The organism is Leptolyngbya sp. CCNP1308 (assembly GCF_034932455.1).
Taxonomy (GTDB): domain Bacteria; phylum Cyanobacteriota; class Cyanobacteriia; order Phormidesmidales; family Phormidesmidaceae; genus Nodosilinea.
In genome coordinates this window covers 1-43,645 of sequence record NZ_JAYGIH010000084.1, presented here as the reverse complement: position 1 = coordinate 43,645, position 43,645 = coordinate 1, and the positions used below count along the sequence as shown (strand labels likewise).

Below are 43,645 nucleotides of genomic sequence, written 5' to 3'. Positions count from 1 at the left end.
TCAACCTCCTCTCTCAGGAGTCCTCAGCCAAGGTTGGCAAAAAGGCGAAACGCCTTAAAGCTGGCTGGGATAATACGTATCTCACCAAAGTCCTGGCTAGCGTAGGGTGAGTATGCGTTTGCCCTGATCCTAGGGGTCTGTCAGGTTTGGATTTGGCCCGATTTAAAGCAAGCGCCGCTGTGAACTTTGGCTGGTGGGCAGTGCCCACCCTACAGCACTACAGGACTCGCAGCACGCTGGCCACGCTGTGGATCTCCGGGTAATCCCGCAGCTCATCCAGCGCCGTCTGAAAATTCGCCTCCGTCACTTCATGACTAACGATCACAATCTCTGCCCGCGTCTCATGCTGACCAATCTGAACAATCGACTCCAGACTCACCTGGTGGCGGCCAAAACAGGTGCCCAGCTTGCCAATCACCCCCGGTGCGTCTTCCGCCAGTAGGCGTACATAAAAGCGGCTGACGATGTCGGCCATCGGGCTGACCTTGCAGTAGTGCTGATGACTACAGGCCAGCAGTGGATTGGTAGCCTGAGGCGTAGTGCCCGCCCGCAGGTTCGCTGCCAGATTCAGCAGGTCAGACACCACCGCACTGGCCGTCGGCCCTTCCCCCGCCCCCGGCCCAAAAAACATCACCTGGCCAATCGGGTCACCCTCAATCAAAATCGCGTTGTAGACATCGTTCACCGAGGCCAGGGGATGACTGACGGGCACCAGGGTGGGATGAACCCGCAGTTGTAATTGATCCAGTGCTTGGTCAGAGGTCTCGTCAAACTCACCGTCGCGGCGGGCGATCGCCAGCAGCTTAATCACAAACCCGAGGCGATCGGCGTAGGCAATATCAGCAGCGGTGACGTGACGAATGCCCTCGCTGTAGACCTCCGATAGCTTAATGCGGCCCCCAAAGGCCAGCGACGCCAAAATCGCAATCTTGTCTGCCGCATCCAGGCCGTCCACATCGGCGCTGGGGTCAGCCTCGGCGTAGCCTAGCCGCTGGGCATCCGCCAAAATCGACTCGAAGTCACCCCCCTCCCGCTGCATGCGGGTGAGAATGTAGTTGGTGGTGCCGTTGATAATCCCCGTCACCGCCCGGATGCGGTTCACCCCCAGCGCCTGCTTCAGCGGCTGAATGACAGGAATGCCCCCGGCTACCGCCGCCTCCAGCAGCACGTAAACTCCCGCCTCATTGGCGGCGGTAAAAATTTCGTCACCGTAGCGGGCAATCACCGCCTTGTTAGCGGTTACCACATGCTTGCCCTGGGCAATGGCTTTGAGAATGAGCGATCGCGCCGGTTCCAGCCCCCCCATCACCTCTACCACTACATCAATGACGGGGTCGCTGACAATGCTCTCCAGGTCAGTGGTGAGGCGATCGCCCCCGATCTCCACCGAGCGCGGCTTATCTAAACTCCGCACCCCCACCCGAGCCAGCTCAATCTGTCCCACCAGCGGGTGGCGATGGGCCGGATCCAGCAAAATTTTGGCCGTTCCCGACCCCACTGTCCCCAACCCCAGCAAACCGACACGCATAACCAATGGTCTGACTTCCTTAACTGCGATCGCTATGCCCAATTGTAAAGGGATTGCAGCAAGCAAAAAAAAGAAGGGCCGATTCGGCCCTTCTTTTTTTTGCTTGCCCCTGACCTAGTAGGTCTCTACATGCCAGCGGTGCTCTTTCTTCATCTGCTTGCGGAACTCGACCCAGTCAACGCCGTGCTTGGTCGCCGCAACGGTCATGCCTTCATCGATGCCGTCTTCCATACCCTTCAGACCGCACATGTAGGTGTGGGTGTTGGGCTTCTGCATCAGATCCCACAGCACATCGGCATGCTCAGCCACCCGGTGCTGAATGTACATGCGACCGCCCTCAGCATTTTGCTGCTCGCGGCTGATGGCGTAGGTGAGCTTGAAGTTCTCAGGGTACTCCTTCTCCATTTGCTCCAGTTCCTCTCTGTAGAGGATGTTTGGAGTAAAGGGCACACCAAAGATCAGCCAGGCCAAGCCCTTGAATTGGTAATCGGGGTTCTTCTGACGCTCGGCTTCCTTGAACATGCGCCACAGGTAGGCGCGGAAGGGAGCAATACCCGTCCCGGTAGCCAGCATGATAACAGTTGCGTCAGGGTCATCGGGCAGCAGCATTTCCTTACCCACAGGCCCGGTAATTTTCACATCGGCACCGGGCTCAATGTGGCACAGGAAGGTTGAACAGGTGCCGTAGACCATCTCCCCCGACTCGGGGTGCTTGTACTCTAGCTGGCGCACGCAGAGCGACACGGTTTTGTCGTCCATGTCATCACCATGGCGAGTCGAGGCGATGGAATACAAGCGCAGTTTGTGGGGCTTGCCTTTGTCATCGGTGCCGTCGGGAATAATGCCAATGCTCTGGCCCTCCACGTAGTGAAGATTCCCGCCGGACAGGTCAAACTTGATGTGCTGCACAATCCCTGAACCACCCTCTTGAACCAACGGTTCGTTCGACAAAACCTTGCCGACGTAGGGGCTGTTGGGCTTATAGAGGTTGACGGGCACGCTGGCACCGGGCTTGGGCGCGGCTTGAGTCATGGGCTTATTGTTGGTTTGGGTGGGCGCGGTCTTGGCTGGGGCAACAGCTTCGGCAGGCGCAACCACGGGAGCCGTAATGGGTGTAGGCTCAGCATTACTAGGGGTACCCACCTCTTCAATGGGTCGAATGCTGACGATTTTGCCGCCCATGCGGGCAATCCGCTGCATCTCTTGATTCATACGGGCGTAGGGCACCGTGATGAATACACTGCCACTCTTGCGAATGGGGTTGTTCATCTGATCAGTTTCCGCGTTTTGGCGCAAACCCTGCACTTCGTATAAAAACAAACGGCTTCCGGCCACAGTACTGGCGTTGCCGCCGCTCACACTTGGATTGTACATATCTAAAATTCAGTGACTCTCTAGACCCAACTAAGTGCGACGGAGGCACACCGCCATCACCCGCCGCTTCTGTTCTAATGATGCGACTCAGACGACCCTGGGGGCCAATCTAGAAGTGGCGGCACTAGAAATACGTTTAGCTTAGGGTATCACTGTAAGACGGTGTAAAGCCGCGAGCTAAGAGATAGAGCACGACGCAACTAGCTCCATACCCAGCCTATGCCCCAGTGAATGTTTGCACTCTAGTTACATCCTGAGGGAAAGACTGTGTTCTTTGCAGCAGCGGGCGTTAAGTTAATCTAAAATCTCCGTTCGACCAAAAATATCCTGGGGCTATTCCTGCGCTGATCCCCCGCCAAAAACTGTTGTGAAGGATACTAGCTTCTGATAGGATGAGACTAATTGCGGTAGAAATACTTATCCTCCAAGCCAGTTTAGTGCCTACGGCGGTTTAGCTGCCCGGAGGGTTATACAACAGTCAGCGCTTGGGTTGCGGTTCACCCTCAGCCCCGCAGGTGCGGTGTTCTGATGTCAGGGAAGATTTCGCTACTCCCTCTACGTCAGGATATCTGGGCTTCACTGGCGCGACGTTCGCAAGGCATTCACTCCCTTGGGCAGTGGTTCTGGGGTGTTGGGCAACGGCTAAACCAGATTCACATCTAGGAATGGCTTTCTTCTGCTGCGCAGCAGCGCTGGGTTCTGTATATATACGATTGTTTTAGAGGGAACTTATGATCAGCAAGCCAGGTAAGGTAGTTTTAATCGGTGTCGCTGGCGATTCTGGGTGCGGCAAATCGACATTTCTACGGCGACTGAGCGATCTGTTCGGCGCTGAACTCATGACCGTCATTTGCCTAGATGACTACCACAGCCTCGATCGCAAGCAGCGCAAAGCCGCCGGGGTGACCGCCCTCGACCCCAAAGCCAACAACTTTGATCTGATGTACGAACAGATCAAGGCTCTCAAAGAAGGCAAGAGCATCGACAAGCCGATCTACAACCACGAAACTGGCGAACTCGACCCCCCCGAGCGGGTTGACCCCAACCGCATTCTCGTCATCGAAGGTCTGCACCCCCTCTACGACGAGCGCGTGCGCGACCTAATCGACTTCAGCGTTTACCTCGATATCAGCGACGAAGTCAAAATCGCCTGGAAGATTCAGCGCGATATGGCCGAGCGTGGTCACACCTACGAAGACGTACTGGCCTCTATCAATGCCCGTCGCCCTGACTTTGAAGCCTACATCGACATCCAAAAGCAGTATGCCGATGTGGTGATTCAAATTCTGCCCACCCAGCTCATCCCCAACGACGAAGAGAAGAAGGTGCTGCGGGTACGTCTCATGCAGCGCGAAGGCATCGAAGGTTTCGACCCCGTCTACCTGTTTGACGAAGGCTCCACCATCGATTGGATTCCCTGCGGGCGCAAGCTCACCTGCTCTTACCCCGGCATTCGCATGCACTACGGCCCCGACGCCTACTACGGGCACGAAGTGTCGGTGCTAGAGGTGGATGGTCAGTTCGATCGCCTCGAAGAGATGATCTACATTGAGAGTCACCTCAGCAACACCTCTACCAAGTACTACGGCGAAATGACCGAGCTGCTGCTCAAGCACCGCGAGTACCCCGGTTCGACCAACGGCAGCGGCCTGTTCCAGGTGCTGGTGGGGCTAAAAATGCGCGCCACCTACGAGCGTCTGATCGCCGCCGATCGCGAAGTAGCGGCTACCGTCTAGGGTAGACAAGTTGTCAGGTTGTCAGGTCTAACTTGCCAACCTGATAACTTCAATTGATTCAAGGCAAGCCGCTGGACGCCTTCAGATTTAATCTATCTGGCTTAATAGAGAGGGGATGGCGATCGCGATGTCCTCTCTTTTTTTGCTATGGAACTCACTACCCCAGCCCTGCTGTTTCCCGCTATCTCGCTGCTACTGCTGGCCTATACTGGCACTGGTCTCTTAAGAGGAGATGAATCGCTATAACCTTTATACGGCAAGGGTTATAGACAATTGGCCCAAAATCTCGAAAATGCTTGTCATGCAAGGCTTTCAGCTATTCATCACCGATTAGCAGACCAGTGCCCATGACGGTGTAGCTTTTTACTATGACTGAACTAGGGACTGTCTATATCGTGGGGGCCGGGCCGGGGAGCCTCGACTACCTAACCCTGCGGGGCTACTGCCTGTTACAGCAGGCCGAGTGCCTGGTCTACGACGCGCTGGTAGATGAGGAGCTGTTGGGGTTGTTGCCGAGGGGATGCGATCGCATCGACATGGGTAAGCGCGGCGGCCAGCCCAGCGCCGCCCAGGCCAACATCAATCAACTGTTGGTCAAGCTTTCCTTAGAGGGGCGTCAGGTGGTACGCCTCAAAAGTGGCGACCCCTTTATCTTTGGCCGCACCGCCGCCGAAGTGCAGGCGCTGCACGAAGCGGGCTGTCCAGTGGAAATTGTCCCCGGCGTTTCGTCTGCCCTGGCGGCCCCGCTGCTGGCGGGCATTCCCCTCACCGACCCGGTGTGGAGCCACGGCTTTGGCGTCTTTACCGCCCACGACCCTGATCTGCTCGACTGGCCCACCCTAGCCCGCCTGCATACCCTGGTGCTGCTCATGGGCAGCCGCCACCTCGAAGAAATCGTCCACCGCCTGCGCCAAAACGGCTGCCGGGGTGACATGCCCGTGGCGATCATTCGCTGGGGTGGGCATGCCCAGCAGCAGGTGTGGGAGGGCACTCTGCTCACCATTCGCCAGGTGACGCGAGGTGAAACGCTCTCTCCCTGCGTGATTGTGTTTGGGGAAGTTGTACGACTGCGGCGATATTTGGCTGCATCCGAGCCAATTCAAAATTTCTCCTCCGGAGACGCTACGCGTAGGCATAGCCAGTCCAAAGGACTTACAAAATTCAAAATTCAAAATTTAGAAGCTACCGGGCTATCACTCACTCACCCACCCATCCACTCACCCACTTGCCCACTTTCTTCCAAGACCATTCTCATCACCCGCGCCGCCGAGCAATCCAGCGCCTTCGCCGACCTGCTCACGGCTCAGGGGGCCACGGTGGTTGACCTACCGGCTTTGGAAATGCGATCGCCGTCGAGCTGGGCGGGGTTGGATGGGGCGATCGCATCCCTGCCGACCTTCCACTGGCTAATTCTCTCCTCGGCCAATGCGGTAAATTTCTTTGTCGATCGGCTGCTGGAGCAGGGGAAGGATCTGCGTGCCCTGAGTGGGCTCAAAATCGCCGTAGTGGGACGCAAAACGGCGGCGGTGCTGAGAAAACGGGGGCTGGTGCCCGACTTTATCCCGCCCGACTTTGTGGCCGATTCCCTAATTGCTCACTTTCCTGAGGCGGTGTCGGGGCAGCGACTGCTGTTCCCTCGGGTGGAGAGCGGCGGTCGGGAGGTGCTGGTGCAGGAGTTTACCGCTGCCGGGGCCGAGGTGGTGGAGGTGGCGGCCTACGAGTCGGGCTGTCCAGCATCTCCCGACCCCGATGCCGTGGCGGCGCTGAATCAGGGTCGGGTGGATGTGATCACGTTCGCCAGCTCTAAAACCGTGGTGCACACAGCTCAGCTTTTGGAGCAGGGCTTGGGCGCGGGCTGGCGTGAGCTGCTCAAGGGGGTGGCGATCGCCTCCATTGGCCCCAAAACCTCCAACAGCTGCCGCGAAATTCTGGGCCGAGTCGATATTGAGCCAGCGGAATACACGCTGGATGGACTGACGGAGGCGATCGCCGCATGGGCCAGCGCATTGTCGGGCTAACCGGGGGCATTGCCACCGGCAAATCGACCGTGTCGGATTACCTAGCGCGAGTACACCACCTGCCCGTGCTGGACGCCGACATCTACGCTCGCCAGGCCGTGGAGTTGGGGTCGGCGGTGTTGGGGGCGATCGCGGCCCGCTACGGAAAATCCCTGCTTCACCCCGATGGCACTCTGAACCGGGGCAAGCTGGGGGAAATTATCTTTAACCAGCCCGCCGAAAAAGCCTGGCTAGAGCAGCAGATTCACCCCGTGGTGCGTCAGTGCTTTGCGGCGGCCATGGCCGAATTGGCCGAGGCCCCCGTCGTGGTGCACGTCATTCCGCTTTTGTTTGAGGCCAACCTGACTGATCAGGTGAGTGAAATTTGGGTAGTGACCTGTCCCCTGGAGCGCCAGCGTCAGCGTCTGATGGAGCGCAACGGTTTGACAGCTGAGCAGGCCACTGCCCGCATTCAAAGCCAGATGCCCTTGGCTGAAAAGGTGGCTTTAGCGGATGTGGTGATCGACAACTCTGCCGACTTGCCCGCCCTATTCCGCCGGGTGGACGAGGCGTTGCAGCACGCCCCCGAGGGCTGCTGAGTCTAGGGCGTTATCGGGCTTGGCATAGGCGGCGTAGGGGCTGCCCTGGGTTGGTCCCTGGTGTCGCAGCCATAGGGCACAAAGCGTTGTCCGAGAAGGCGCATCGGGCCAGAGCTTTTGGTGGTTTGACAGGTCGAGCACGGTGGCCAGGTCGGTATAGCGTTGTAGCCAGTGGCGCAGAGGAGCACTGTTACTCTGTGCCCAAAAGGGATCGAGCAACACCCCGCAGCGACCGCCAGGCCGCAAGAGTTGCAGGCTGCGTTCTAGAAATAACCGCGACCAAAAGAGCCGTCCTGGGCTTTGGCCCTCCGGTCCCGAGCTGCTGTGGGGATATTGGTCAGAGCGGCGCAGGTAGTTGCTCAGCCAGGTGAACTGGCCCCGATACTCGGCCCAGGCCTGGGTGAGATCGGGGTCAATGGTGAGCACCGGCTGGCGGTTGTGCCGAAAGGTCGAAGGGGCCACGTTTTTTTGCTCAAACAGGCTGGCATAGCGCTCCACAAAGCCGGTTTGGGTCGCCTCGATCGCCCCGCGCGGAAAGTGGCTGAGCACAATATCGAAGCCGCCTTGGTCGCGCAGCCGCTGGTGAAAATAAAACCCCCAGTGAAAAGGCTGGGCCGCATCGATATCGGCCTGGCTGAGGGGGCGCGTGGGGCGATCGCCCGCCGGATCGGGCACCCGCAGGCCCAGCTGCTGGCTGCCCTCGCTCCACAGCAGGTGGGTGAGTTTGCTTTGGGCAATGGCGTTGAGTTCGTCGAGGCGATCGCGCAAAAAGTCGGCCTGGGCGTAGGCGGGCACGCTGCCCACTTCGGCCAACAGCTGGGTCTGACTGCGGTAGTGCTCTAGCCGCACCTGACGCTCGGCCAGCACTGACTGGTAGCTGTCAGCGATCAAGGGCTGAAGCAGATTCCCCTGGAGCGGGATAGCCGGTTCTGAAGCTTTGGCCCCACGCCTGGGCTGCACCTGGTCAAATCGTTCGTCGTCAACGCGCACTAGACCGACCAAAGCATTGCCCTGAAGGATAGTCAGCGTCAGGTCAGGCAGGATGGTGAGTTCCGTGGGCTGGGTTGTGTGCTGCACTCCCGCCAGCCACAGCCGCAGCCGGGCTAGCTCCACCGCCGGGGGCCATAGGTCGAGGCCGTAGAGGGCGTGGGTCGCCAGGTGTTGGTAGATGCCTAAAGTGGGGTTGTTGGCGGACGATTTTGCCCAGGTGGGGACAGTTTTGGTGGAAGTTTGGGTGGCGATCGCCCGCAAATCCTGAGCCAGTTCCATCAGATGATTCAGCGCCGCTACGAGAAAACGGCCTGAACCACAGGCGGGGTCGAGCAGGGTGAGCTGGCCCAGTTCGCTCAACAGCGCTCCGGCCTCGGCGGGGGAGAGTTCCTTTAAAAGCTGTTCGGTGGAGCGGTGGCGACGCCCGATCAGCGCCTCGGCGCGATCGAGCAGGGTGGCGTGGATGGTGCGATCGCACAGTGCCCCCAGCAGCGGTGCTGGCGTTGCCAGGTCGGCTCCATCGTGACCATTGACCGCCTGCTCTAGCAGCATGCCCAGACCCGCATCTAGCCCCATAGGAGCCGCCGCCGCCAGGTCGGCCAGCCAGTTGAGGGCGGGCTCAAAGGCAGCATCGGGTAGGGGAATATGGCCCCAGCGCTGGTCTAGCTCAGTGAAGCGAAATGGCCCCGTGGGCAAAAAGGGCAGCGGTCCAAACCGCTGGCGCAAAGCCGGGGGGCGTTCCTCGGTGGGTAGGGTGAAGCCCTGCTGGCAGAGCGGTTGCAGCACCTGCGAGAAGAATCCATCCAGCTCGCGCTGCTGACTTTGGCCAAACTGGTTGTGCAGATACCACTCGTCACCGCTCAGGTAGCCCCGCTGTTGCAGCGCCGCCACGGCGATCAGACGGGTGAGCAGCAGGGTGGCATAGGGCAGGCGTTGATCGCCAGGCAGAGTTCCCAGGGCGCTGACCAGCGCCTGCCAGCTGTGGTGAAAGCCTGCCGCTAGGGCTGGGCTGGGGGGCTGCTCTGCCGTAAGGCCCATAGCGCCTAGGCCGAGGGGGGCTGTTTGGTCGCCATAGCGTAGTCGCGGAAGCGGTTGAGGTCGTCTTGTAATGTGGCTTCGACCAATCGACCGAGGAACAACCCATCCATCCACTTAATGACGGCGGGCACCGAGTAAGACACGGTGAGCTTAACGGTAGACTGGCCGTCTTTGCCGTAAAAGCGAATTGCCCCCCGGTTGGGCAGACCGTCGATCGCCTCCCACTGAATGATTTGGTGGGTAACCAGGTTGGTGATTTTAGAGCGCCAGGTAAACTCTAGGCCCCGCGAGGCCAGCTTCCATTCTGAAATTTCGGGGTCAGCCTCAGAGATTTTGACGGAGTCGATCCACTTCATCCAGCGGGGCATTTGCTCCAGGTCAGACCACAGATCCCAGGAGGTTTCTACCGGTACATCGACATCGACTAAAACGCTGTGATCGAGCCATTCACCCATGGTTTATCCCTGCTGTGACTAAAGCTGTGCAGATGGCGGTCTGCGAACGGGAGTGGCGATCGCTATCCCGATGCAGAGGCAAGGTGTTCCCCGCCAGCACTGAGCCTATTCTACCCGCATTTCTACGGGCGCACTTGTCTCAACTGTTTTGTCGACGCTACACCTCTAGCGCCGGGCGCAAGCCTTGTGCCCCTACCCTCACCCACCCTTGCGCGCAACCAGGGTACGGTGGCGGGGGTCGCTGGGCACCGTGATGGATGGCTCAAAGCCCGCCTCTACCAGGGCGGCTTCTAAATCAAAGGTGTAGTAGTCGTCGCTCCAGGGTTCGGTGCTTTTCATCAGCGTAAACAGCACCGGGGGCAGGGCTTGAATCACGGGCGATTTGGGATTGTTGTCAACAATAGCCAGAGCCCCACCGGGCCGCAGCACCCGCAGGGCTTCGGCAAAAATCGCCTGGGTAGCGGTGCGGGGCAGTTCGTGGGCGACAAACTGCATCGTCACCACATCAAAAGACCCATCGGCAAAGCCGGTAGCTTCTGCCGCCCCGTGCACCCATTGGGCAATTTCACCGTTAGTATCCTGGGATTGAGCTACCGCTAGCATGTAGGGCGACAGATCGAGCCCCACGGTGCGCACTGGATTGTTGGGGTCGCTTTTTTGGGCGTAGTGGCGATGCAGGCTGAGGGTTGAGATGCCTACCGAACAGCCCACATCTAGAATGTCTGCCACCTGGGCAGGGCCATGCTGATCGAGTACGTCTAGAAAGCTTTGGCGCAGGCGAATTTGGGCCTCCTGCCAGGAAATTTCTTCGGTCGGCCAAACGCGCAGGGCCATGGCGTAGGTGGCGGGGGCGGCCTCAAAGGCGGCTTGCCAGCAGAGGTTGCCCTCGCTGTAGGCGTGGAAGGGCACCTGGTAATAGTTAGGGTAGACCACCGCTGGGTTGGTGAGTTCATCCAACCGCTGGCGCATCTCAGGGGTGTCGAGATCGAGGCAGGTCTGCCGCCAAGGGACACCATTTTTCTCGGCGGTTTTGATCATAACCTGACGGGCCTGGCGCTTCATCAGGCTGTAGAGAGCCGGGGTTTGAATGGCGCGGTTGACGAGGCGCGAGAGCAGGTCGTCGCCGGCCCAGTCGGGTTTGAGTTTGGTCGTAGTCATGGACGCGGTAGGGAGGGTTTAGGCTACTGTACCGGATTGGCGGGTGCGCTGGCAGGGCCTGTTCTGACTGCTACGCCGCTGGGGTAGGATATCGGCATAGCAGTATGGCGATCGCTCTATGGCCCCCAATGTCTTACCGCTTCATACGCTGAACCCGTTGGGACGGTTTTCTGACCGCGCCCAAGACTATGCTCGCTATCGGCCTGGCTATCCTGAGGGGGCGATCGCCGCCATTTTGGCCGACCTGGGCGATCCCCAACTGCTCGTGGTGGCCGATATTGGGGCAGGCACCGGCATTTCGAGTCGGCTGCTGGGCGACCTGGGCCCCAGGGTGATTGCGGTAGAACCCAATGCCGCCATGCGCGAGGCGGCTGAACCGCACCCTCAGGTAGTCTTTCACCCCGGCACGGGCGAGCAGACGAGGCTGGCGGATGCGTGTATTCATATTGTGACCTGCTGCCAGTCGTTTCACTGGTTCAATGCACCGCTGGCGCTGGCGGAATTTGACCGCATTTTGCTACCAGGGGGGCGATTAGCCCTGCTCTGGCATGACTGGGATTTAGAGGACTCGGGCACGGCGGCCTACTATCAGATTATCCATGCCGTGGCGACGCGCGCTATCGACCACCGCGACCATACCCAGGCGCTGGCGGCGATTGAGCAGCAGGCTGGGTTTTCGCGGGTGCGACACTTGAGCTTTGACTATGGCCAGACGCTGGCGCTGCCTGAGGTGGTGGGGCGATCGCTCAGCTCGTCCTACATTCCTAAGCAAGGGCGAGCCCACCTACAGTTTCTCGATACCATCGCCGCCTGGCATCGGGCCTGGGCTGCGATCGACGGCACGGTGACATTGAAGTACATCACCAACCTCTATCTGAGCGAAAAAGTCGATGCTGAGCTAGCCGAGTGAGATGCGAGCACCGCTGTTTCGGTGTCAGGATTCTAGGCCACTCGGAGCGAGAATGACTACAGTTCGCTGCCGGGGGTTGGGGGCTTGCCCAGGGGAGAGCGATCGTAGTGGTGGAGCAAGTCGGCGGGGTCGTCGTAGATGGCGATCGCGCCCGCCAACTCTTCATCGCTAAAGCCGCCGGAGCGCACGGCAATCACTTTTACCCCGGCTTTGCCCGCCGCCTCAATATCGTAGGGGGTGTCGGCCAGCATGACTACGCGATCGGGGTCTAGCTGGGCTTTGGCTAGGGCGGCCTGCACAATGTCGGGGGCTGGCTTAGAGTTTTCGGCTTCGCTGGACGAAGTCGTTTCGTGCAGCAAATCTTCGACGTTGGCCACTTTGAGCATGACCTCCAGTTCGCCATCGCTGGCGGAGGTGGCCACGACGACGTGCAGCCCATCGGCCAGCAATTTCTGCACCAGCGATCGCGCCCCGGCGGTCGGCTTGAGCTGCGGGCGATATTTGTTCAAGACCAGCTCTTTGTGCTCGCTGGCGATGGTCTTGCCGGGCTCTTCCGCTTCACTGAGTTCAGCCACCAGCTGGGGCACGAGCTGATCGCCCCCCATGCCCATCAGCGATCGCACCTGGTCAAAGTCCACCTGGTAGCCGTGGTTATCAAAGGCCTCAACCCATGCCTTGGCGTGGATTTCGTTGCTTGCCACCAGCGTGCCGTCAATGTCTAAAATAATGCCGTCAAGGGCCATGTCTGTTCCTGCCAACCGGAGAATGTCCCCATCCTGGCAGGATGGCAGCGGCTACACATCTTCCGAGCGACCAGTGTGGTGGCGGCTGGCATAGAATTGACTTCAGCCTCAGCACACCTCACCGCTGCTGTCTTTACGTTCCCTAGGGCAGACGGCGAAAAGCGCGATCGCTATTAAAGTTAGGTATTCCCTCCGCCTGTATCTGTCGGCGTAGGATCTTACCGGCATGAAATTGACAATTTTGCGGAGCCGAAGGTTTTGGCTATTGGCCGGGGGTGGGGTAGCCTTGGCGCTGCTGAGCAGTCAACTACCGCTGCAAGACTGGTTTGTGAACACTGGAAGCTGGCTGACATCGCTGGGAGTCGTGGCGATTCCGGCCTTTATTGGGCTGTATCTGCTGGCGACCGTGGGCGGCCTACCCAACATCGTGCTCATCCTCGTGGCGGGGGCAGTGTTTGGTCTGGCGCAGGGAATAGTCGTGGCTTCGGTGGCCGACACTCTGGGGGCGATCGCCTGTTTTGGGGTGGGGCGCACCTTGGCTCGCGATCGCATCCAGCGCTGGATGGTCAAAAACCCCGGCTTTGCTCGGCTAGATCATGCCGTAGGCCAAAAAGGGTGGAAAATTTTGCTGCTGACCCGGCTTTCCCCCCTGGTGCCGTCTAACCTGCTCAACTATGGCTTTAGCTGCACTAAGGTAAATTTCTGGCAGTACTGCTTTTGCTCTTGGATAGGTATGCTGCCGGTGATTACGCTGTACGTCTATTTGGGTTCCTTTGGTGTGGCCCTATTTCAAGACGGGCTCACCACCGAAAAACTGGCGCTGCAAGGGGGCGGGGCCGTACTGGCGATCGCCGCCGGCTGGTACACCACCAACCTGACCCGCAAGGCATTGCAACCTGAGCATTCAGGTGAAGTCTCTGAGCAAGACGGCGATTATAGATAAACGGCTGGCATCTCCTGCGACTATATTCCCGGTTAGCCTACATTAATCATCTTTTCAATCAGCGCAATCAACCTATCTTGATTAACTACTTGAAACTTCCAAAACTGGCTTAGCCTCTCGGTCTTAGCATCTTCAAGATCAAGCATAACTAGAAACGCTTTTTCAGGAGAAATTGACAAACGCTTCCGATGATCAGAAAACTTCTTCAAATGCGCATTGTAGTCGCCTCCTGTCTTGCATTCAATAAGTAAAGGTTCTCCTGATATTAGGAACAGCAAGTCTAGCTCAAAGCTATCCCCGTTCGAAAACTTTACTACTGGATTGGCTAAACAGTCATAGGGTAATTGAGACTGCTGAAGCAGTTCAGAAATTTTATGGTGAATGTATCGCTCAAACCACCCCCCATTAAAAAAACTTCTAATATCTCCCCGATCCTGTAAGACGGCGTGAATAGTCTTGTCATCTTTGGAGTAGCGATAGGACGAGAATAGGGTGTCATCATGCAAGTTGTAGCAAAATTGTGGAGGATAGGCAAAGGCAAGCGCATATAACAGAGGCGAGCTAGTTCCCGCAACCCACCACTACCTTCTTTCAGCTCACTTCAGCTTTGTCTGAATCTAGTACGCTGCGGCAGAAATGATCCTACTGTTCAGAATGCTTGAAATACCTGTACCCTAAGGATTTTTCACTTTGCATTTTGCATTTTGAACTCTGCATAGCGGCACTAGTCCTTTAAACTCCTCTGTTCAGGTTGGTTGGTTGTATCCTGCTTCGGTTTGGAGGCAGACGAGCACCAGTGCAGTTGCAGGGGGCAGACGAACCGGAGAACGACGGGAACTAACCTAACGGATTAATGTTTGCCCAGACGATGCAAACGGTGGATATGGCTTTAACTCGAACCTTTCTAAAGAGGGAGGGTACCTCTAAATTCTTGCGGAATCATAAGAATTGTGAGTAATGACGCACTATCGTACTTCTAGTTAGGAAATACCTCTAATGACGGATATGACAACCTTATCAACTAAGCTTGCCGACCTGAAGCTTTTCCAAAATGTCTTGATTGACAGCGAGCAAAAGCTAATGGCGGCCACCAGTGATAGCACCATTCGTGAGCGTCTTGAGGGGATGCTAAAGAGCGATCGCGAAAACCTCATCAACATCCAAGAAGCTGTGACTAAACTAGGTGCCGCAGCAGAGCCCCGCGACATCACCCAAAAGCATGCTGAGGCCGTCACCAAAATGATGGATGGTTCAGAACTATCCTCCTACGACAAGTTTTTTCAGCTTGAGTTGTTGAAGCACCAGCAGGTAATGACGGGTTTGGTGCTGCACAAAGTAGGCCAATCCTTAAGCGATACGCTTCAAGATGCCATGGAGCCGCTCAACAAAGTTAACTTTGAAAATCGGGCCCACCAAGAGGTGCTCAAAGGCGTTCTTTACTTTGTTGGCACTCGTGAAATAGCGGGCAAAGAGCCTGATATGGGCCTGTGGGCCAGTGTTGAACAGGGTATTGCGGCTCTAAAAGGGGCGATCGGCAGCGCTGCTAGCTGATGGGCTTCTCTGCGATCGCTGCTGGGAGCGGTAGTGCACATTGTCTGGGTAGGTGGGCCTAGCCCACCCGCTGTCTTGGCGTGATGAAAGCACTACATCTGCAACCGCAGCAGCAGCAGCTGGGTGACGCGATCGCCCTCAAAGTTGTTGTCGCTGACCATCAGCAGGCTTTGGCTGCCGTCGGGCAGGCGCGGGCCTAAGGTCATCCCCTCCAGGTTATCCACCGCCAGGGGCGTCTCAGCAAAATCGAGTACCAGCTGCTTGCGAATGGGCGAACTGCCCGACACATCCCCACTTAGGCTAGGGATTGACGAGATATCGGTCGCGCCGCCGGTCGCCAGTTGGTACAGCTTCACCTGCAACCCCCGCAGGCCAAAGGCTCGCTCTAGGGCGAGAAAATGGCCTGCGGGGTCGATCGCTAGCAGTGCCGTGAGGCCATTCACCACCGCCCCAGAAGGCTCTAGATCGAGGGGGTAGCGATGTTCGGCGATCAGCGTGGACTGGTCGTCGCCAATTAGGTAATGCAAAAACCGACTGTTGAGGGGCTGACTAGGGTCGTCGTTGTAGTCTTGCACCAGGGCCGACTCGGTGGCGGCAAACAGTCGAAAGGGTTCGACCATGCCCGCCCCGCCTGATGTGCCGGTGACGGTAAGTGCCTCCAGGCTGAGGTTGTTTTGCACGCCCCGACTAGGGCTGTCGGGGTTGTCGGGCAGATAGCGCTCGGGCAGGGGCAGGGTGGCGACGCTCTGCCCGGTCTCGCGGTCAAACTCGCCGATGAAGGGCGGCGTACTCTGCGGCCCATCTCCCTCGCTGCTGATGAACAGCGTATCGCGGGGCGATAGGGCCATGCCCTCGGGATCTATGCTGCCCCGAGGATAGGGGTTGCCCTCGGCATCGAGCAGAGGGGTAGATGCTTGCAGGGTAACGGTGTCAAACTTGGGCGGGCCGCTGGGCTTTAGGGTCACCGCCAGGGTGTAGAAGCGGGCGGGGCCGAATTGGCCGCGATCGTCGGAGAGAGCATAGAGCAGGTCGCGGGGGCGATCGTAGGCTAGGGCCGACAGTCCTCCGACGGTAGTGCCCTCAAATTCCTGGGGCGGCAGATTGTACACATCCAGCAGATCAGCGGTGAGGGGCAGAAACAATCGGTCTTCGGCTTTGATCTGCGGTATGGCGCAGCTGGTTAACGCTAGCGCTAGGAGCAGGATGAGCGATCGCCGCCCAATTCGCCGGAGCACCTGGCCCATCCACTCTGCCATCGATAACCCCCTCACCCATCAGCCAGCACTCTCTAGGGTAGGCCAAGATTGTGTTCACTAGGACTGTGTTCACAGACTACGGTTTTGCCAGTCCCTAAGCAGTACAGTCTAGCCTTGGAAACCAGGCATATTGCCGGTGGTTGCCCCTACGCGAACTCTCCATTTCATCGGGTAGCCCAAAAGACCGAAATTCAAGCCTATCGGGCTTTTTTCTCATTTTTTGCCCCTCTATTTTCGTGCTTTCCTGTATTTGCCTCAATTACCAAGTAAATTTCAGCCCCTGCTGCATCAAAAAATCTTGCAGATCTGGCATTTGGCCGGTCACCACCACTTGGGCCGGGGTTAGGTCATTGGGTTTGGCGTAGCGCAGCAGCCAACCCGCCGTCGCCCCGGCGGCCCCGCCGATGCTCCACTCGCCGTAGTGCACCCGCGTCACCCCGTTGACGATGTGGCTAGCGGCTATGCTTTTGCCGCCAATCAGCACATTGTCTACCCCCTGGGGCACCAGTGCCTCTAGGGGAATTTGCAGCGGTCGCACCACAAATTCTTTAATGCTGGCCCCCGCCGCCTCGTAGGAGGGTCGCCACGATCGGTAGCGGCAGCCGTGGATATCAATGTCGTAGTGGGCCAGGGCCACGGCGGTAGCTCTAAAGTCGCGGCCCCCGGTCATGTCTTCGCGCAGGTCGGCCTCCACCGCCATAAAGCTGTCTTGCCCGTAGGCGGGGCGGCCCAAAATGCGGCGGCCCTCACGAATGTAGGGCACCATGCTGAGGCCAGACCGGGTGGCCAAGGGCGAATCGGCTCCTCGCAAAAATGTCAGCGACAGCTTGTTGGTGCTCTCATTCTCGATCAGCCACTCGGCAAACTGGAGCGCATGAACTTCACCGTAGTTGAGCGATTCGGTCGATAGCCCCCCTAGCCAGTCTTGGCGCTGCCCCGACAGACGAATGTCCTCTTCGGTAAACACCAGAGGCGGATCCATAAAATGCCAGTCGTTGCCCTTGTTCCAGTTGATCAGGGTCATTTCGCCGGGCTGGGTGCGGTTGACGTTCGAGTTTCCCGCCCGCTGGCTGACAATGCGGCGATAGTTAAACACACTGCCAAAGTCAAAAAAGGGAAATCCCTCCAGATTAAATTCTTTGCGGTGCTCGGCCTTAGAGAGCGCCGGCTCTAGCTTTTGCAGCTCCTTGAGGCTCTCATTTTTGTCGTCGAGCGTAGCTAGCACAAAGGGATAGGTGTAGGCCTGGGTGCAGTCGGGGTTATCCTTCGGTGGCGCGTTGACTTCGCCGGTAAAGCCCTGGCCGTCAGACCCTAACCGGTGGGGTAGGTTGGCCCAGCCCACCAGCTCGCCAGTATCCGTGGCGTCAATCACAATCATGGAGCGGTTCGGCGGCGGCTGTAGGCGGATGGGGATCTTGTTATAGGCCTCATCGTCTGACCAGCCGTACCACCGTTCTAGCTCCTGGGAAAGCCGCCCCGTGGGCACATAGCCAGGGTCGAGGGGAACGCGCCGCACGCCGTACACCGCCGTCACATAGCGGCCTGAGGCATCGAAGGCCGCGCCTTTGAAGGCTGTAGAGGTTGCCCAGCGGCTCTCCGGGGCATTCTGAGCGGCGTCTCGCATCCACATTTCTGCGGCCGTAGCCCCGGCTCGGGGGGTAAAGCACAGTTCCCCAACCCAGCAGCTGTTGGTTCTCTCTACCGGCAGCTGAGCCGGTAGCCCCGTCCAGGGGGGGAGGTAGACGGGCTGGCGCTTAATCAGATCCTTAAAGGCCTCCCAGCTAGGAGAAAAATTGCGTCGCCACCGCATCGCTCGCGATTCGTCGATGGCCGCTACCCCCTGGGAGCTGATCTGGCCTCCTAGCCAGGGGGTGAGTTCAATCAGGCAGGTGGTGACGCCGGTTTCCATGGCCTGGGAAGCCGCAGCGACCCCGCCCAGGGTGCCACCAATGACTACGACCTCGCAGGTCCAAACCTCTTCGGCTAGGGGCAGCGGATTGAGGGTAGGCCGTCCGTTGGCGGTTTGAATCTGGCGAATGCCGGTGGCGACCTCGGCTCGATTGACAATTTGCCCCACCGGACGCTGGCTAAATTCAAGGGGCTGACGCCAGTATTCGCTGGCACCGCGAAAAGCCACCAGCAGCAGCGTGCTGCTGATCAGGGCCATCATCATTAACCGGGGTCTGCGGGCTCGCCGCCGCTTGCGCCTAGGCTGAGGCTTTGATGACACTGAACGATAGCGGGGGCGCTCTAGCATGGACAAGGGCAGCATACCTAGGGCATTGGTCGTCTGTGAGTGTAGCAACGAAATTGAGAAACGACGCAACCAAAACCTCATCTGGCTGAGGCCTGGTCCTGCAAGGCCTACAAGGCATTCGACGGTGGAGTAGTCTCAAAGCCTGAGAACAGACTATATGTAGACTCTTTTAGTTCTCGAAGTAACCCAAAAATTTAGGCCATAATGGGCACGATCTCGCGCCTTTGGGCAATTTTGTCTTTTAACTTTTCACAATCTATGCAATTTCACCTTCGGCTACAGCGCAACCTGCTGCTTCCTCTGGCATTGACTACCCTGGCGCTGACTTCGCTGCCAGCCAAGGCGCAGACTACGGTTTACTCGCCCATTCCGCTACCGGCCTCTCGAGAAGTCAACGAGGCCCTGAGCGATCGCGACATCCCCACCGGTACCGGTGGGTTTGCCCGTGACTATACGATTAATCTCGAGGCTGGGGATCAAGTGGCGGTCGATGTCATCTCTGAAGAGTTTGACACTCTAGTGATTTTGATGAACAAAGATGGCGTCACCGTAGGCGAAAACGACGACGGCCCCGACGGCACCACCAACTCCCTACTCTTTGCCCGCATTGGCGAGTCGGGGACTTATACGGTGCGGGTGAGCGCCTATGCGGGGCAAGGTGCCGGTAATTTTTACCTCAAGGTGGCCCGCCTGCGAGAGGTTCAGTAGAGAACGGCAGCATTTTTTCCCATAACCTTGTCAGGGGTGACGTTAGCTTGCTATCTTAAGTGAGCGTTGAAACGTCATCCCTAGCCGGGATAGCTCAGTTGGTAGAGCAGAGGACTGAAAATCCTCGTGTCGGCGGTTCAAGCCCGCCTCCTGGCATCCAATTAAATCAAGTGAAAAGCCCTGAATCTCAACGGTTCGGGGCTTTTGCTTTGGGGCCTCAGATTTTCGCGTTGTCCCTTTTTGGACATCTTTAGGCGAGTTTGGGGGACGGATTGGGGGAAAATTGGGGGAATTTTTTTGGGGAATATCCGGACGATGGCCCCGGTGCCCGAAAAGGGGAGTAGTACGAATGCTCTTTATTCCCCGGTGCTGCCATGTACTCGGCCACCCTAAGAAGCAAAGGTAAAAAAGGCTCAGTCCAGTTCAAAAACACCAAAGGACGGCTGCAAATCGTCTTCTCTTACCCCGTCGAAGTGGATGGGGAAATCCAGCGTAAGCGGTTCTACATCTCCACAGGCTTTGAAGACACGCCTCTGAACCGCCAACGGGTAGGTGATACGGTCAGGGCGATTCAGCGAGATATTGACTACGGAGAGGTGGATCTCAGCCTACAGAAGTACCAGACCGTTGGATCGCTCACCACGGTTTCCCCCATTTCCCCCAATCCACCCGTAGCCCCTGAGATTGGGCTGGATGAGATTTGGGAGAAGTACGCCCAGTTCAAGAAACCTCAGATCAGTCCCAGCACTTACACGAAGGACTTCACCAAGCAGAAAAACCACATCAGCCGCTTTCCCAGCCGCTCTCTAGACGAGGCGATTCTGATTCGTGACTACTTGCTAGCCCATTTGACGCCCGATGCAGCTAAGCGTTGCCTGACCCAGCTCAAAGCTTGCTGTAGCTGGGCAGAGGAGGAGGGGTTGATCGAGGGCAATCCCTTTCTGACGATGAAAATTAAGGCTCCCAAGGGGCTCTCTGAAGATGAGGACGTGAATCCGTTTACCAAAGAGGAGCGAGACAAGATCATCGCGGGGTTTGAGAGCGATCGCTACTACAGCCACTACACCTCTTACGTGCGCTTCCTATTTGCCACTGGAGCCCGCCCTTCAGAGGTCATTGCCCTCCAGTGGAAGTACGTTACGCCAGCGGTCATCAAGTTCAGGCAGTCGGTGGTGGTCTCCGAAGATGGCTTGATCTTGAAGGAGGGACTCAAGACTCAGCGGAAGCGAGATTTTCCTATTACTCCAGAGGTCAAGGCTATTCTCGATGCCATCAAGCCAGAGAAGGGCGACAGCGAAGCCTTTTTATTCCCTAGCCCCAAGGGGAAGTTCATTGACCAGCACAACTTTTCTACCCGCGCCTGGCGAGCTGTCCTTACAGCCTGCGACATTCCTCACCGCAAGAGCTACCAGTGCCGCCACACCTTCATCAGCCTGTGTGTAGAAGCCCACATCAACAGCACAGCGATCGGTCGCTGGACAGGCACCAGCGCTAAGATGATCGACAAGCACTACGGGGCTACCAATTTCACAAACTTGAGGCCCCCCGATCTCACCTAATGTGTTTCCGTAGCCAGCTTTAGTTAAAATTGAGACCTTCCCGTTCGGATCCGGGCTCAAGCCTCTCATAGTCCAGCGCACCGATGACAGCTACCGTCACCCTTGATATCCCAGAGCATATTCACCAGCGACTGGTAAATACTGCCGAGGCAACCCAGCGCCCTCTGAACGAAATTATTCTCAGGGCATTGCAAATTGGTAGCCCACCCCCTTGGGATGATGTGCCACCGGAGTTTCAAGCTGCATTAGCTGCTCTAGATCGGCTGGATGATGATGCCCTGTGGAGGGTTGCTCGTAGCCAACGTTCTGAAGCCGAACTAGAGCGGTACGACGAACTGCTGGATCGCAATCAGAACAACAGGTTGACAGCAGCGGAACAAAACGAACTAACTGTCCTGAGGAAAGAGGCGGAGCAATTTATGCTCTGCAAGGCTCAGGCAGCGGTTTTGCTGCGCTGGCGCGGGCATTCGATTCTGCCAGAAGCTTGATGGCCAGCTATATTCCTGTAGACCTACGCAATCGGGTTCGAGCGTGCGATCGCGATCGTTGCTGCTATTGCAGAACCAGCGAGGCCCTGAGCGGCATTCGTATGGCTTTTGATCATATCCACCCTCGTTCAAAAGGTGGCGAAACCTGCTTTGAAAATATTTACTTAGCCTGCCGTTCTTGCAATGAATTCAAGGGCGATTCAACAACAGGCCAAGATTTACTCACCCAGCAGACCCAGCCACTTTTCAATCCAAGGCTTCAGGACTGGCACCAGCATTTTGCCTGGAGCGACGACGGCACCAGAGTTGAAGGCATTACCGCTGTAGGACGAGCTACAGTCGTGGCTTTGCAGATGAATAATGCAGCTATCTTGGCGACCAGAAAACGCTGGGTTTCAGTGGGCTGGCATCCACCTAAAGACTAAGCCTGATAAATTTCCTTGCTTTGCAAGGTTACAGAAGGGAATGTGAAAAATCGTTCTCTTTCGTGACCTTTAGCCTTTGTGCTGAAAACATCCCAAGTTTTTCGTGACATTTTGTATTGAAGCTGATCAAGAGCTGATGCTTCAATTTAGGATCAGGTGTATCAGGATGCTGCGCCCCTATCGAGGGCTTCGCGGAAAGGCCACACAGTACGCCAAGGTTTTGGCAAAAACTGGGCAACGGCTCTCCCCACAGGGTTTCTACCGCTTTTGAAGACGCTTCAAGTTCCCCTTCAGTGGAGCGTCGTATTTTTAACCTTGCTTCTCCATGCTTTCCACGAGCAACCTCTCTGCTGCTCAGGCGGAGACCTATTACACGAAAGAGGATTATTACTCGGCTGAAGAAGCCGCTCACCCAACGAAGTGGGTGGGCAAGGGGGCTGCGTCCTTGGGGCTAGCTGGAGTTGTTAATCAGCAAGAGTTCAGCCAGATGCTTTCCGGGCAGGCTCCGGACGGGCGATCGCTGACGGGAAAGGCAATTGACCCAGAAAAGCGACGGGCGGCGACCGACTTTACCTTCAGCGCCCCGAAAAGTGTCAGCATTGCAGCGTTAGTGCAGCAGGACGAGCGGGTGTTGGAGGCGCATCATCAGGCGGTAGCTCAAGCTCTATCGGTGTTGGAAGAGCGCTATGCCCAGACCCGGATTTCAACCGAGGCGGGGCGGATGAAGGTGACGACGGTAAATATCGCGGCAGCGGTATTTACCCATTCCACCAGTCGGGAGGCGGAACCGCAGTTGCACAGCCATTGTGTGGTGATGAATGCGACGCAGTTGGACGATGGGCGGTGGTTTAGTTTGAGCAATGAGGCGGCGATCGCCAATCAAAAACTCCTGGGCCAGATCTACCAAAATGAGTTGGCCGTAGCGCTGAAGCAGCAGGGCTACCAGATTGAGCCCAAAGCTCATGGGCAGTTTGAACTAGCGGGATATTCCCCAGAACTGCTCAAGGCATTCTCTACCCGCAGGCAGCAGATTCTGAAGCTAATCGAGGAATGGGAGGCGACGGGCTCGGAGAATAATCGAGCGATGCGGGAGACAGCGGCGCTGGTGTCGCGGAAGCGGAAACCCAAAGAGGTAGACGAGGGACTGTTGCAGCGGGGATGGAATGCGCTGATTCAGTTGAAGGGATTGGATCTGCCAGAGTTACCGAAGGGCGTTACCCAGGCAGTTGGCGATCAGCCACCGGCCAAATCGGTAATTGACGCGGCGATCCAGCACTGTGGGGAGCGGGAGTCAGTGTTTCGGCAGACGACGCTGGAGCGGTTTGTGTTTGAGCACGAGTTGGGGATGCAGGGGTTTGAGGCGATTGAGGGGGCGATCGTATTAAGTCCTGAACTTATCAAAGTCGCCAACGGCAAGTTCACCACCCAGACAGCACTCAATCTCGAACTCAACACGATCCGTCTGATGCAGCAAGGGCGGGGGCAGGTGGCGGCAATTGTCCCCAGCGGTACCCAGGTAGAGAGCCTGGTGAGCCATTCTCTGAACTCGGAGCAGCAAAACGCGGTTGGGATGGCAGCGACTACACCGGATGCGGTGATGGCGTGGCAAGGCGTAGCGGGAGCGGGCAAGACTTATGCCCTGAGCGTATTGAAGGATCTGGCTCAGAGACAGGGCTACATGATCCAAGGCTTGGCCCCCAGCGCTGAAGCGGCTCATGTATTGGGAGAGTCACTGGGCATTCAAACCACTACAGTTGCTAGACTCTTGGTGTCTCAACCCCTGGATGAACCACCTCAGCTGACGCTGTGGATTGTCGATGAGGCGGGGCTGTTGAGCATGAAGGATGCCCATGCGCTGTTGCGGCGGGCGGCACTGGAGCAGGCCAGGGTTTTACTGGTCGGCGATACCCGGCAGCTTTCGGCGGTGGAGGCGGGCAATCCCTTCAAGAGCTTACACGCGGGGGGAATGACGACCGCCTATCTGGAGACCCATCGGCGGCAGCAGACTGGGGTGCTGCGATCTGCCGTGGAATTGGTGGCCCAGGGGCAGGTTAACGAGGGGATTGAGCTGCTGGCTCAGGCGGGCTGTGTCAAAGAAGGGGATCAACCCCAGAAACGTATTCAGCAGGTGGCAGCAGATTATCTGGCGCTGACAGCAGAGGAGCGGGAGTCCACGCTGGTGCTGGCGGGAACTAATGCGGAGCGGTTGGCTCTGACTCAGGCGATGCGATCCGGGTTACAGGATGAAGGGGCTTTGGTCGCGGATGGCTTTGTGGTGCAGAGCTTGCACCGCAAAGATTTGACCACAGCTCAGGCCAGTTGCCTCAAAGCTTACACCCCAGGCGATGTGCTGGTGCCGATTCAAGATTACCGAAAGCAGGGGTTGATTAGGGGCGAGCAGTACCGCGTAATTGCGGTAAACCAGGAGGATCAGCAGGTGGTACTAGAGACGCCGAGTGGATCGGTGCTGTCGATCAATCCAGCGGCATGCCCTCGTAAGACGGTGTACACGACGCAAGCGATTCCGGTGGCGGTGGGCGATCGCCTCAAATGGACACGCAACAACCCCCAAGCCGGAATCCGCAATGGTCAAGGGTTTGTAGTGACGGAGCTGAAGGCGGATGGCACAGCCACGATCCGGGATGGGGCGGGGCAGACCGCCACTATCAACCTCAGTGGAAACCAGTACATCGACTACGCCTGGGTAAGAACGACCTACAGCAGCCAGGGCAAAACAGCGGAGCGAGTGCTGGCCCTGCTGGGCGAAACAACGAATCGAGAAGCGTTTTATGTGGCGATTTCTAGAGCCAAGCGGGCGGTGACCTTGTACACCACCAGCCAGGCCGACTTGGTGCGGCTGGCCCAGGTGTCGCGGGCCAAGGAGAACGTGAGTGACTACGTGCCCTTAACTCAACAGGTGATGACCTATGGACAGCATAAACAACAGGAACAACGGCAACCAGAACCTATCCCCAGTGTTGACCCTAGAGCAATGGGAGAGCGCATTGGCCACCGTGTTGCAGAGCAGCTTAGATCCGCTGCGGGCCGAGATATGCGTGAATACGCAGCGGGTGCTGCACCTCGAAGACCACGTCCAGACCTTGGGCAAGGATTTGGCGATGTGGCCGCAGCACTGGAACCAGAGCTTGGGGCGCTTGGTCGCGCAATTGCAGCGTATCGTCAGCGACGAGACCTCCTCCGATGCGCAAGCGACCTTGCAGGAGCAGTTGCGGAAGTTGATTGCGGCCTTGAGCAGTTGGAACGGGCAACTCAAGACCGAGTTGGCCTTGCAGCAGCCGTTGATCGCGTCGCTAGAGCGGTTGGAAGGGCGGTTGGCCGAGAGCGGAATCAATTAGATGCCTCGGAACCGCCAAAGGTGAATTCGAGGGAGCAGCTATTGGCGCGGTGGGAGCATTACTCGGCGGGGTTGCCGTCGGCGAGTTTGGAGGTGCGGGTGGCGCAGCGGGCGTTGCGGAATGGGTGTTCGGCCAAGGAGGTGACGCTGATGCTGGTGGCGGGGAGTGAGGTGGTGAGGTTGATCTATGACAAGCAAGGTAGGAAAGAGGCGATCGCATTCGCAAAGCACATTACCCAAATAGCCATCAAACCAGAGCATGCTTCTCAGGTTAAGACACCATCCCTACAACGTCGGCAATTTGAGTTAGGCGATAGTTAATCGACATCAGCTATTACATCTTGTGGAATCAGAGCCCGCTTTTGCCACAATGGGCTACCCTGGAGCAGCTTCACCCAAAAAACGAAGGAATTGGGAATAAAATTCCCCATGCATCTACCAAACTGCTTGGCTCTCTCGTTGTTTCTTGTGCTGGCAACCCATGGTCTCAACCAGGCTAAGGCCAGTTTTCAGGGGGACAATGGCGGGTTTCTCCCAGGTATCACCCCAGAGGTCCGTGCCTCAATTCAGCGCATAAACTCAAACTTTTTTGAGCCCTACCGAGCTGAGGTGAGCCAACATCTGAATCCAGACCTCGCATTTCGGCTACCCATTAACTTGCACCTGTTGGGGCTATCGGGACAAAGGCCAGCCCATAGCGAGATACAGGTCGTGCCCAGTCTGCGGGGCGTAGGGCTGATGATCAATTTGAAGGTTTGCCCCCAAGGGGCAGAGTCGAGTTGTACGATGGGCCATTTTTCCACCAATTCTCTCGCTTCAGAAGCAGCCCAGTTGGCAATGGAAGAGCACCGATCGGTTGGCTATCCGATTACCCTTGCTGCCGATGTGCAGGCCCATTTTCGCGAATATCGCGATGGCGAGGTGGCCTATGCCTCGCTCATGTGGGAGCAGGATGGGCAGTTTTACCGGGTGCAGTTTCCGGTGGCAGAGCGGCAAAATATGCTCTATATGGCCTTGGAGATGGTGAATAGTCAGCCGTTGACAAGTCGGGCGAATGCTTCGCTGGCAAGGCAGAGTAACGCTTCTGGCTTTAGGGGCGAGGGGACGGCTGGGGTCGTTGTTGAGCCAATCGATCGTCCTACTGACGAGCTCCGACGGGATATGCCCGTCGATGTGGCCACCCTGCAAATTCTAGAGAGCAGTGTTCTCAGCCGCGAGGAAATTCAGCATCAGCTGGCACAACTGCAAGCGTTGAACTCCAGCCTCACCTTCGGCGACGTGCTGGATCGCCTTACCCAGGAGTACCTCAACCGGGGCTACATCACCTCCAGAGCAGTGCTGACGGCCATCCCCGGTAGTAACCAGCCCGCCATTGACTTTGTGGAAGGGCGTCTCTCAGAGATAGAGATCACAGGCACCCAGAGGGTTGATCCAAGCTACATCGAATCTCGCCTGACTCTCGTCAAAGGGCCGCCCCTCAACCTGGATGCCCTGGAGGAAGCCTGCGTCTGCTGCGCATTGACCCGCTGTTTAGCAATGTGGAGGCCACTCTACAGCCCGACCTTAGCGAGGGCATGGTGGGGGGCAGCATTCTCAACGTGGTGGTGAGCGAGGCCGATCCCATCGTCTATGGCCTTAGCCTCAACAATGAATCGGCACCGAGCATTGGGGCTGAGCAGTTCGAGCTAAGCTTTGCCCATTTCAATCTCAGCGGCGTGGGCGATCGCCTCTCGGCGGGCTATTCTCGCTCCTTTGCGGGTGGGCTGAGCTATTTTGAGGCGGCTTACCAGATTCCCATTAGCCCCACCGATGGTACCCTGCGGTTTACGGGCGATTTTATCAATACCCGAGTGGTGGAGTCGCCTTTTAACAGCCTGGGGGTGCAGGGTAGCACCAATCGCTATGCTGTCTGGCTGCGTCAACCGCTGATCCGCCGCCCCCAGGAGGAATTGGCCCTATCACTGGGGTTTACCCACACTGCCGGCCAGACCTTTTTGTTTGACCGACTGCCCACCCCCTTTGGTTTTGGTCCCGATGCCAACGGCTTTAGCCGCACCAGCGTGGTCAGCTTTGGTCAAGACTATGTTTACCGAGAGCCCGACGGGGCCTGGGCGTTTAATTCTCAGTTCAACCTGGGTACGGGGCTATTTAATGCCACTAGCAACCCCTACCCCATTCCCGATGGGCAGTTCTTCAGCTGGCAGGGGCTGGCCCAGCGGGTGCAGCGCCTAGGCAGCAACCATCTGCTGATCGCGCAGTTTAATGTGCAGCTTACTCCCGATGCCCTGCTACCCTCCCATAGCTTCACCATCGGCGGGGTTAACTCGGTGCGGGGCTACCGTCAAGGGGCGCGATCGGGCGACAACGGGCTGCGCTTTTCAGTCGAAGACCGGATCACAGTCAAGCGCGACGGGGCCGGACGACCCATGCTCATCCTCTTGCCTTTTCTCGACCTGGGCTCGGTGTGGAACCACCCCGACAACCCCAATACGGTTTCGGGCCAGTCGTTTTTGATGGGCAGCGGACTGGGCCTACAGCTGCAAAACCTGTCATGGCTAGATGGCCTCAGCATTAAGCTTGACTACGGCCTGCCGCTGATCTATTCCGGCGATCGCGGCAGCAACCTGCAAGACTACGGCTTTTATTTCGGCATCAACTACAACTCCAACCAACGCCAGTGAGGTGCACTATGACTCGTTTTCTCTATGCTGGCCTGGCTTTGGGAGTCTCTACCCTGTGGGCTAATCCAGTGCTTGCCCAGGCCATTGTGCCCAGCGTCAATGGCACAGGCACCCAGGTAATCTTCAACGGCAACCAGTTTGATATCCAGGGCGGGGCGCTGTCTGCCGACCAGCTCAACCTGTTCCACCAGTTTCAGCAGTTTGGCCTCAGCGAGGGCCAGATTGCCAACTTTTTGGCCAACCCTGCCCTGCGCAATATTGTCACCCAGGTGGTGGGCGGCGACCCGTCAATTATCAACGGCCTGCTCCAGGTCACAGGCGGCAACCCCAATTTTTACTTGATGAACCCCTCGGGCATTGTGTTTGGGGCCAATGCCCAGCTCAACCTGCCCGCCAGCTTTGCGGCGACCACGGCGACGGGGATGCAGTTTGGCGATCGCTGGCTCCACGCCGCTGGCCCCAACGACTTCTCGGCGCTGCTGGGTGACCCGACGGCCTTTGGCTTTAGCAATGCGATCTCGGGGGCGATTGTCAACGCGGGCAATCTGGCGGTGGGCACCGGCTCTACCCTGGCGCTGCTGGGCGGCACTGTGATCAACACCGGCCAGCTCACCGCCCCCGCCGGACAAATCTTGATTACCGCCGTGCCCGGCGAGAGCACCATACGCCTGACGCTGCCAGGCTACATTCTGGCTTTGGAGCTAGACGCACCTGTGATGGCAGGCAACCAGCCCCACACCTGGCAACTGCCTGTCACCGCTCTGCCAGAACTGCTCACCACAGGACTCTCCCCTGCTTCCCTGGGCCTGGCGGTCAACGACGCGGGGGCAGTGCAACTGCCCAGCGATACCTCCGTGCCCGATCGCCCCGGCACTACCATTGTGTCGGGCGGGATCGATGTGTCGGGCGAGCAAGGGGGGACGGCGGCGATATTGGGCGATCGCATCGGCCTAGTCAATGCCCAGATCGACGCCAGCGGCACCACAGGCGGCGGCACCATCCTGGTCGGCGGCGACTACCAGGGCGCAGGCAATGTACCCACTGCCCAACGCACCTACGTTGATAGCACCACCACCCTTAATGCCGATGCCCTAGAGACCGGCGATGGCGGCACAATCATCATCTGGGCCGATGAAGCTACGGGATATTATGGCAACCTTACAGCCCGTGGCGGCCAGATCTCCGGCGACGGCGGCTTTGCCGAGGTTTCGGGTAGAGAAAACTTAGCCTTTAAAGGAAGCGCGAATTTAGGCTCTCAAACTGGCACTCCAGGCATGCTCCTACTTGACCCTCGAGACATAACAATTATCGATGGGGATGGGGGAAGCGACGACAATGAAATTGCTGATGGAGTAATCTGGGAAACGGACGGTGGTTCTGACACAGACTTTGAAATATCCGAGGTGGCCCTAAGAAATACCGCCTCTTCTAGCAATGTAAGTCTTAGTGCAACAAGGAATATTATTATCGAAGATCTGGTGTTGGACTTTGGTGATCGTGGAGGTAGCAACATAACAATACAATTCACTGCCAATGGCGGTGAATTTAGGGCGGCACCGGAAAGTTTAATACTCACTCAAGGAAGAAGTATTTCAATTACTGCTGGCACTATAAACGTCGGCATTATTGGAAGTAATGACGGCCCTGGAGTTGGTGCTGTTAGGGGAAGTGCTGGAAATATTAGTCTCACTAGTACTTCAGGGGACATTACTGTAAACAGAATCTTTGCTAGATCAAACACTCTTAATAATGAAGGTGTTGGCCCAGGTCGTGGAGGAAGTATAACAATCAACTCAACAGGTAATTTCTCTGCTTTGGGCAGAGAAGATGATGGAATAAGCAACCCAAATTCAATTACTATCAGGACTACAGGTCAAGCTGGCACTGGCGGAGTAAATATCCGAGCAAACAACGACATAAATATTGTTGGAGAAATTAGTTCGTTTACTGCGACTGATCCTTCCTCTTTGCAGCCTGAGGCTGGCCCAATCAGCTTAAGATCCGAAAATGGCACTATTTCAGTGGGTGGGATCAGCGCTGACAGAATATCCCTAAGGAGTCCAACAGAAATTGAAATCACTAACAGCTTTACTATTAGCGATACTAATCCGACAAGATACAGTATCAATACTCGTGGTCAAGCCCTGTCAGTTAATGCCCCAAGATTAATCTTGCCCACTGAAAATAATGCTGTCTTTGCAGCACCACTAATTCTTCAAAGAGATCTAAGCCTGACAACGACAGGCGGAGATGATCTTAGAATTGAAGGCGCTATTGATTCGATAAGTGGTGGCAACTATTCACTTGTCTTGCCAACTAACACTACGCTTGTTGGCAATATTGGCGAAAGCGGACCTCTAAGTGATGTCTTGGTTGGCGGCAACTTCACATTTCGAGGTGGAGTAATTGAAACCACAGGTACACAAACTTATCAAGGTATTGTCCTCACCCAAAACACTGCCCTCAGGACTGGAACGCCAGGCGCAGATATTACCTTCAATAACACTCTTAACAGCGAAACAGGCGAGCGCAATAACCTCACTCTGATAGCAGGCAGCGGTGATATCACCTTTAACGCCGTCGTTGGCACCGCCCCTAACCAGCAACTCGGCAACATTGTCCTAGAAAGTTTCAACAACCTCACCACCAATGCCCCTATCCAAGCCGGAAGCTTTCAGCAGACGGGCACCCCAGCCACCGGCAACATCACACTTAACCACCCCCTCACCACCACCAACGGTAGCGTAAACCTTAACGCTATAGGTGCAGTAACTACTCAGGCGATCACTGCTACCGACAACGTGGCCCTTACCAGCACGGGCAGCGCCGTGCAGACTCCCAATGTAGTCACCAATGGTGGGGATATAGCCCTCAACGCCCAAACCAATTTGGCTGTTAACAGCGTCACCACCAACGGCGGCGACATTACCCTCAGCAGCAACACCGATACCATCACAGTTAACAACCTATCCTCCGTCTCTGGCACTGATGCTGGCGGTAACATCACCATCAGCAACCCCAACGCCATCACCGCCACAGGCCTCATCAACGCATCTGGAGCTACCACAGGGGGCTCCATCACCCTCAGTGCTAATGGTGGAGACCCCACCAGCACTGTAACCACCACTAATTTAACCGCAACGGGGGTAGCCAATGGCGGCAACATCACTGTATTAGCCCGCGACAGCATTACGGCAGGCGAAATTAACACCAGTGCCACCATTGGCAGAGGCGGCAACGTAACCCTCGACCCCCTCGGGGACGTTGAGGTGAGCTTTATCAACGCCCAAGGCGGTACCAACGGAGCAGGCGGTGATGTCTTGATTGAATCAATTTCCCGGTTCTTTAGGGCCACAGGAACTTTCTCTGACCAAAACGGTATATTGGCCAGCATTTCTACAGCTGGTGGCGGCGGAGAAGGAACTATTACCATCACCCATAACGGTGGTGCCGCTGACGTTTTGACCCCATTTATTATTTCCACTGCGTCACAAAATGGCACTGTTGGGGCATTAACCACGGGAGCCAATAATGTTATTTTCCCTGGCTCATTCCTTGGCCCCTATACCCAGGGTAATATTCGTATTATTACTAGCCCTCAAGCAACTCTAGCAGCTGACGCAGCTTTACCAGATACGTTGCCAGAGGAAATTCAACCCGCAGATGCTGACAACCAACCGTTTTGGCTGGATGAGTATTTTACGAGAACTTTAGAGGAATATCTCAGCCGAAATCCTGAAACCGCTGTTGAGCCCACTAGAATTAAGAGCCTAGAGGAAATTCAAGACGAGTTAAGAGAAATTGAAAGACTTACAGGAGTACGACCAGCCGTTATTTACGTTGTATTTGAACCTGAACAAATTCGATTAAGAACAGAGACTATCGATGGCAAAGAAGTTATCCGTCAGGATCGCCTAACGAATCAGGGAACTGTTCTTAGACAATCAGAATCTATCCCTGGTGATGATGCTGATCAGTTACAGTTAGTCCTAGTAACAGCCGATGAAGAACCTATTCTTGTACGGGTTGAAGATCCTAATGCGACTAGATTTGCAGTGATCAACACAGTTCAAGAACTAAGAAGTGCAATAGATATAGATTATCGTAGGAATTTTCTTAGAGGAATTATAAGTGACACCCCATCTTATTTGGGATTGTCACAACAACTATATGGTTGGCTCATTGGAGGTATTCAAAATGATCTTGAAAGGATAGGAGTTTCAAATTTAATTTTCATCATGGATAATGGAATAAGAACTGTTCCTCTAGCGGCTGTACTGCCAGTTCTTCACAATGGTCAGCAGTTTATTGTTGAACAAGGCTATAGTGTTGGCCTTATGCCTAGCTTTAGCCTAACTGATACGCAATATCAAAATATCCGCAAAATGGATATTTTAGCTATGGGAGCATCCGCTTTTCCTCCTGAAACAGAGCTTTCAGATTTGCCAGGAGTTACACAGGAACTGAATTTTCTAGATACGCTTTGGCAAGAAACTACAGTTCTTGAAGATGATTTATTTACATTATCTAATCTGCGTACACAGCGACAACAAAATCCTTACGGGATCATTCATTTAGCTACTCATGCAATCTTTTTACCAGGAAATCCAGCAAACTCCTATATCCAGCTTAGCGATACCCGTCTCAGCCTCCACGAGATAGGAAATTTAGATTGGAATAACCCTCCCGTAGAATTATTAACTCTAAGTGCTTGTAATACTGCCCGTGATGATATTAATGCTGAGCTAGGATTTGCAGGTTTAACAGTTCAGGTAGGAGTTAAGTCAGCATTAGCAAGTATATGGAAGGTAGATGATTTTGGCACCCTAGCCCTGATGTCTAGTTTTTACAGATATTTGAGTGATGAAAATCTCAATTTAATTAAAGCAGAAGCCCTGAGAAGAGCCCAAGTAGATATGATTCAAGGAAACTTCTCTATTGATGGCAACCAGGTCGTTTATTTTGGGGATCAGATTATTACAATTCCAGAGAGAATAAGCATGCATGGAGATGCAGCATTATCACATCCCTACCTTTGGTCAGGCTTTACAATTGTTGGAAATCCGTGGTAGAGAAACTGATACCTGTAACATATTGCACCAACTTCTCTACACAAAAAAGAGGCAAACATCTAATCATCATCTCTTTTACTTGATGCTTTCTAGTTGGATATCTCTTGGTCAGCAAGAAACTCTAAACCGACAGATTCTAACAAAGAGAGCCATTCATGCATCTGTCCATTATTCAACCGGTTTGCAAGCTCTGTAACTCTGTCATACCAAGCCAGTTCTATGTTTGTCAAATTATCTACAAAGATAATATTTCCGATTACATAATTAGGGCTAGTATCGTCACAATATACCTCAAAGAACCATTCATACTCATTGCCTTCAATAAGATGAGGTGCGCTGCTAGGCATAGGAATTCTTATAATTCCTGCCTCTATATTTGAGAGATTAGTCTCATAGATAGGATTAGCTTGGCTCGTGTCTGAACGGTTATATAAAGCAAAGTTAATGATGGTATTCTCAGAGGTAGTATAAGGAGAATAGACCCAAAAAGTTGGATGACTTGAGGTTGTCAAAGGACGTATTCTAGAAGATGCAAGTGGTACAAGAGCCGTCAAACGAAACCCATTTCCCTCAGCAACTTCACACTCACCGCGGCTTGCATTGTCGTCCTCTCTTCTTGAAATAAAATTTTCTTGAATAAGAAAGTCTTCCGAAAACAGTTTTATGTCGTTTAGTCGCAGTGTACTTGATGAGTAACTTGCTTCCGCCACTATTCCTGGTGAAAGCAAAGAAGAGAAACACAGGAAACTAAGCAAACTCTTTATCTTTCTTTGAAAAATTCTCGACATTGATCTAGCCCTCCGTTTTTTTGTGTCTAATTAGATAAATTGAAATTATCGCAGAAAAAGAAATCGAAATAAACACAGGAAACAATGGAACTAAGTATCCAATTAAGATCGCACAGAAACAAATCAATATATGAATAGAAGATATTAAAAAAAATAATGATATCGCTCTCTTCACACTTCTTCTCGTGGAAATTAAAGCTACTGATAAAATCGTCCATGACCAGATCCATATAAGACTTCCCCTTAGTTTAAGTACTTTAATCAGGGGACGTTCATTTAGCGCAAAACTAATCAAATCGCTAACTATATGAGCATTTATAAAGAGACCAGCTTGTTCTCCATAAGGTGTTAGTTTGTAATCTTTATAGCTTGGAGCAGTAGTACCTATAAGTACGATTTTCTGATGAATCATTTCATGAAGTTCAGCAGATGGAGGTTCCTCCAAAAAATCTGCTAAAGTTATTGATTCTGAAATATCTCTAAAACTTCTGAGAGAGCGAAAGTTTATCATTGTCTGTAAATCATAAATTTCATGTCGCGGATAAATAGATGAGTGGGATAAACTGCGAGATAAAAAATAGGAAAAATCTTCTTCCTGAAGAGCCTCTTCTAGAGCAGATGAGTTGATCGTCTTGAGATAACTATCAGCAATAACATAGCTAAAGGAGCGATCTGTTGGACATATTGGATTGATTTCTCGTGTAATATATTGGCGACGCGAGCGATAGTCTACATCTAGTGGAACAGTAGCGAAGCCAGTGTGACCAATGCTATGTTCAGGAGGTAAAGGAACACCTGCATCGTCTTGAGTGCCGCAAACAGCTATCAAGTTAGAAACGAGATTTTTAGATATACTAGTTTCTCTATAAATATCAACCCCGACTACTGCGGGATTGTAAAGACTTAGCTTTTGGAGAATTTTGTCAAGGAACTGATCGGCTAGTGAACCTCTCCATTGCTCCTCAATAGATGAATTGAAATTATTACTTTGATATATCAAATCACTTTCTGTTATTTCAATAATTAGAATTCTTTTATCTGACTCTTCTAAGGGTCGAATTCTCAGCATAAAATCGTAGATTGCAAGTTCAGGAACTTGAAAAAATCCTATTGTTCTCAAGATTAATACAAGTATAGAAGTCAGTGTTGAGTATAAGGTAAAAGAGAAACTCAACTCCAGAATAGAATGAAGCAGTTTCTTGTCCTTTATATTGAGCTTCTCTTTTAACTGTAAAATCGAATATTCTATCTCTCTTGGGTTTTGAGGCCTAGCCTGAAATTCATAAGATATCATCCAATCTAATACTGATTTAAATTCCTCTGTAACTTCTGATGCATATTGATGCCATAAAAGAAACCCCTCTTCATCTTCTTGAATCTGGTCGTGGTACTTATTTATTAATGCCTGTATGATAACTTTCCCCAAAGAGTAGTAATCAGATTGTGGTATTGGCTTCCCTTTTGTCTGCTCTACAGGTGAGTAAAATGGTGTTCCTATCCTATTAAATTGCTCGCCTTCCAAATCTACCAACTTTGAAATTAGTGTAGTTGTAAAGATTCTTGCTGTTCCAAAATCTAAAATTACTAGTTTACCGCTAGATGTGATTAGAATGTTTTCAGGCTTAAGATCTAGATGCATAATATATTTTCTGCAATGAAGATAGTCTAGAATTTTAATGCATTGACTTAACCAGTTTATTGCCAAAAACTCCGAGATTGATCCATGATCATTAATCCATTCACTTAAGGTCTTCCCGTTAATTTTTTCCAATACCAAACAAGGTACATTTTGATTGTTAATAATGATCTCAAAGTTATCTTTGTATTGAACAATTTGAGGGTGATTTAAAAGTTTTAGGATTTCTATTTCTCTTCTAAAGCATGATTCAGCTTCATTGACTTGATAGCCAAGATAGCTAAAGACTTTTAAAATTCTGATCGACTTCGATTTTCTAAGGCCAAAATAATTTTCAAGATTAAATTGCCTAATATCTCTTACCTCAAAGATCAAACTAAATCCTCCCCTTCCCACTTGGCGAAGGATTTTATAGCGCTGATTGAGAATGGTTCCTGGTTTGAACATAGCGATCAGCCTTTGCCATCCTTAACGTCCGACATCTATACACAATTGAGGTAATCGGCCAGATACTTATAGATCAGAGGTCGTAGTTGATACTCCATCTCTTCCTTTGTCTTCCCAATCATTTGCTCACAAAACTCACGCTCTTTTAAGCTTCTTAGAACATTAATTAATTCGCTAGTACTGACCAAGCCATTCAATCGCGCTCGTAATTCTGCCACAGAGAGGGGCTGGTTCGCCTCAGCCAAATCGCGCATTATCCGCTTTTCCAGATGAGATAGACATTGCAACTGCATGTCTAACAGTAATTGCATTTGCTCATCCAGCAAAATTGTATCTAATTCAGTGAACTTGATAAGTTTGCCATTGAAAATTTCACGAATGCTAGTCGCAAAAAAACGAATGAACTGAGGATTACCGTTATAAACTCGCCGTACCTGTTCACAGTCCTGGGCATGCTTACACTCCACATTTAGATGTTCCAGTAGTTTGCCAGTAGCACACTTGCTTAACCCCTCTAGCCTGCATAGCTTCACGGGCAAGCCTTTGTCTTCTAAAACGCAGAGATTAGTAACTTTCTGTGAGCTAGTCACCAGAAATCGACCTAGGTGCTTGGTTTCACAAGCTTGACGGAATAATGATTTGTAGCTTTGGTGCTCTGAGGTGTATTTGTGATGTTCCAAAATGGTTTCCATCCCGTCTAATACAACTAGCCACGGAGTATTAGCCATCCCTTGAATTAGGTCTTGCCATTGCTCTTCTAGTGTTAGGGCTGGGGAGGTAACTTGAGAACCCCACAAGCGTTGGATTTGCGCGATGATACTTTCAGCAGATGGAGCGGCTGACATAGCAATCCAAAGCACCTGGTAGTGGTGCTCCTTTTCTAAGGTTTTAGCCAACTTTACAGCCAGGGCTGTTTTGCCAATGCCTCCGGCTCCCGTTAACATCACAATTCGCCGTTCTTCACTGAGAATTGAACGTTGTAGGGCTTTTAGCTCTGTCTCACGGCCAAAAATAACATCGATTTCTGGGGCACCCACCCAGCTAGAGCTTAACTCTCCCGGATTCTCGGAGAAGAGACGCTGTTTGTAGCCGAGCTGCTCTAACACTGGAGCCACCTCAGACCAGTGTTTGATCTCTTTGCCTTCGCCTGTTTTTTGTTCGATCAGTAGCTTTACATAGGGATAAATACGATCACTGAGGCAACTCCGTACAGTGCCACTCGATACATGGCAGTGATTGGCAATCTCTGCAGGGGCACACTGGGCCAATATACCCTGAAGATACAGCCACTCCGTATTGGAGAGTTTGTTGCCAGGAGAGCGATCTGAGCACTGCTTCGCTCTGGAGAGATCTACGAAAAGTTGGCCTAAATCCCAAAAGGAGGCCACTTCAGGAAACTCAGAATAAATCACAGTATACGCACCCAATTGTCTGTTTTTTTACAAAAACAATCCGTAGTATAACGGCCATCTTCATCAAATCTATAGAAAATCAAACGAGCGCTGGATCGAAAACCAACGCTGATGGTGTCGATATTGACGAATGAAATCTAGGTTTTAGTATGCCCCGCTTCTAATCTGAACCTATCCGCAGCAGATGGGGTTAAGGTCATGATTTTTCAACTGGTTACCCATTGGTTTTTCTGGCCTGAGCAGGGTGTGGTGGAGGAAGCCATCTCCTCACATGGCCGAGGAGGGGTGAAGTACGCCGCGACCTCCTGGCCCGCTGAACTCGATACTCCTTCTGGGGAGATGGCACTGCCACCCGATGCCCCTGTGTTGGTGATGGGGCGACGGGGACTGGTGCTATTGGTTCAGCCCTTGGCTACCTAGTTCTGTTAACGGATGGCTTTGAGCAACTTACATCTACATAAGGATCAACCTAGATGGCAAACGCAATTTTGAAAGACGGCTGGATCTATGCCGGAGATTCTGCAACCGACAGCATTGCCCGTGAAGACAGCACTGAGCAAGTTGGCGGCACTAAGTACGAACTTTACGGCATAGCCGTGCGCTTTACCGAAACCAGCTTGGATTTTGCCATTAGCACAAATCTTCCTGCCTCTGGCACAACGAATGATGAAGGCGAGATTGTTCACCCAGGGGATTTATTTCTAAACTTTGGCGATCAAAGTTCCTTCAATGCGGCGAACGGTAGCGCTGACATGTATGCCATCCACTTTTCCGACGGCAATGAAGCTGACGTTGGCCCAATGGGGATCTATAGCAACGTTACGGCTACCAGTGTTGCCTTGAGCAATGGCCTAGGGTTAGACGGTGGTCTGACTGAATATAACGCCTACGTTAGCGCGAATGGTGGGATTCCTTCCATCGGGACTTTACCGGCGGATACGTCCTACTTCAATCAGATTGATCCTGGCAATGTGCCTAACATTATTTCTGGGGGAATCTTGGTTTCTGGTGGTGTTAATCCCCTAACACAGGTGCCTGACTTTAACGTTCCAATGATGGAGGGTGTCGGGTCTAATATCATCGGTGGATCAGTGGATCCGGCTACTCTGCCGCAAGGGCCATTTACAGCTCATTTTGCGCCAGAGTGTGACAACGATGTGATTGCCATTGAGATTAACCCTGACATCGAAATCACCAAGAAAACAAATGGCTTTGACGCCAAAGCTCCGGGTGATGCCGTTATAGCTAATCCTGGTGAGCGGATTAAATGGACATTTGAAGTTGCCAATACGGGCAATGTTGCGTTCCTTGAAGAGGATGTTCAAGTTGTCGATCTAACCTTAAGCGATCTGCATGAATTATTTCCAGAGCTAGATTACAGGACAGATGTTAATGGTGATGGAATTCTCTCTCCAGGTGAAACGTGGACTTATGCATTAAGTGGGCGGGCGGCTAATTTGGAATATGGAACTCGCAATACAACATTAGTGCCAGATCAAAAAGTTGCCATTGACTTTGAGGTAGACGCCTTCGGTAATCCTCTAGCCGCAGGCACCATAATCGATGATGAGTACTCTTCCCTTGGGCTAACGGTTTCTCAGCAAACTTATTACGATGGCCAACCCCAGTTTGGTGCCATGATTTTTGATACTCAGTACCCAACCGGTAACGATGAAGACCTACGCAGTGATACTTTCAGTAATGTTCTGATTATCTCCGAGGATGGCGATAGCTCAAATCCAAATGACTCTGTTTATGGTGGCATCGTTCGTTTCGATTTTGACTATTTAGTCAATAACTTCCAAGTAGGTCTATTTGACGTAGATGGTCAATATGACGACGAAGCCTTAATTACAAGCTATCGCCGCCTCGATGATGGAAGTTATCAGACTATTGATAGCCTAAGGATAGAAGGTGGCCCTGGCGAAGGCTACATTCCTGAGGTCGATCTCTTGACTAATGCCAACGGCTTTGATCGCATTGATATTAGGTTCACGGGTAGCTTTGCCATTACCGACCTTGAATTTGACCGGCTAGTGCCTGTTTTTGGCAATACGGCGCAGGTCACCCTTAACGGGCTGGCTCATATTAGCGATACCGACACTAGCTATTACCAAAATGGGCCAGTGTATAACTCGCCGCTGATGCAGCCAATTGCCTTGGCACCGACTGCGGTGATTTAGCAGAAGCTTAGCTAAAACCATAGTTAGCCCTTAGCAAAAGCTCCACTGGGGCAATAGCTAGGGGCTTTTTTGTGGTTCTAATCCACTAGGGCATTGGTATTGAAGGTTCCGGTGATGGGGGTTCTGCACAATCCCAGGGGATGATCATTCTCACTGGGCCAACGGGGTCGGGTCAAACCAGCACCCTCTATGCCAGTTTGAAGGAGGTCGCTACCGAAGCCGTCAACGTCGTCACCGTCGAAGACCCGGTGGAGTACGTTCTGCCCGGCATCACCCAGACTCAGGTAAACAAGGCGGTGGGGATGACCTTCGCGGCGGGGCTGCGGAGCATTCTGCGGCAGGATCCAGACATTATTATGATTGGCGAGATCTGCGACAGCGAAACCGCTGAAACCGCTGTGCGAGAAGCCCTCACTGGGCACCTGGTATTTACTACGCTGCACACTAATGACGCCGTGGGGCCATTCCTCGGCTCAAGGATATTGGCCCTGATCCGGGATTAATCAGCGATGCACTGTTAGGGGTGGTGGCTCAGCTTCTGGTACGGCGGGTATGCCCCCATTGTGCCGAACCCCACCCGCTGACTAGTCAAGATATGGCGATGCTGGGCCTAGGTCGCCAGCAGGTAGCCGATGGCACACCGCGCCGGGGTCGGGGCTGTGCCCAGTGCTTTCATTCTGGCTTTTTGGGGCGAGAGGCGATCATCGAGTTGCTGGATGTGAATAGCCAGGTGCGGCAGATTATATAGGAGGGGTCGCTGACGCATCTCAACCGATACTTACAAAGCATTGAGTACCAGTCGTTTCGTCTAGCCGCGACTGAGAAGGTGTTGGCGGGCTTGACTACAGTGGAAGAGGTAAATCGGGTGCTGCCAGCCAGCGCCCTAGCCCACTAGCACTCTCGGAGCGATCGCCAAGAGATGGTGAGGCGGGCCAGCTAGCCCGCAGTACCGCGCTGCTCAATCTTACTGATTGAATATAGAGCAGACCATATCTGATAAAACGTTGTTGGATTACCAGTTGGGGGGGCATTGAGACATTATTCGTCGCGCTGAAGACCAGAGGATTCGACCTTGAATCGACCCATTTCTGAGTTCGGGCACCTGAGGCGCGATCGCACCCCCTCCCCCCCAATTCCATCAACATTAGCTTCCCCCCGAGGGGATTGAAATATACTGGGCCTAAGCATTTCGGTGACCCTATGCCCAAAGCTGCTCAAGGAACTGAGCTAGACCTGAGCGCCAAAACCCTGTGGCCTGCCCAAACTGAACTAGTCAGCCTGCGGTTTGACCTGGTGGCCGACAGCGCCTACGAGCTGTATCCGCAGTACACCATTGGCCTGCACGCTTGGTTTTTGCAGCAGATTCAAGAATTTGACCCAGAACTGTCGGCGCAGTTGCACGATGGTGAGACGGACAAAGCTTTTAATCTATCCGGACTGAGTGGTCAATTCTCCACTCAGAGCCGCAGCCTGCAATTGCAAGCGGGGAAGACTTACCAGTGGTACGTCAATGGATTGACGAAACCTGTGGTGGCGGGGCTGGCCCAGTGGCTCAAGCAATTGCCTGAGGTGGTGGCGCTCAAAAGTGCACCGCTGACTATTCGCCGGGTGAGCTATGCCCAAGCCCCGACGACCTATGCCGAGCTGGCGACGGTGGATCCGGGGCGCAGCCTCAGCCTGACGTTTGTGAGCCCCACTAGTTTTCGCCGCAAGGGGCATCATTTGCCGCTGCCCTGGCCTCGAAATGTATTTCACAGCTACCTGCGGCGGTGGAATGAGTTTGCCAATCGCCCGGTCGATCAAGATGACTTTCTCGATTGGGTGGATGACTGTGTGGTGTTTCAGCGGCATGAACTAGCTAGCGAGAAGATTGCGGCGGGTAAGCGAGGGGCGGTGAGGGGGTTTGTGGGGGCGGTGACTTATGGGTTGGCAGGCAAAGCGGCGGCCCATGAAGAGTTTGAGCAGCTGTTTTACACGCTGGGGCACTATGCGCCCTACTGCGGAACGGGGCACAAGACGACGTTTGGACTGGGGCAAACACGCTTGGGCTGGCACCTAAGTCAGGTTGAGCCTCAGGCGGTGCCTGCGGCCCAAAAGCTGCTGGCCGATCGCATCGACGAGCTGACGACCTATTTCATCAATCAAAAGAAGCGCACGGGTGGCAGCCGTGCCCAAGCCTCGGCGGAGACTTGGGCGACGGTTTTGGCACGGCGGGAGTTGGGCGACTCGCTGCAAGCGATCGCGGAAGATTTGAGTATTCCCTACGAGACGGCAAAGACCTATAGCAAACTGGCGCGGCGATCGCTGAGGGAGAAAGAATAAAGGCAGAAGGCAGCAATGTAGCGAAAGTCTGGGATGGTCAAAGGGGGGTAAAGGCTGAAACACATACTGAAGGAGAACACCCTGAGTGTTGTGCAGGCAAACCATTCATCCTTCTGATTTCCCGCTGTTTCCGTCCCCTTGCGGGGAAGTGGTTTGAAAGTTCTCTTGGGATTTGCTACCACCGTCTGATGCTCTAGTTTCCGTCCCCTTGCGGGGAAGTGGTTTGAAAGTTTTGGGCGGGGTGTGACCTATGCCTCCGTCGCTAGGTTTCCGTCCCCTTGCGGGGAAGTGGTTTGAAAGAAAGTTTGATTCAGGGCGCGAACACCGACATCTTGAGTGTTCCCGTCCCCTTGCGGGGAAGTGGTTTGAAAGCGACGATTCCACGACAGCATTGCCAATTTATTTAGTTTCCGTCCCCTTGCGGGGAAGTGGTTTGAAAGATGGTTGTCGTGAACCTGGAGGAATTGCAACATTTGTGTTTCCGTCCCCTTGAGGGAAAGTGGTTTGAAAGAGATTGACTGCGAATTTTAGCACTCAAAATCTTACGAAAGTTTCCGTCCCCTTGCGGGGAAGTGGTTTAAAAGTTGAAATGCGGTCCTCCAAGCCCAAGCCAATGATAGTTTCCGTCCCCTTACGGGGAAGTAGTTTGAAAGTTCAACGAATTACAGGGGCAATACGAGAAGGCTAAGGCTATGTTTCCGCCCCCTTGCGGGGAAGTGGTTTGAAAGCCGGTGTTTATCGCCCCGGATCGACTGGCTGTGGTGAGTTTCCGTCCCCTTGCGGGGAAGTGGTTTGGAAGTGGAGGAGCAGCTAGGCTACCTCGGGGACATGGTGGGGCAGATTGCGTTTCCGTCCCCTTGCGGGGAAGTGGTTTAAAGGAACAAGAATGATGGCTTTCAACGGTTCATCATTGCGTTTCCGTCCCCTTGCGGGAAAAAGCTGGGATAACAGACATGATCCGTATCACAAGTCTAAGTATGCGACTCTGTTTCCGTCCCCTTGCGGGGAAAAGATTGAGATGACCAAAGCCAAAATCAAGCCTGGCTTTATGGAATATGGGTTTCCATCCCCTTGCGGGGAAAAGGGTGGGGTGACCAGCATTGGTGGAGCGGTTAACACGTCGCCCTTTCAAGGGTTTCCGTCCCCTTGCGGGGAAAGGGTGCGACAAAACTAAAGCAGCCTCGCCAGAGCAACTAGATTTCATGGGTTCCCGTCCCCTTGCGGGGAAAAGGGTGGGGTGACAAGGATCTTATAAAGGACACGACAATGGCTGACTGGGGTTTCCATCCCCTTGCGGGGAAATGGTTGGGGTGACCAGAAGTACCTAGAGCTCCACCACATCCAGATCTATCGGTCTCTGTCCCCTTGCGGGGAATTGGTTTGAAAGTGACCAGGAGGCGCTGACAGCTGTCTACGACTGGTTATTTCCGTCCCCTCGCAGGGAAGTGGTTTGAAAGTACAGAAGAGAAGGTCGGCTGGTTTCGCCAAGAAGTGTTTCCGTCCCCTTGCAGGGAAGTGGTTTGAGAGGTCAACAACATCTATGACCCGGAAACCTGCCACAAAATGTTTCCGCCCCCTTGCGGAGAACTGGTTTGAAAGCCTATCTGGCGAAGTACATGAGCAAGGGCAAGCAGATAGTGTTTCCGTCCCCTTGCGGGGAAGTGGTTTGAAAGACGGCCCAAGATGGGTTAGCTGCCGACAAGACCGAGTGCATGTTTCCGTCCCCTTGCGGGGAAATGGTTTGAAAGTAGACATACTCACATCTTGCACCTGGTAATTTGAACGTCAATCCCCTGCTGCTGTAGTAAGGGACGTTTTCGCTCGATGTCCGCCAGCAGCAGGTAAACCAGCACATCGGCCAGTGCGGCTTCCATTACAACAGCGGCGGCTTCTGCCCAATCTGGCAACGCCTCGGTTTCTAGTGAGAGGTAGCCCCAATGGGCCAGGATAAAGGCGACCAGCGATAGGACGAGCCAACGGTACATCCCTAGCAAGGTCTGCTGACCGAAGCGATGCAGCCCAAAGCGGTGCTTG

At 54.0% G+C, this 43,645-nt stretch carries 31 protein-coding genes, 1 tRNA gene, 1 pseudogene and 1 CRISPR repeat array; of the genes and pseudogenes, 20 read left to right on the top strand and 13 right to left on the bottom strand.

The window, feature by feature from the left end; translation table 11 throughout:
- Window positions 1-217: 217 nt before the first annotated feature.
- Together VB780_RS25055 and petH are read right to left on the bottom strand one after the other, a co-directional pair.
- Window positions 218-1,528 carry a homoserine dehydrogenase gene (locus tag VB780_RS25055; protein WP_323353916.1) on the bottom strand — a complete coding sequence of 437 codons (1,311 nt, stop codon included), beginning with the start codon at window positions 1,526-1,528 and terminating at the stop codon, window positions 218-220.
- 114 nt (window positions 1,529-1,642) lie between these two features.
- On the bottom strand, window positions 1,643-2,902 hold the full coding sequence (gene petH, locus VB780_RS25050) for a ferredoxin--NADP reductase (protein ID WP_323353915.1): 1,260 nt from the start codon (window positions 2,900-2,902) through the stop codon (window positions 1,643-1,645).
- A 731-nt stretch (window positions 2,903-3,633) separates the two neighbouring features.
- On the opposite strand from petH, the gene VB780_RS25045 reads away from it, so the two are divergent.
- The 3 genes from VB780_RS25045 (at window position 3,634) to coaE (ending at window position 7,234) form a co-directional block, all read left to right on the top strand.
- Complete coding sequence (locus VB780_RS25045; RefSeq protein WP_323353914.1) at window positions 3,634-4,638, top strand: phosphoribulokinase; 1,005 nt, start codon at window positions 3,634-3,636, stop codon at window positions 4,636-4,638.
- A gap of 368 nt (window positions 4,639-5,006) precedes the next feature.
- Window positions 5,007-6,656, top strand: coding sequence for a uroporphyrinogen-III C-methyltransferase (gene cobA, locus VB780_RS25040; protein WP_323353913.1), 1,650 nt, complete (start codon window positions 5,007-5,009; stop codon window positions 6,654-6,656).
- Window positions 6,632-7,234 (top strand): dephospho-CoA kinase, encoded by a 603-nt coding sequence (gene coaE / locus VB780_RS25035; protein ID WP_323353912.1) that lies wholly within the window; start codon window positions 6,632-6,634, stop codon window positions 7,232-7,234. Before cobA ends, coaE begins: the two co-directional genes overlap by 25 nt.
- Here coaE and VB780_RS25030 read toward each other — a convergent pair.
- The 3 genes from VB780_RS25030 to VB780_RS25020 all read right to left on the bottom strand — a co-directional run bounded on the left by VB780_RS25030 (window position 7,184) and on the right by VB780_RS25020 (window position 10,875).
- The gene (locus tag VB780_RS25030) at window positions 7,184-9,262 is read right to left on the bottom strand and encodes a DNA methyltransferase (protein WP_323353911.1); all 2,079 of its coding nucleotides are present in this window, start codon (window positions 9,260-9,262) and stop codon (window positions 7,184-7,186) included. The two genes, coaE and VB780_RS25030, sit on opposite strands and share 51 nt — an antisense overlap.
- 5 nt (window positions 9,263-9,267) lie before the next feature.
- Complete coding sequence (locus tag VB780_RS25025; protein ID WP_323353910.1) at window positions 9,268-9,717, bottom strand: SRPBCC family protein; 450 nt, start codon at window positions 9,715-9,717, stop codon at window positions 9,268-9,270.
- Between the two features lie 198 nt (window positions 9,718-9,915).
- Window positions 9,916-10,875 carry a class I SAM-dependent methyltransferase gene (locus VB780_RS25020; protein ID WP_323353909.1) on the bottom strand — a complete coding sequence of 320 codons (960 nt, stop codon included), beginning with the start codon at window positions 10,873-10,875 and terminating at the stop codon, window positions 9,916-9,918.
- A 118-nt stretch (window positions 10,876-10,993) separates the two neighbouring features.
- Here VB780_RS25020 and VB780_RS25015 point away from each other — a divergent pair, with 118 nt between their 5' ends.
- Window positions 10,994-11,785: a class I SAM-dependent methyltransferase gene (locus tag VB780_RS25015; protein WP_323353908.1), complete on the top strand. Its 792-nt coding sequence runs from the start codon at window positions 10,994-10,996 to the stop codon at window positions 11,783-11,785.
- A gap of 56 nt (window positions 11,786-11,841) precedes the next feature.
- Here VB780_RS25015 and VB780_RS25010 read toward each other — a convergent pair whose 3' ends face one another.
- On the bottom strand, window positions 11,842-12,528 hold the full coding sequence (locus tag VB780_RS25010; RefSeq protein ID WP_323353907.1) for an HAD family hydrolase: 687 nt from the start codon (window positions 12,526-12,528) through the stop codon (window positions 11,842-11,844).
- A gap of 226 nt (window positions 12,529-12,754) precedes the next feature.
- On the opposite strand from VB780_RS25010, the gene VB780_RS25005 reads away from it, so the two are divergent.
- Window positions 12,755-13,471 (top strand): TVP38/TMEM64 family protein, encoded by a 717-nt coding sequence (locus VB780_RS25005; protein WP_323353906.1) that lies wholly within the window; start codon window positions 12,755-12,757, stop codon window positions 13,469-13,471.
- Window positions 13,472-13,503: 32 nt separating this feature from the next.
- Here VB780_RS25005 and VB780_RS25000 read toward each other — a convergent pair whose 3' ends face one another.
- Window positions 13,504-13,977, bottom strand: a complete 474-nt coding sequence (locus VB780_RS25000; protein ID WP_323353905.1) for a Card1-like endonuclease domain-containing protein — start codon at window positions 13,975-13,977, stop codon at window positions 13,504-13,506.
- A 490-nt stretch (window positions 13,978-14,467) separates the two neighbouring features.
- Here VB780_RS25000 and VB780_RS24995 point away from each other — a divergent pair, with 490 nt between their 5' ends.
- Window positions 14,468-15,022 (top strand): hypothetical protein, encoded by a 555-nt coding sequence (locus VB780_RS24995; RefSeq protein ID WP_323353904.1) that lies wholly within the window; start codon window positions 14,468-14,470, stop codon window positions 15,020-15,022.
- 92 nt (window positions 15,023-15,114) lie between these two features.
- Here VB780_RS24995 and VB780_RS24990 read toward each other — a convergent pair whose 3' ends face one another.
- Both VB780_RS24990 and VB780_RS24985 read right to left on the bottom strand, forming a co-directional pair.
- Complete coding sequence (locus VB780_RS24990; protein ID WP_323353903.1) at window positions 15,115-16,278, bottom strand: esterase-like activity of phytase family protein; 1,164 nt, start codon at window positions 16,276-16,278, stop codon at window positions 15,115-15,117.
- Window positions 16,279-16,537: 259 nt separating this feature from the next.
- Window positions 16,538-18,448: an FAD-dependent oxidoreductase gene (locus VB780_RS24985; RefSeq protein WP_323353902.1), complete on the bottom strand. Its 1,911-nt coding sequence runs from the start codon at window positions 18,446-18,448 to the stop codon at window positions 16,538-16,540.
- 345 nt (window positions 18,449-18,793) lie between these two features.
- Between VB780_RS24985 and VB780_RS24980 the strand changes: the two genes are divergently transcribed.
- From VB780_RS24980 to VB780_RS24940, 9 genes are all read left to right on the top strand, one after another.
- Window positions 18,794-19,243, top strand: a complete 450-nt coding sequence (locus VB780_RS24980; protein ID WP_323353901.1) for a PPC domain-containing protein — start codon at window positions 18,794-18,796, stop codon at window positions 19,241-19,243.
- 83 nt (window positions 19,244-19,326) lie between these two features.
- Window positions 19,327-19,399, top strand: a tRNA-Phe gene (locus tag VB780_RS24975).
- Between the two features lie 218 nt (window positions 19,400-19,617).
- Complete coding sequence (locus tag VB780_RS24970) at window positions 19,618-20,802, top strand: tyrosine-type recombinase/integrase (protein WP_323353900.1); 1,185 nt, start codon at window positions 19,618-19,620, stop codon at window positions 20,800-20,802.
- Window positions 20,803-20,885: 83 nt separating this feature from the next.
- Window positions 20,886-21,290 (top strand): hypothetical protein, encoded by a 405-nt coding sequence (locus VB780_RS24965; RefSeq protein ID WP_323353899.1) that lies wholly within the window; start codon window positions 20,886-20,888, stop codon window positions 21,288-21,290.
- Entirely contained in the window at window positions 21,290-21,715 is a 426-nt protein-coding gene (locus VB780_RS24960) for an HNH endonuclease (RefSeq protein ID WP_323353898.1), read from the top strand. Before VB780_RS24965 ends, VB780_RS24960 begins: the two co-directional genes overlap by 1 nt.
- A gap of 325 nt (window positions 21,716-22,040) precedes the next feature.
- Complete coding sequence (gene mobF / locus VB780_RS24955) at window positions 22,041-25,391, top strand: MobF family relaxase (protein WP_323353897.1); 3,351 nt, start codon at window positions 22,041-22,043, stop codon at window positions 25,389-25,391.
- A 465-nt stretch (window positions 25,392-25,856) separates the two neighbouring features.
- Entirely contained in the window at window positions 25,857-26,678 is an 822-nt protein-coding gene (locus tag VB780_RS24950) for a hypothetical protein (protein WP_323353896.1), read from the top strand.
- The gene (locus VB780_RS24945) at window positions 26,609-27,751 is read left to right on the top strand and encodes a ShlB/FhaC/HecB family hemolysin secretion/activation protein (protein ID WP_323353895.1); all 1,143 of its coding nucleotides are present in this window, start codon (window positions 26,609-26,611) and stop codon (window positions 27,749-27,751) included. The genes VB780_RS24950 and VB780_RS24945 overlap by 70 nt, the downstream gene beginning before the upstream one ends.
- 8 nt (window positions 27,752-27,759) lie before the next feature.
- Window positions 27,760-32,823, top strand: coding sequence for a CHAT domain-containing protein (locus tag VB780_RS24940; RefSeq protein WP_323353894.1), 5,064 nt, complete (start codon window positions 27,760-27,762; stop codon window positions 32,821-32,823).
- An 89-nt stretch (window positions 32,824-32,912) separates the two neighbouring features.
- On the opposite strand, the gene VB780_RS24935 is transcribed toward VB780_RS24940, so the two are convergent.
- From VB780_RS24935 to VB780_RS24925, 3 genes are read right to left on the bottom strand one after another with little or no spacing between them, the layout of a single operon-like run.
- A complete protein-coding gene (locus VB780_RS24935) occupies window positions 32,913-33,611 on the bottom strand; it encodes a DUF928 domain-containing protein (protein WP_323353893.1) in 699 nt (232 codons plus the stop codon).
- 4 nt (window positions 33,612-33,615) lie between these two features.
- Window positions 33,616-35,694: a CHASE2 domain-containing protein gene (locus tag VB780_RS24930; protein ID WP_323353892.1), complete on the bottom strand. Its 2,079-nt coding sequence runs from the start codon at window positions 35,692-35,694 to the stop codon at window positions 33,616-33,618.
- A 35-nt stretch (window positions 35,695-35,729) separates the two neighbouring features.
- Window positions 35,730-37,106: an ATP-binding protein gene (locus tag VB780_RS24925; RefSeq protein WP_323353891.1), complete on the bottom strand. Its 1,377-nt coding sequence runs from the start codon at window positions 37,104-37,106 to the stop codon at window positions 35,730-35,732.
- A 198-nt stretch (window positions 37,107-37,304) separates the two neighbouring features.
- On the opposite strand from VB780_RS24925, the gene VB780_RS24920 reads away from it, so the two are divergent.
- From VB780_RS24920 to cas6, 5 genes are all read left to right on the top strand, one after another.
- Window positions 37,305-37,526 (top strand): NfeD family protein, encoded by a 222-nt coding sequence (locus VB780_RS24920; protein ID WP_323353890.1) that lies wholly within the window; start codon window positions 37,305-37,307, stop codon window positions 37,524-37,526.
- Between the two features lie 53 nt (window positions 37,527-37,579).
- Complete coding sequence (locus VB780_RS24915; RefSeq protein ID WP_323353889.1) at window positions 37,580-39,289, top strand: XDD3 family exosortase-dependent surface protein; 1,710 nt, start codon at window positions 37,580-37,582, stop codon at window positions 39,287-39,289.
- 140 nt (window positions 39,290-39,429) lie between these two features.
- Complete coding sequence (locus VB780_RS24910) at window positions 39,430-39,792, top strand: GspE/PulE family protein (RefSeq protein ID WP_323353888.1); 363 nt, start codon at window positions 39,430-39,432, stop codon at window positions 39,790-39,792.
- Window positions 39,793-39,815: 23 nt separating this feature from the next.
- Window positions 39,816-40,037, top strand: coding sequence for a hypothetical protein (locus VB780_RS24905; RefSeq protein WP_323353887.1), 222 nt, complete (start codon window positions 39,816-39,818; stop codon window positions 40,035-40,037).
- Between the two features lie 452 nt (window positions 40,038-40,489).
- Complete coding sequence (gene cas6, locus VB780_RS24900; protein WP_323353886.1) at window positions 40,490-41,611, top strand: CRISPR-associated endoribonuclease Cas6; 1,122 nt, start codon at window positions 40,490-40,492, stop codon at window positions 41,609-41,611.
- 130 nt (window positions 41,612-41,741) lie between these two features.
- A CRISPR array of direct repeats spans window positions 41,742-42,490; the repeat unit is 30 nt; unit sequence CCGTCCCCTTGCGGGGAAGTGGTTTGAAAG.
- A gap of 878 nt (window positions 42,491-43,368) precedes the next feature.
- On the opposite strand, the pseudogene VB780_RS24895 reads toward cas6, so the two are convergent.
- Window positions 43,369-43,645: pseudogene (locus tag VB780_RS24895) on the bottom strand (hypothetical protein); the annotation flags it as partial.

Coding starts and splice junctions, on each gene's coding strand:
- VB780_RS24940 (WP_323353894.1), top strand. CDS start 27,760: ATGACTCGTTTTCTCTATGCTGGCCTGGCTTTGGGAGTCTCTACCCTG.
- cas6 (WP_323353886.1), top strand. CDS start 40,490: ATGCCCAAAGCTGCTCAAGGAACTGAGCTAGACCTGAGCGCCAAAACC.
- coaE (WP_323353912.1), top strand. CDS start 6,632: ATGGGCCAGCGCATTGTCGGGCTAACCGGGGGCATTGCCACCGGCAAA.
- VB780_RS25015 (WP_323353908.1), top strand. CDS start 10,994: ATGGCCCCCAATGTCTTACCGCTTCATACGCTGAACCCGTTGGGACGG.
- petH (WP_323353915.1), bottom strand. CDS start 2,902: ATGTACAATCCAAGTGTGAGCGGCGGCAACGCCAGTACTGTGGCCGGA.
- VB780_RS24995 (WP_323353904.1), top strand. CDS start 14,468: ATGACGGATATGACAACCTTATCAACTAAGCTTGCCGACCTGAAGCTT.
- VB780_RS24985 (WP_323353902.1), bottom strand. CDS start 18,448: ATGATGGCCCTGATCAGCAGCACGCTGCTGCTGGTGGCTTTTCGCGGT.
- VB780_RS25020 (WP_323353909.1), bottom strand. CDS start 10,875: ATGACTACGACCAAACTCAAACCCGACTGGGCCGGCGACGACCTGCTC.
- VB780_RS24965 (WP_323353899.1), top strand. CDS start 20,886: ATGACAGCTACCGTCACCCTTGATATCCCAGAGCATATTCACCAGCGA.
- cobA (WP_323353913.1), top strand. CDS start 5,007: ATGACTGAACTAGGGACTGTCTATATCGTGGGGGCCGGGCCGGGGAGC.
- VB780_RS24990 (WP_323353903.1), bottom strand. CDS start 16,278: ATGGCAGAGTGGATGGGCCAGGTGCTCCGGCGAATTGGGCGGCGATCG.
- VB780_RS25005 (WP_323353906.1), top strand. CDS start 12,755: ATGAAATTGACAATTTTGCGGAGCCGAAGGTTTTGGCTATTGGCCGGG.
- VB780_RS24980 (WP_323353901.1), top strand. CDS start 18,794: ATGCAATTTCACCTTCGGCTACAGCGCAACCTGCTGCTTCCTCTGGCA.
- VB780_RS25030 (WP_323353911.1), bottom strand. CDS start 9,262: ATGGGCCTTACGGCAGAGCAGCCCCCCAGCCCAGCCCTAGCGGCAGGC.
- VB780_RS24960 (WP_323353898.1), top strand. CDS start 21,290: ATGGCCAGCTATATTCCTGTAGACCTACGCAATCGGGTTCGAGCGTGC.
- VB780_RS25055 (WP_323353916.1), bottom strand. CDS start 1,528: ATGCGTGTCGGTTTGCTGGGGTTGGGGACAGTGGGGTCGGGAACGGCC.
- VB780_RS25045 (WP_323353914.1), top strand. CDS start 3,634: ATGATCAGCAAGCCAGGTAAGGTAGTTTTAATCGGTGTCGCTGGCGAT.
- VB780_RS24935 (WP_323353893.1), bottom strand. CDS start 33,611: ATGTCGAGAATTTTTCAAAGAAAGATAAAGAGTTTGCTTAGTTTCCTG.
- VB780_RS24950 (WP_323353896.1), top strand. CDS start 25,857: ATGGGCCATTTTTCCACCAATTCTCTCGCTTCAGAAGCAGCCCAGTTG.
- VB780_RS24970 (WP_323353900.1), top strand. CDS start 19,618: ATGTACTCGGCCACCCTAAGAAGCAAAGGTAAAAAAGGCTCAGTCCAG.
- VB780_RS24930 (WP_323353892.1), bottom strand. CDS start 35,694: ATGTTCAAACCAGGAACCATTCTCAATCAGCGCTATAAAATCCTTCGC.
- VB780_RS24920 (WP_323353890.1), top strand. CDS start 37,305: ATGATTTTTCAACTGGTTACCCATTGGTTTTTCTGGCCTGAGCAGGGT.
- VB780_RS25010 (WP_323353907.1), bottom strand. CDS start 12,528: ATGGCCCTTGACGGCATTATTTTAGACATTGACGGCACGCTGGTGGCA.
- VB780_RS25025 (WP_323353910.1), bottom strand. CDS start 9,717: ATGGGTGAATGGCTCGATCACAGCGTTTTAGTCGATGTCGATGTACCG.
- mobF (WP_323353897.1), top strand. CDS start 22,041: ATGCTTTCCACGAGCAACCTCTCTGCTGCTCAGGCGGAGACCTATTAC.
- VB780_RS24910 (WP_323353888.1), top strand. CDS start 39,430: ATGATCATTCTCACTGGGCCAACGGGGTCGGGTCAAACCAGCACCCTC.
- VB780_RS24915 (WP_323353889.1), top strand. CDS start 37,580: ATGGCAAACGCAATTTTGAAAGACGGCTGGATCTATGCCGGAGATTCT.